The following is a 57,671-nucleotide window of genomic DNA, read 5'->3' as shown; positions in this document are numbered from 1 at the left end:
ATCGACAGCTGTACTGGCACGCCGCTGATGACAATATTCAACGACACGACAATACAGTTATTATCTGAATTAATCTGTTTATTTCCATAAAAAATGCTCAGATTTAAGAAAACATGGGATATAAAGATAAAAAAGCTGCCACAGGCAGCTTAAAAAATGTCATCGAAAAATAAAGTATTTTTATATTTATACTTTTTTATCTATACTGAGCTTAACCTGATCCCACCTTTTCCACTTTCATCGATAACAAACGACCGGGTTTCCGAAACCCCAACTCGACTTTTCTAATGTCGACATTGTCGTATAAAGTCAGTGGTTAATTTGCTTTATAGTATGTCTCCCACAAAAAAGCTTGCCACACTAGCAACCATCAAAATTAAAATGATCAATATTCGTCTTTATTGCTCATCATCCAATGCTCCTTTAAGCATAGAAAAAAACTCTCATTCTATGGGAGTTTTTGCTTATTTCTCGTTCCGCAAACATATATTTTTACCTAACAAATAAATACTGAAAAATCAAATACTGTTTTTTCTGCGGAATAGAAAAATGCAATCAATATTATAAAATCCAGTTGTTGTGAAGATCACAACTATTGAATACAAAATTAATATATGATAGCTTTATTTTTGAGATTTATAATCTGCAATAAAAAGGAATTTGAAATGAGTGGACAAGTTAATTATCTAGAAAAGGCTCCTAAGTTAGGTCAGGAATATTATTATTTATATGTTAGGGAAAGCCTCATTTATTCACTATTTAAATGGCAAGGTAAAGATTTTGAACAATCATGGCTTAAAAATCATAGACTTTATCCAACTAAAAAAGATGTTATAAAAGCTGCTGAATTTCTAAAGAACTATTTAATATCACATAAGGAACAGCTAAACTGTTTAACATCTGTACCTATTTATGGTACCAAGGTAAAGGTATGGTATGGTTTAGATATGGATGGTTTTAGTGACGACTACAAAGTTAAGTATTTTAATACTGAGTTTATAGTTATTAATCCTGAGAATGATCATCTACAGAAATTATTAAATCTATCTCTGCTTTATAGAACTTCTGATGATTTAGAAAAGGCAGCGAACTTAATAACCGAAGCTTTAGCTCTGGAAAAGAAAAGATCTAAATGCAAACTTTGAGCTAAAATATCCATTCATGTTCTCTTCTAAAAAGAGGATGTCTTTTTTTAAAAAAAGCACGTACTACCTTCAGCTGAAAAAATTCTACAGAAAATTAACCCATCAGTACTAGAAACAAATTAACAACTAATCAATCTAAGCACATTTAAACAAGTATGCTTGTGTGGATTACTAGACATAGCTAGCAACTAACTGGCTTTGCTTTCTAATAACTACTTCTCATTAGTACTAAGTTTTCTGGAAGAAGTTAGAACAGGAAGGGCATATCGACTCTGGGCAAAGGAGATGATTTAACTGTCTTGCCTGCCCATATGCTTGGCCAGTAACAACGTGTTACTCTACCGCGTGAAAAAGCGGCAATTTTGACCTCGTCCCCCTGATTACCACCCAGTACCATTAGATTGTCTTTTGCATCTTTCTCTACAACAAAAAAATCAACATGACCGCCATCCTGTCGTGTAAAAGTAACAATACATCCATATGCAGGCTTATCCAGCTTAGTCATTAATTGAGCATTATCCCACTCTCTGGTTCTAAACCAGCTTTTGGGCACATACCGCCCAGTTTAACTCAATCAGTGCCCAACAAATAAGCCACATCACAGCGTTATTTTTCACGCCACCATGCTTTGCGTGCCTTGTTGCAATAGCAATAGTATAACTTCATATAAAGATTATCAGGTTGTGTTTAACACCTTTAGTCCCATGAATACCGATATATTTACATGCATAACTAATTCATAGTATTTCAATCTCTCCTTAATTTTCTTAAACCCTTTTGCATAAAAATAGCTTATTTGTATAGATAATTTAAATTAATTGATGTATTATTAAATTTCTCTTTTAATTAATTTAACGCCCTCAAAGACTACTCCCGTCGTGAGGGTATTTTTTTGACATAAAAAAGCCGGCATATTGCTGACTTGAATCTATTACATAATCAAATCACTATTACCGCTTTTCAGAAATAAACAACCAACCGTAAAAGGGAAAAAATTTTGACCAACAAATGTTAATTCAACCTCACCAGTATTTTCATCATAAATAGGTATTGCTTTTGAATTCAGGGCTAATAACAGTTTTCTTAAACCAAGCTCATTTAATACATTTTCTTCAATAGCATTATTTTCCTCTACTTATTGAGTATTTGGTTAATTCTTTATTTTTTGCTATTTAAATCCTTTGATACCTCTGGATATTCAGTAAATAGCTGCGCATTGTACTTTTTGCGCTCCTCAGGATTTAACAGAGTGTCTTTACAAAGCTTAGATATTCTAAAGATACCAATTTAAGCTGTGTAACAGCCGCATTGCCTTTACCATCTTTGCCTCTGTTGCAGTTGGCGCAACCCCTAAAAGCTTATATAAATTCTTAAACCCCATTTGTTTAACCATTTGCTTTACATGCAGATCATAATTAAAAATTCTATAACTGTATTTATTGCTGTTTTTTTAATGTCTGCTGCTCTTTCAGTGTCTCCTGCTTTGTCTGTTAATAGAGATGCTGCACAGTGATATGGCCAGACAAATGCAGCATAAAGAATATCAGGCAAAAGTAATGCTACGCCGCCCTAAGAAGTCTTGCCAAAACAGAACAAAAAAAATGTCGATCAAATGTCCATAGTATTCTTGATATAATAAGTAAACCAAAAAGATGGATTCAAAGGATGAATGCAGAATGGTTGTAAATCACCAGAAGATCCAATCTAACAAATACCTTGTTGGTTTATTCCAAAATAATAGATGTAAAAATCAATTGGTATTTTTAAAGACCAATTTCTAACCAAGTAATAGCTGGCTTTATATACAAATAATATGGAAAATAATATGGAAAATAAATTTATTATTACTCATGATTGGTTAAGAGATAAAGGCGCCTATGATAATGATATAGAAGCTTTTGATAAGCATTTCCCCGATGGAGAGAATGCTATTAGAGTATTAAAAATGTGTACAGATTGGGGGCATACAACTTTAGGAATTTGGTTGATAGGTAAATTGCCTTTCTGTGAAACATCATTAGAGATTCAAAATACAAAAGATAACCTTTTTTACCCTGGTAATGTATATATTAAAAATGATGTTAATCTTGATAATAGAATAATTTTCATTAAAGGTGAACTTAAGATTGACGGGAAACTTATTATTAGCGGCAAGGGAAATATCTACGCAAAATGTGTATATGCCAATGAAATTTATATGAATGGTATATTAGATATTCGTGCTAATATGGTCAATGCTGAAAGAATTAATATTAGCGCCATGGCAGGCATAACAGCCGAATGTATCAATACTAATGAAATAAAGCTTAATAATTCTGCAAGGATTCGTTCTAATATCAAAGCTTTGAATCTCACCATAAGCGATAGTGCAATTATTAGTGGCGATATTAAGGCTGAAAGTATTAATCTTACAGGTGGTGAAATTTATGGGGATGTTGTGAGTGATAATTTAACCAATAATCGGGGTTGTATAACTGGAGATGTGAAAGCTAATGAAATTACAATTATTAATGGTGGAACAATATCAAGAAAAATTAACACTTTGCATTTTCCTTAGCAATATCTTTAAAAATCGTAATGAATATAAAAAGCCGGCCTTTAGCTGGTTTTTTATTGGAGAATTAATATGAGCGATATATTAGAAAGAATCGTGAGAAAGTGTCGTTTGGGGAAGGTATGGTTAGTAACAATAAATGATGATGTAACCAATTACGGAACAAGTAAAAGAAATGCAGAATAAACAAATTACAATTTATATTTTTTATTAGATAAAACAACACCATTAATTTGAATTAGTTATTTTATTCGTCTGATTAAAAATAATCTAAGAGTGAATTTAAAAACCAAGACTGCCAATAACCTTACTGTAGGCAGCCTTAGCTTTTTACTCAAATTTCTTAATTAGAATATTCTCATTATTTATAATTTCTCAAATAAACTATTTAAAACTCCTGAGCCTCTTCCCATGAATTAAACAATTTATCAGGATCAATCTGTAAAATATTAGTTAAAAGATTCCATAACTCTTCAGAGGTTAAACTGAAAGACTGACTTTCCTGTAAGTAATTACGTAGCTTAATTAATGATTTTCCATTAAAGTTTTTTTCTATTACTGAGATTAAAGCATCTTTATTTTTATCAAATGATAATTCAGCCATAGTCAAAAACTGATAACGAGCAAGACAAATAGCATCTTTACGCTTTCTCAATAATTTTTCACTTTTTGTCATGTATTTTTCTGGTTGAAGGTGTCTGGATATTTCTTCATCTGTCATTATCCTGAATGCCCCATTCGCCTCAGGCAATTGTTCGAACCATTTATTTGCTAATTCTTCTGAATCAAAGGCATACACCATTTTATCATTACTGTTTAAATAATATTTCATTTTACCCTCTTCTCAATTCTGCCCACACTCTGATTGGCAAATTACCATTAAGGTAATAACCATGTCCGGGGGGTACAATGCCAAATAATGGCTTACGTTGCGAATCTTCATTACTTGTATTTACTTCCCCCAGTAATACACCATTGACAATTAGTTCAGCTGATCTATTGTTTGTATGATAAAAACTGATGGCTACTGCAATTGGCGATGAACTCTGATTTGTATAAGTTGTAGAATATCCACGCGCCCCTGTAACATCCGACCAATTCTGATTAACACCCAGTGAATTAACCTGACGTGTTGAAATGACAGCGTTACCATCTCCATTAAACCAGCAACTACCTGAAACATCTCCATTTAAAATAATTTGACGCGAATTTTTTAAAACTGTAGCCGATGCTGCATTGCCACTTGTATTTTGATTTCCTGCTATGTTTACTCCCGGCAAATCTATATTATTAGAACCATCAAAGTTAATACCACCAATTTTAATTGCATTACGTAATCTGGATGCCGTATAAGCATTACCAGATGTATCTTGATTACCCGGGATATTAACACCAGGTAAATCAATATCTGTTTTCGCATTAAAAACTATACCACCAATTTTACGGGCAGCAATTTGTGCTGCATACAAGGCTGTTTGAGCAGTACCATTCTTATCCAGCTTAGCTTGATTTAATACTTTACCCTGTTTGGCAGACAATGCAGAACCTGCATCATCAGAATCCAATGTATCAATTATCTTGGTCACACCAGCTGTTTCTGCTGTCGCAGCAGCAGGAGCACTAGATGCAATTAACATTTTAATTGCCGTTATTACCTGATTATAGCTAGCTTTTTCCGGCTTTATCCCTGCCGCAGTTAAAATAGCAATTAATTCAGCCTGTACTTGATTGAGCCAACTTGCCGGTAAAATGGTACCTAATTCATTTATACCATTACCATCATGAAAAAGCCCGTCCTGTGTATCAATAGGGTACATTATTTATTTGTCCTTATATGTAAATTTTATATCGGTAAATGCAGGTTTCAGATCTTTTAAAACACTTTCAATAATGACATCACCGTATGCCGTTAATCTGTCTCCTGCTGTTGACATGCCGGCGCGAAACCGTGTTGCACGGCTGTCAGCATTTTTAACATTGACCCACCATACCCACATAATGTCTTCACGAGCCAGCCTGTCACCAGCACGATTAACTCCTGCACGGAATGGTTGAGGTTCAGTGATATTTATGTCATAACCAATTGAAGCAGCCATTTGTTTAAAATAAGGAATACTCAGACCACCGGTTTCATTAATTTTAGTTATGACAGCCAATATTCTCTGTTGTCCGTTTTTGCCTGAACTATCCAGATTCAGTAATTTTTCCCAACGTATAAGATAGTTTCCAGAAGTGCGCGGATCAATGACACCAAGTTTACGGCGTGCAGCATTTTGCACTTCATCCAGACAATTACCATCAATCGTAGCCGCATTTCTCACGGATGTTCCGGTACGATTGTAGGCTACTGGCGGAAACAATCCCAAAAGAGTATTTATGTAACTCATAGTAAGCTCACATCTACATTACCCAGCATAAACCACTCAACTTTCGTGTTTTTTTCGGCTACGAGATTAGTAGTAGGCTGAGTCATTTTCCGGTCAGTCACATTGGATACATCACTGATAACAGCTTCCAGCTGAGAAATGATGACACTATCACCAGGTTTCAATGCACTAAAATGTTCCTGCAAAGCCTGTCTGATAGCTGTAGTTGCAGTGTCAAGACTTATTCCGGATAAGCTTACCTTAACCTTAATATCCACTCGGGTTACGTCCGGCTTGATTACATAACTGTTTTTCGCGGTAACAGGTCGTACTGAATCAATATAATCCTGAACTTTGCTGACAATCTCATCACTAGGTACATTATTGCTACTGGTAATAACAATATCTACGGTACCCAACCCACGACGCAGAGGATATACATAAGCACTGGTTACTCCATCAACACTCAGAGCCCATGCACGATAATCATATTTATTTCCGCCAGCAGGAGGACGACGTAATAAATCCAGTAGCCGGTTTAATAATGAAGAGTCACTTTCAATGTCAGTGCCACCAATTGCCTGTATAAGATTAACATCTGTAGATATGCCTACCGGAGAAGCCATAAACTGTGCTGGTTTATTATACTGATTTGACTCAGAACCGGCCGAAACGGCTATTATTGATAAAACAGCAGTTCCATCTTCTCCAATTACTGCATCCTCCTGAACTGAATACAAATAATCACCACATTTAATTTGCAACTTTGCTTCTACAGAAGATCCTGGAATCCCATAAACTCTAGCTGTGCCGCTGGCAAAGGTAGCATTTTTTCGTCGTATGCCACGAAGATTACAATGTCTTTCCAGATAATCAGAATCTGCTGTATCTGGAAAAAACTGTTTTAATATCCAAGCCTGATGAGCATACTGTCCTGTTGCACAACTGGCTAAACTACTAGCACGTATATAATTATCACTATCTGAAGAAATATCAGCTTCCGGGTTTAAAGAAACCGTATCACGCAAAATAGCATTGCGTATTTCCTCGAATGTTGGAATATTATGCATATTCAAAATCCATTTATTTTTTAAATTACTCTAACCGGACATTCAACTACAAATTTTTCTCCGGTTAATTGAGTCACCTGTATATTTAAATTCAGCATGCCGTTATGTGCCTGCATAGTAGTTACAGAGATATCCACTGCCCGCCCGTCATCCAGAATCGGCTGTAAAGCCTGTTGTGCATACTGTTTGGCAAGCAAACTGACAGATTGCAAATCTTTTTCGCGCTCAAGTGTATACAATAAAGAACCTAATTTTTTATCAGCCCAGTAACTACCTAACGGAGTCATCAGACGCAGATAGACTGCATTTTGCAAATGATTTATAATTTTTCCGGAATAATCACCGGTTCTAGTATCTATTTCTCTATCCATAAACTACTCCTTTATAATATTTATAATTAATTCTGTAGTTTACTAAAATAGCTATTTCAAATAAATTAGAGATGCCTGCTCAAATATCAGACGGGTTTACCCACTCTGTACTCATGATCATGGCCAGAAAGACTTATACCTTTGGCCGTAACATCCCCAACAGTAGTATAGCTACCATTAGTTTGTACAATATTTCCTGAAAATGTTGCCCCTTGCCCTCCTTTAATATCCATTCCGCCATTTCCATTAATTTGACCGGCAGCAGTAATTTCTTCAGAGCAGTTAACGTTTTTTGCACTTATATTCACACCTGCCTGAGCATCAATATTAATTCCGGCTGCTGCCTCAATTTTGACTCCCGACGGAGCTTTAATATTCAGAATTTCACAATCAATTTCTATCAGCCTGCCATTTTTTAAAGTAATCGAAGCACCTGACTGGTTATAGACAGCTACTTCTCCGGCAGCCAGAGCTTTTATGCGATATGCACCATGTTCAGTTGCAATAATAATTCCATGACTAGTCTGACCACTTAAAGGAAGAACAATTGCTTCCGAGCCTACTGGCGGATTACTGGTAAAACCAAATTGCTGTAACTGTTCAACATCCTGTAATACCTCATCTGCGAGAGCTGCTACCTGAGCAGACTGTATTGCCTGGGCTGCATTTACCTTTGTCAGTTTGCCCCGAAAAGCCTGCCTGACTGAACTTGTGGTATTGTTAATTGTTGTTCTTGTTTTACTTACTAACTTCGCAACATAACTCATCTATTTCACCGATTAATTGAATTTTATTTTTAAATAAACAACTAATTATTTTCTTACCTATTTAATTTTCCGGTTAGTCACACCCTTACGCCTACCTTTACGTGAACGCGCCGCTGCAGATTTTTTCACATAGGCATCCGGAGTCCAGATACCATCTTCTTTTAATCTCAGCTCAGTCAGCGTGCCACCATTACGATTAAGAAAAAAACGCCGCCCCATCAGAAAAAAAATAGCATCAATCTGCTGATCTTCATCAATGACATGAACACGCTGTCCGGGCTGCCACAAAACACCATCCTGTGTTTTATGATCTGCCACAGTAATAGTTAAACTGAATCCTTCCAGCCGCCAGTCTGACAACATTTTCTTTGCCTGAACCTTCAATTGTTCCAGATTTTCTGCATCACCGATTACCACTGTTTTCGGTTTGTATAAAGTCATCGTTTCGTCTTTATAGACCCATTTCAAATCGTGCTTCGATGAATCTGCAAACCGCGTATGGCTCTGACCAAGAAAAGTAACTTCCGAATAACGATTTTCAGTATTGTATTCAATTTGGATACTTTGAATATTGCGTCTGTTATCATATTTACTGTGACATAATGTTGCTACTGGCGGACTGGAATAATCAGCACCGCCAATAACCAAAGTTCCATCAGGTTCCAGCCAGACATGTAATCCTGCCTTGTAAGCAATTTTACTGAGTGCCTGCCATGCAGTTTCTCCCGGTTCGATATCCACTTTATCAAGTACGGGATTTTTTTCTGCCTTTAATATAACTTTTTTAATTTGTTTCCATGGCTCAGCTATTTTTTGTGCTGCAGCTAAAACATTCATTCCTTTAACATTAATTTGTTTAACACTGCAGTCAACCAGCAAACCGGCAAGATCACGGCCATTAAAAGTAATACTATGATTGCTTTTATCAACCATTTCATTTTGATGACCAATAATTCCTGTCATAATTAACTGATTATTAATTAAAACTTCACACTGTAAAGAGCTATAATCAGCTAAAACACCCTGATCTTGTGAAACATTAGTTTCAAAACTAAAGGCATCAGCAGGAATCAGAAAATCACTATCAATATCATAACTGAGCCAGTCTTTATGTTCTTTTCCTCCAATACGTACTACTACTTCGTTACCATAAGGATAAGGAAAAATATTATTTTCATTTAACATAATAATTAATCCAATCACTACTTTGGATAAATGATGGATGGTACAAATGTGGATTGAGACGCATTAATTCATTTACTCGGTTAATATCTTTGTAAAGAAAATATGCCAGTTGATGAATTGTCCCATTCATATTCGCCTTTTTAGTACGCATTGGCGGTTTCTGATTAATAATAGCCAAGACATAATCATTAAATTGTGCAGCTATATCCGCCAGTATCTGATTTATTATGGTTGTCTGAGTATAAATAGCTGCCGCATTAGAACTTTTAATATTATCAGCATAATTATAAGTTTCTCGTAAATCATCTATCAACTTCTGAATTTGCTTACGAAGGCTGTTATTAATATAAAGCAACTCATTAGCTGTTACTACATCACTATTTATTTCTATTACACCAACCATATTCTGAATTAAATAACCGATACTTATTAACTTCACAATCTGTGCAACAGGTTGCATTTGTATATCTGCAATCTTTTGAACATGATTTGTCACTTCCTTTTCAGAATCTTGTATATTCTGATTATGCAAAATATTATCAGGCAATTGATTGAGAATGTTTACCCGATTATTGACAGAATCATAAACCTGTCTGGTATTTAAAGTACCAGTAGCATAACGAGTATCACTTTCAATCCCTTTTGCTACCATTCTGTCTAAGGACTGAACCAGTTTACTTACATCACGATTATAAGAAGCTGAAGAAAAATTTTTACCTGACAAATATTCAACAGGGTCTAAATCAAAAAAGCTACGAACACTACCAGCCACACCGCATAATGCGGCGAATACACCATTGATACCTCCCCATAAAGACGAGACTCCATCCCGGACACTTAAAATCGTATCGGAATAACCTAATAATTGTTGTGTATATTTGTCTAATGTATTCTGCAACTGTTCTAATTTGACTAACCATTGATTTTCAAATAAAAATATTGGTGAAGATTCTTTTGCCTCGTAAAATGTTATATCCAGTGCTACATAATTTACTGAATCTGCTTCAGTTCTAAACGACCAGCTTGCAGCAATCATGTTTTGTAACAAACCTAAAACAGGATGAACCAGAGTACCGGCACCTGGCTCTTCTAATACGGCCAGTAACTGTGATAATTGCGTATCAAAACCGCTGCCAAAATAAACAGCAGCAACCTGACATTGTCTTCCAAACGTACCCATATCTTCAATATCAGATCCATTTGCAAATGGGCGACCATGCCTTACCAGCGCTTTTTCATTTTTATCACTAATGGAAATGACATCAAAAGCAATATTTTTATAACTGGCTTTTTGCAGATTATTTTTCCACATTGTCATTATTGTGCACCTCCACGATTATACATTTGCAGCTGATTGCGTGAAACCGCATTACTTATTACTCTGCCATCAAGAGTTACTGTTAAATTATTCTGAATAATCTGCTGTTGACTCATCAGAATATTAGCTACTTTATCTAAACGAATACCAAGCTCCTGTACCAGCATTTGTACAGCATTCTGAAATTCCACATTTTGTTGCATAAGCGGTGGCTGTACTGCTCCCGGCTGTCCTTCCATTGGAGGCAATGTTGCCATATTCTGTCTGTACGCAAGCATCATTGATGCAGTTGGTGTCATATTGGCTGTAGATATTATCTGATCTTTTTGGCAGGCAAATATCGACTCTCTGTCACTCAATCCATTATTCAATCCATATGCATACTGATATGGTAAAGAAAAAGATCGCCTATCATTTAAGACATCATTAGAGTTATCCGACTCATTAGTTTTATTATTCTGAGTTACTGCATCGCCAACTTTGTCGCCCAGAAAACTACCACCAATACCTCCGATCAGACCACCCAGTATTCCACCAATAGCTGACCCCACACCAGGAAGAATAAGTGTTCCAATACCTGCACCTAACTGTGCACCAGCCCAGGCTCCGGCCAAACCACCAGCCGCATTGGTGGTATTTTTAATTTGTGCATTCTTTTTTTCTTCTTGAGTTAAACTATCATCGTTTTGAATGGCATAAATATTATAGGCATTCTCAGCTACAGCAAGCGCCCAGTTGGCTCTGCCAAGTACTCTAGTTGCTGTTTTAACTGGAATAGCTTTGCTTCGCAAACGAAGTTTACGTCTGCCCGGAGCAGTTTTTTTACCTTTATTTCGATTGGATTTTTTTCTCTCCCCGTCAAAATCATCCGGCAAATCAATATCTCCGCCACCTCTGCTGCCAGACAAAGAACCAAGGGCTGTCAATGCGGTAATAGCACTGCCGGCAGCAGCTGCTAAAGCGGTTATAGCCAGAGTAAGGTCTGGGAACTGAGCAGATAATTCGGTTAATTTAGTTTGAAAATTAACTAATGGTTCAACAGCATCACTTCTGCCTAATGTTGCCAAAGCTTTGTTTTTTTCCTGCTGACGTTCAGGATCTGCTGACAATACCGCTAAATGTTTTGCTGTCAGACCACCGGCATCATTTTGAAGTGCATTCATCTGTGGCAACATCAGATTATTATTCAGATTTGCATTAACCGCATCTCTTGCTTCAGAAGGAATGAACGGCAATAACTTATTCTGACGAGCCTCCATCTGTTGCTGTGCATATATATCGCCGGCATCCGCTTTTAGCTTTAAATTCTGATAATTTTTATCTTGAGCAAGGATATCACTACAAATTTTTATCAAGGACTGGGCATCATTTAAACCTTGGCTGTTACCTTGCTCTCTGATTTTGTTCCAATCAAGATATTTGCCCGGATTATTAGGATCTTTAACCTTACTCAGACTCTTAAGCAGATCCGGATTAGTCAGAACATCCAGAAAAGCCTTAACACTTTTACTGGCATCCTCATTCGATTCAGATTTTTTTGAACTGGCTTGCAGAGTTGAAATTAAATAATCAATTCCTCTGGCACCTGATATTCCTGCATTTTTTCCTGAAAATAATAAATCCGACAATTCTGCATTTAATTCGGCAATAGTAAATTTACCCTGACTGCCGGCAGCAATAATATGATCTGAGATAGTGCTATAATCTTTATTTTGCAATCCATAGTCGGCAAATGACTTATATAGCTTGGCCGTATTTTCATAATCATACTCCCCTGCATTGGTAGCTGATCCGACCATAGTACGGTGTGCATAAGGAATAGTTGCCTTAACCTGATCTAAAGACATATCCTGCTGCAGCATATTGATAATCAGATCAAGGGCAGCCTGTGATGTACCGCCATTCTGTGCAACAAGCCCCTGCACCATTGACTGAATTTCTTTTACACCCTGTGTCTTAATCCAGTCAGCTGATTTATTTTTATCCGTACCATATGCTTTTTCTGCCGCCTGAATTACGCTGGAACGTAATTTTTTTTCATCATCTATTGCTGGTTTAATAGCCGTATAGACAGACTTTCCACCTCGGATAATCTCACTTCCGACAGTTTTGGCAACGCCCAGTTTAGATGATTTTGTTTGTTGTGCTGCAATATTTTTTTGAATTTTAGAACTTTTTTCTAACTCTTTATTTAATTCGCGAATGCTATTGCGAGAAGCCTTAGTTGCATTCTGCATTTGCCTTTGTGCTGCATTAGCTGTAGCTGAGAAATCTTTATATGCTCTTTTAGTTTTACCAATTTCTTTTTGTATTTCCTGTTCGGAACGAACTTCCTTTCTTAATCGTATATCTGCGGCCCGCTGATATTCACGCTGAATTTGCTGAATAATTCTGATTTGTGATTTTCCAGCTTTTTCACCTTCTTGAATTGCAACTGCAGAAGTACGTTTTATTTGCTGCTCTAATTTTTTTACCTCCTCAGTCATTTTTATGATGGAGGTCTCCTGATTTGAAGACATGTCAATACTTTCGCTTAATTGTTGATTATATTTGTTCTGGATAATTTAAAAGACTTTCAAATGAACAAGCCAGAGCAAGACCATACAAAAAGCCCTGTCCGCAGACAGGGCTTTAAATCAATCAGACTGTTTAGCTACTAAATTATTTTTATCTGGTTGATATGGTTTTGGTTTTCTTTGCCGTAAGGAAATAATAACATTATCATCATCATTTTTTATGCCCATACTTTCCAAAACACTTTCAATCCAGACAGATACTTCAGCATGACACATCTTACTAACCATGTCTGGTGTAATCATCGATTTAGCCAGCAAAATACATGCCTGTCGATAATTTTTATGAGCTACTTCAAAGTTACGTTGCTGTTTGCTTGCTCTGATGCCGCTGGGTCTGACTGGCCAGCGGCAATCGATTTTGAACGTAAAGTTTCCATACTTGTTAAAATTGACTGATAATCTTCAGATGCAAGATTGTGTAACAAAAATTCAACGCTTAGATTTTCTGCAGTAATGCCAGAAACCTCTAACTGCTGAGCCCAGTAAGCCAGTGTAGTCAGAATTGCCTTTTTTGCATTAGAAGCATCCTTAATCAAACTGGTCTCCTCAATCACTTCTAATGCTTGAAGTTCATCAGCCAAAGTCAATGGTTTGACCGTATAATCAAAATACATCTGGCCATTGTATTCCAGACCATAAACCAGTTTTCCAGTCTCTTTTAACATTATTCTACCACTTTATCCAAAGCAAACATTTCAATATCACGCCGGGCTTCGTTTTCGACACTGTATTCTTCCGAGCATTTTGTGCTGGTACAACCAATGTAGCTAACACGGGCTTCATCTGCATTACGCGGATAAATAGTAATTTTTGCATTGGTAATATTATCCCAGTCAATTCCACTCTCATCCAATGGAATAGCTGCACTTACACTCATGGTGTATTCTGTTACACCATCTGCATAACCACGTACTTTACCTGATTTATTCATGGTTTTAACCACTTTACGACCGGTAGTCACTTCAGGTTTAAAACTTGTAATTTCTACTTCACGGCCATTTACTTCCATAATTACCGCACCGGCATATTTGGCACCAGTTTTATTTGCCATAATTTTTCCTTTATATAGACAAGGTGTTAACTTTTAAATTAACACCTTTTTTGGTTGATTTATAAATACAGATCCACTCGGGCTGCCAGTACATGCAGACCATTAACTACATCGGCAGGAATAACTGCATCCAGACGATTAGGATCATTCGGATTGCGCTGTACAATCAATTTATCTTTATTTTCCAGAACAGCTTCCAGAATTTCTGCATTTTCACACTGATTCAATACATCCAGAATTTCTGAACGTACCCTTAAGGGTGTTCTTTCCGAGAGTTTCTCACGCGGAAAACGCAAGGCAATACGCTGATTAACTGCATCGCGAACATAGTCAAGTGTGCGAATTGTAGTAATATCAAGTAAAGCCGGATCATCCGTACCTGTAGAATTTTTTACATAAGTGGATACAGCACGCATAATCTGTACACGGTTATTGACTATCTGCAGAGGAGTTAAACCGTTATATAAAGCACTGTTAAACTCAGCAAATAATGGCCAGTCAGCATCGGCGGTTACTCTCAGACCTTTTACTTCCAGGGTATTGAGCGGGCGTGCAGGATCAGTTTCACTGGCAATTACTGCTGCATAACCAGCTGCTATAATTGCATTACCTTCAATAGCATTTTTGTACCATGCAATTGTAATACGTCCGCTATTAATACTATTAGCAAAAGTAGTCCCTGTACTAAGCGTATCACGCCATCCCATAACCCCAATACAACCACGTTTTTCAATTGCATTAGAAACCAGATCAATATGATCAGACAATTTTTTAGCATTTGATTTATCTGTAAATGCATTACAAATAATCTGGTAATGTTTTCCTGCTACTTGCTCAAGCGCCTGGCTGATATCCGGATTTATCTGACCACCTTGAAAAGTATTTATATCGAGTAATACTTCACCTGTGCTGGCACTATCAGCATTAAACGAAGCTAATAAGGAAATATCATTACCAATCAAACCATGATTTCTTGATGTAAGTTTGATTATATTTCCATCCGTTTGCGCAACAGCAAGCGTATCCGCATTATTAATGATTCTAGCCATTTTTTCTGCAATAGATGTGGGTGTGTCACCACCATCTACTGCTAACTGGCAATCAATGCCACCAATACTTACAGTAAAAATTCCCGAATTTGTTGATGCATTCGAAATGGTAATTTTTACACTTGCTGTCGCTGCTATACTTTGTTCAGCATCATTAATACCAATAACAGTCAAATCCAGATATGGATTATTGGTAAATGCCTGTTTAACACAATGATGAGCCCAGGAACCCTCACCAAATAAAGTGGCTGCATCTACATCACTAAATAATTGTACCGGGGTTAATGGCGGCTGTTTACCTGTTAACAACATAGGTGCGATCAGTAGCATTTTTTGTGGATTAGCCGGTAGCCCTCTTACTGCAGTACGAGTATTAAATTCAATATACCGGCCTGGTACACGAATGTCGTTACGCACAGTATCAAACTGAATATTATCAATCATTCATTTACTCCTATTTCATTTTCTTTTAAGTTTTCCGTTACCATTATCAGGTCTCCATCATTTACCAATCGACGGTAATATAGACTTTCTGGTACTTCAACTGGTTGATTTGTAATGTAAGAATTAACACGATTTTCCTTAGGTACGCGTAAACCGTCTGCTGCTTTAACTTTCATCTGTTCTTTCATATAAGCTTGTTATGAATCAGCTTGGTATATTTTTATTTTTTATATTTAATATTAAAGAATTAAATTGTGATGGCGGTTCAGAAGTTTGCCCTTTGAAGAGACTGAATAAATAGTCAGGATTATTTTTATCAGTTGTGTATTCAGGATAGCCATCACTATCAATCCCATAAATATCACAGACAGCTTCAAATTCGATAGCAACAATATCCAGATTTTTAATTTTACTATCAAGAGGACTAATAAAAACCGGACGTATCGTTTTTGGCTGTAAACCCAAACTATTTAACTCTTCATTCAATCTTTGACCTGCTAAGAGGCGTAATACCGAATAAACCAAATCATTAATATCAACAGAGAGCTGGGATGTGGTATCTTTAACACGATTACATACACATACTATATAGAACCCGGCAATCAGTTCATAACGTTGCCGCCCTGAATCTTTTACTTTTACCAGTGCCTGATTGAAGGTTAATAAAATAGCAGGTGCTTTTTTTAATCCGACTATAGCCTCTTTATTATCTATCGGACCCGGATACGGACTAATTTCAAATACCATTGAACCTAGTCCCTGCTCCAGACGTTTAATGATTTTATTTTGAATTTTTTTTAGCACAACAAATTTATTTACTCCTTTCCTTACATACAATTTTTATTATGAAACTTTCTATCTAAAAGACTATTTATTTTTATTAATTTATACTCATAAATAATAAATTAAAATTGTTTAAATAATCTTTGATTCTTTAGAATTTAATTATTTTATTTATAAATATTAAATCAATTTATATAAAAAGAATTTATAGATCCGCATAACAGTAATATATTTTTATTAATAATTTAAATTTAAAATTTAATTAATTAAACATTATTTTTTAACTATTGATACAGGTATATTTTATATTAAATATTTTTAGCTTCTTCCCATATTTTAAATATGTCACCTGGTTTGATTTGCAAGATATCAATAAGAAAATTCCACCACAATTCGCTATCTAATCTAAATTGTGAAGTTTCACAAATATAATTACGTGTTTTAATCAATTCAATTTGAGATAAGGTAGCTCCTGCAATTTCAATTAATGATTCCTTATCTTTACCGAGACTAATTTCCAGTTGAGAAAGCATTTGTGTACGAGATAATGAACCGGCATTATTGCGCTTATCCTGTAAGCGTAACTGTTCAGCATCCGCTTTTTCTATCCAGTTATTTGTTTTATCAGACCATTGATGATACTTATCAGGGCAAGGTATTGTTGTTACAGTAGCTGGCAATACACCCAATTCATTGATTACCACCACCTCTCCAGTTTTTTTACTATAAACGGTTTCTCCGCGATGATCTTCAATATACTTCCATTTTTTACCCGTCCATTGAGCAACATATCCAGGTTTGAATTCCGGCTGTTCAGTCTGAATACACAATCGGGGAATCAAATAATGGCCATTATTTGCCAGAGGGTCTAAGTCTGCAATAGTCATCCCAACAAAGCAGTTACTCTCATCTAATTGGCAAACAGGAATCGTGATAGATATAATTGTATTCATTTTTAATCCTCAAATTTTAATGCAAGCCAATAAAGCAATGTTTCGTGGTCGTGTCATAGTAAAAAAACCATTCCAATATGTTTTCATTACATCACCATAGGGTGCTGTGTAAAATCCTTCTGGCCAATAATCAAAATTCCAATTATCACCATATTCCCGTACATCTCTACACATATTTGTAGGAGTAAAACTTTCTATTCCATAAGTATCATCATGACTAATAGGTGTACCTATTTGCCAGCTACCCAATATTCGCCCATTATCAATGGCACGACCATCATCCCAACCCCGTAGAAATTCACCCCGCAAATCTGGTAAATTAAATGTTGTTTTTTCATCTCCTGCACCAAACTTAGTACCAATTGCGGCAAACAAATTTGCATAGAGTGTACGAGATATTTCTGCACCATTAGCTTTTAACCAGCCAACAGGTGCAGTTTCCATGGCAAAAAACTGTATGGCTCCTGCTGGGGTAGCATTGATATCTGCACTACCATCAAATGACACACCATTTATTGTGCATATTGTTTGCAGTCTGGTAGCTGTAGCAGCATTTCCCGATGTATCCTGATTACCCTTGATATTGACACCCGGTAAATCTATATCTGTTTTGGCATTAAATATAACGCCACCAATTTTTCTGGCTGCTATCTGAGCTGCATACGAGGCAGTAGCCGCATTTCCGGAAGTATTCTGATTTCCGGGCTTATTTACTCCAGGTAAATCAATATCCGCTGAACCATCAAATGCGACCCCACCTACATTTCTGGCTTTGCTAAGTTTATCAGCTACCTGTGCTTTTTTAGCCAAATCTGCGCTGGCAGCGGTAGCTGATTTATCCAGTTTATTGTCTTTGAGCCATTTGGTTCGATTGGCTAACTGTCGTGTCGGTACATTATCGATACCATTTTCACCACCCAATACCGGATCGGATGTTTCCCATTGATAAATACCTTCTTCCCAGAACGAAGATTCTTTTAAATTTGCCATTAAGCAGTTCCTTTGTTAAATGAGCCATCCCGCTGTGCCTTTCCGTTATGCTGTAGTGGTACAGCAGTATAATCGAGACTGGAAAGCACACAGCGTGCCGGAGCAAAAGCAGCCAGAGTTTGACGTAATAAAGCTGCCTGTTGATTGGTAATTGGGTGATTCAGTAAAATACGGTAATGCGCCCAGTAACTATTATGTCCGTGTACATAGATACCATCGCGCTGAATATTACCGTTGTGCCTCTGGTGATTGAGCCCTTCAATAATCGTTATTTCACCAAAGCCAAGGCGGCGGACAATCTCCCGTAACGACCAGGGTGTTCCCTTGTTACGGTGAAGCTCGTATGCACCTTTAATCAATTGCCTTTTAGCCTGATCGCTTTCGGCCAGCCAGTATCCGTTTACTCCGAGAATACAATGGCTTTCAGCCAGAAGTTCAAGATGATCCGCCAATACCAGTTCTACTAGCCGGGGCATAAGCTGTGGGGTAGACACCATATCCAGACGTAATCCCAGAGCAGCCAGTGCCCGCATACGCTGATCACGCTCAATTACTGCAGCATAGGTCAGCTTAGCCATCCATTGCCTCCTCAGCTATGCTCAGGGTCAGATCAGTACAGTGTGCCCATGTATCAGCAGCAACCTTAGTCAGCACTAAATCCGGTGTGGCAACGTTATAAACACCATCAACTTTTAATAATGACTGTATAACTAACGGAACTACATCTACTCCGAGTCGTTGCTCCTGACTAATCTGATATTGCTGCCAAGCAGCTCGGGCTGCTGCAAGTACAGCTCGTGCGTCAGTACCTATATACAAAGTTAATATTGCATTTACCTGATAAGTAAACGTTTTTGGGGCCCGTACAATCACTTGATCACATAGTGGGCGTACCCGCTCATCAGACAAAGCTGTCTGAACCTGATTAACAAGTTCTGTTGAGGGCAAACCGGTTTTTGTAAGCAAATTAACTGCAACAACACCCCCCAAGGGTTTACCTTGTTTATCAGTATCATTGCTTACAAAAACATCAATGATGTCCTGACTAACTTGTCTGGCAAAATATTCATAGGCTCCTACAGGTCCTGCAACTGAAAACGATTCAGGAGCAAGCAGAATACGTACCCGATATGCATCATCGCTTTCAACATCTACTCCACCACTTGATGTCGTGACATTACTGACCTTAATTTCAGCAATATCGGTTAAATGATCAGCTAAAGTGTTTATCTGGCCTGGTGACCAGCCATTTCCTATGATTCCCGTTGCCTGACAGACAGCATTGAGCTCAATGCTGGGAGTGGTTGCAGTAAGCATACCTGCTGCTGTAGTAGTAAATATCAGCGAGTCCACTGTAACTCTGGTTTCTTTCGGGATCACAATCTGCTCTTTACCTTTTAGTATAGCCTGAAAGCGAAGTGTTGTTTGTGCCGGCTGAGCCTGTAATCGCGGAGTATTAACATCATCACCACATAAATCCAGCATCAGGCCGGTAGCAAAACGAACATGCTGCTGCCTGTAGGCTTCATTTATCTGTTGACGGGTTAATGCCTCACGATAGGCGTAAGTATTAATCAGTAAGCGTTCAATATGCGCCGGCTGTAGTGTTTTGCCCGTACGATTCTGATAATCATTTATGGTATCGGCCAGAATCGTTGCCAGATCGTCCTCAACTATTTTTACATCTGTTCGTGAAAGCTTAGTTAAATCTGTCATTTTTGTACCAACCCAATATTTGTTTGATAAATTTCACCGGCTACCTCTTCTGCGATTCGCCAATGAACAGTTATCGTCAGTTCAGGTGCGTGACCACTAAAAGAGACCTGCTCCACTACCACACGCTTTTCCCAGGTTTGAATAGCGAGAATCACTTCACGGGTTACACCCGGAATAAAGACATCTTCTGGTGTATCCAGATAGTCCATATGGTCTGAACCAAAAGTCGGCCGGGTTACATCTGTCCCTTTACGGGTTATTAAAATATTCAAAATACATTGATTAATATCATCAATACCGGTAACAATATCGCAGCCACTATCCAGTGGCGCTAGCTGCCAGTGGCGGGTACGCGGTGTTATGGTCATAGCGGTTTTCCAAAAATAAAAATCCCTGTCAGAATGAACAGGGATATAAAAAATAAGAATTAGCAGAGCGTTTCGCAGATTATCAGTTTGGTTTGCCCGTATTTCCACCTGAAGTCAGATCAGGATGAGTATGACTCTTAAGACTTTTACCATCGGCTAATACATCTCCGCCTTCAACTTTAATTGTGCCGGTTATTGAGGCTGCCGTACCACCACCGCCGGAACCGGCCATTCCGCCCTGATAGGTCAGTTGCCCCTGTACCAGTAAGCTGCCGGTAGCAGTAGTAGTAGGTGCATCAAGAGTAATATCACCTGCTTTAACCAGTACTTTATCTGCTTCTACAATTACTGCTCCGCCAGTCTGAACACATACTTCACCACTATTGCGATTATGGCTGATCACCGTACCATTACTGAATTTTTTCATCCAGACATTATTATTATTTACCGGTGTGCTATCAGCCTGATTGTATAAGGCTCCCAAAACCACACCATTTTCTCCCCGTGCATCCAGAATACAGGCGACTAGCTCCCCACTGTCAGGCAGTGAATAAAAACTGTTTCCGCCTGCAGCAGCAGTCAGCATTGGCAGCCAGTCAGTCTGAATATTTTCTAATGCCGGTAAACTGACTTTAAGCATATGCCGTCCGGCATCTATGGATTCAACAATACCAAACTGTAAAGTCGCACCGAATTCATACAGTTTCTGCATGTTTATCACCATCTGCGTTATCAGCAATATATTCAATCATATTTATTTCCAGAGACGTTACATAACCTGAACTGCGGCCCAAATTATGGCTTGCCTGCTTAATCTGGTAATTTCCCGACATTTTGCCATAACCGCTCAGACGAATAATCTGACCAGCTACCAGCTTGACATTACCAAAAAGACCCAGACTGCCGGTTACCTGACACTTGCGTGCATCGGCCAATGCAGCATCTGCACGTGCAGCTAATTGCTGCTGTGATTCCCCTTTATTAGCCACAATTTTCAGCTGGTCACCGCTTGCACCCTGTTTACTTTGCGGGCGTAACGGCTGTCCTTTACGCTTAACCGTACGTACTTGTTTAGCCTTAGGGTCGTAGCCTGAAGCAACCACTTCATTAGGAACGCCTTTGATCTGATCGCGAAAACTGGCTGACTCAATATCTTCTGGCAGCAACACCAGTACCGGTTCCTGTGCAGTTAATTCCGTATTGGCAATAAAAGCCAGAGTCTTATCAACAATTTTAAAAGTATAGCCAAACTGTTTTGCTAGTCGCGCCAGAAATTCAACATCACTTTCCTGATACTGTGTGATACGTTCAATTTCCAGCTTGGCAATCGGATTTTTAACCACCAGTTGTAATCGTGCGGCTACTGTCTGTACAATTTTTTCCAGAGTGGTTTTTTCATACGCCTTAGGCTGTAAAGTCCGGCTGGCCGAAGTAATTCCCGTAGAAAGCGCTTTCAGAGTAATCACATTTGGTTTAAATGCATAATCGATATCCGCAATCTCAAAATTACCAAGATTCACCAGACCGGTAAACTGATCACCTATTGAAAACGACAGCAAATCACCCTGCTCAGGATACCAGTTACGCAACCATCTGCCATCTGTATCTTCAAACGACACAGACAGCTCATCTGATTGCTCACCCAGATAATCCGTATAACTAATGCTGATAAGATAAGGCTTAATTGCTAATGTAATGTCTTTTTTTTCATATCCGATAATAAAATCCGGCATAGTAACCGGATGTGTTTTGCTTAAGCCGGATAATCCTTTTAGCATATTTAACGCATCCATGGTGGCATATCCTCCTGAGCAGCATGAGTATCAGACCGGATAACCGGAATCAGTACAGTCAGATTTGCCGTAAACTGTTCAGCCAGCGCTAAATGCGGGTTGGCCGCAATCAGCCTGTCAATCATCGTGGCATCACCATAGTATTTATGTGCAATCAAATCCCAGCGATCCCCTTCACTGGTCTGATATTGCAAGACTGAATCAACCATAATCAGACCTCATCTTTTCTTGCCGCCAGCCACGCCGTCAATGACTGGGTACCTGCAGTTGCATTACCAATACTGTCTTGTACCGTTGCTAACACTTGTTCACTGGTATTCAGCCAGTCGCCCCACTCTCCGCTATCGTAACCGGTTTGTATTAAATTAATACATGTTTGCAGCTGACAGGCTGCCTGACCTGTGTAAGACAGAAAATCTGCTGCTCCGGCCAGATTTCCGAACCATTCACCATTCTCAGGTAAAGTATTCAGTTTATCCAGAGTCTGACCACCTATAGACAATACATCTGCAATCAACCCCATCCAGCCCGCAGTATTATGCTGAACAGTACGCGCGCGCGTAATCAGGTTCTGAATATCAGTAATATTCTGTTCAACAGAATGATAAATACGCACACCAGTCTGAACCGCTGCGGAAACTTTATTAACCGCGCCTTTAACCGACTCCGGTAAAAGAGCAAGCAGCGGATTCTGTCCGGTCATGATTCCCGGTGTTGGTAACGGATTATTCGGATCACCAACAAATTCAAGCAATTCAACACTAATTTCGCGCGCCGCCGTACGCCCTTTAGCATCCTGGATTAAAGTTGTACTGCTTAATTGCTGTATCACAAACCAGCCCGCAAACCGCCCGGAACCGAACACCAGTGCCAGCGCCTGCTGCGCTTCTTTAGCACTAATCAGCGCATTATAGGCATTATCCGGATTAGCCAGTTTCCAATGCAGCAGCATACCAAAACGTATCGTAGTCAAATCATTACCGGTAGCCTGCAGCCGCGGTCGCCCGGCCAGTACATCATGTTTGGCAAAAACAGCACTGTGCGTTTCTTCATAACTGGTGAAACTATCCAGCAGTTCAAAGCGAATATCCCCTAGCATTGCATACATCAGTAACTCCTCAACTCTTTTGCCTGCATCATGCGCCGGTACATCTGTTCAAATTCACGCTGGCTCAGTGCAAGCGCCTGCTGAATGACTGAACGGTCAGCATTACCATTAACCTGAATTGTTGGATTAAAATTAATGGTTACAGCACTTGAATCATGTCCGGCCGGATAACGGTTCTGTGCAAACTCTGCTGCATTTAGCTGCATTTTTTCATTTAACTGTGCAGTCAGCTTTCCGGAACCGGCTTTAAATTTCTGCTGTAAACGCTCAGCTACCTGACCTATCGCCGAAACAGGTTTATCCGCCCCGAGATCAACTCCCAGATGCATTCCCTCCATTAGCGAGCTGCCGATACTTTTAAATACCCGGCTGGGGGAGTTAATACCCAATACTGATTTAGCCTTATTAATAATTTTACTGGCAAACTCACCTACAGCATTAACAGCTTTACTGATACCTTCAGTAAAGCTTCGGACCAGACTATCAATAATATTGCGCCCGAATTCACTGAATTTAGCAGGTAATTCTCTGAAAAAATTCATACCGGCTTCAAATTTGGTCTTAACCGTATCCCATAAACCAATAAAGAATTTCTTGATTGGCTGCCAATATTTATAAATCAATAAGGCGGCCATACCAATGGCCAGCGCAACCCAGCCTATCGGTGACATCAAGAAAGCCCGGCCTACTGCCATAATTCCCTGACGCAGCAAATTAAGTACAAACCTGCCTTTACCTAAAACACTAAACCCCTTCCCCAAATTCGAAAAAACCGAAAACAGAGGTTTCACCGCCTTAGAAATCAGACCAAAAGACTGCACAATTTTTTTGATGGGAGCCATTGCTGCACGACCAATTGCACCAAATGCTTTTTTCAATAAACCTAATGCAGCACGACCTTTACTAAAAACAGTAAACTTTTTTCCAATGCCGGACAGCTTACTGCCAAAAGACATCAGTTTCTGACGCAATGAACCTGCAGATTTTCCTACTGAGGAAATTGCAGTTCGAAGACGCTTAAATACAGAACCACTTTGCTTAAGCTCACGTGCCACCTGAAAACGGGCAAAAATAGTACGCAGAACAGCCAGCGGACCGGTAACCATAGTAATCGCATAACGAACAGTCAGTAATACCATCCGTAAGCCTGCCATTCCAATACCAAAAGCCATTACAGATTTAATCAGCGTTGGATGTTTCTGAATAAAAGGCAATACAGTATTAAGCAGCACATCTTTAGCCACCTGAGCGAAAGTATTAATCTCCGGTGCCAGAATAGCACCAAAAGCATTCCCGACTTCAGCAACCGAATCTTGCAGATTTTCCATACTGACAGCCAGCGTATTTGTCTGCAGTTCTGCTCGCTGATCAAGAGAAGGCTGCTGATTTATTTTAGTTTGCATGGCCTGATAACCGGTATGACCACCTTTAGCCGCGGCTGAAGCAACTTGTCCGCCCTTCCCGCCAAACACAGCATCCATCATATTCAGTGCAGCGCGTTCACCATACTTAGTTTTAACAGCTTTAAAATTCGTTTCCAGCTCACCAATAACCACACGCATGTCTTTAAGTGAACCGTCTTTATTAAATAAATCAAACTTTACACCGGATTTCTGCATCATCTGACGCATTTCCGCATTCATAGCTGACGTAGCCAGATGCATAGCTTTAGGTCCCTGCGCCAGCTTATTCAGAAATTCTTCCATCCCATCTGCGGCCACAGCTTTACTAATACCGCCTTGTATTGCCATACCTTCTAAAGCATATATTTTTTGCTGGTTCTGTAAACCGGTCAGATGAAGCCTTTGCAAAGGAGAGGCCATTGCACTTTGAAATTTTTCTATATCTTCCAAACTCATTCCGGTCGAATAAGCCATTTTCTGTACAGCGTCCAGACCGGCTGATAATTCAGTATCTTTCAGCTTATAAGTCTGCATCAGCCCTTTGGCAACAGAAATATCCTCAATTTTTTTACCGAATAATGCATTAAAACTGGCTATTGACTTCATACCTCCCTGCAGTAGCGAATCATCAGACATATTAGCCATCTTCATATTAGTGGCAAGACTGGTAAAATCATTTTTATTTCCCCGCTGCTCAAGGCTTAGCTGTGCTGTTCGGGCATTAATCTGATCAAATCCGCCTAATCTGCCATCATTTTGCATCATAGCCTGCTTCAGCCCGGTTTCAGATGTTTCGCGCTCCATATAAATTTTTACAGACTTTTCAGCTGGTTTCATCAAAGCTTGCAGCGTGCTCTTAGTTTTGCTTAATTCACTACCGATTTTAGTGCGCTGCTCCAGAACCTTATTTTGTCTTTCAATTGCCTGAGTTAATTTATCCTGAGCATTACCCGCTTTAGCCGTCGCTGCTGAAAAACTATCAATAGAGCGAATTTGTCCATGTAAACCTTGTAAAGCTTTTCCCATCTCCTCAACATGCCGGGTCGCTGTACTGATAGCAAAGCCAAAAGCCTTTACAGAACGGTGCACCTCACCAAAATCAGAAACGAATCCATTATCCATAACGGCACCAATATATTTTTCTCCAATTACCTAACTGTATTGGAATCTACTTATTTATATTATTTGTTGTTTCGATTACTGTGACTGTCAACTTATTATCACTTCATAACCACGCTTATAAGCTTACAACAAGTTAACAGCACAGTTACTTCAGACAGCAACCAGTTATAGTTTGCTGTATTTGGCTTTAATCTGCCGGTTAGCCTGTTGCTGCCATTGCAAAATTTCCTCCAGAGACATTTCATCAATATCTGCCGGAGAAAAACCAAACCACCACACTAAATCCGCAGCTGCCTGATAAAAACTATCCCAATCAGTGAGTACCCAGACAAAACTGACGCACCTGCGTGTAATCCTCCCATGACAACTCATCAAAATCTTCACTTTGCAGACCAGATGCCATAGCCAGACACTGAGCTTCCTGTAATACTGCATTATCAGGATACTGTTCTGCAGCACGTTTAAAATCTTTAACCCGTACCCGGCGCAATGTCAGCTCCGTTATCGCACCACTTGGTGTTTGCAGTGGTTCCGCCAGTTTAATTACTTTGCCTGTACCCAATTGTTCTTGCAGATTTTGCGCTTCAGTTTGTGCCATATTTATTCCTCGACTAATCAATAATTACTGAATCAATTCAGCATATAAAAATACTTCAACCATAAAAAAGCTCACTCCGGTAATCAGAGTGAGCATTCAAATACATCAATACAAATAAAAATTACATACCAATATTTGCACGCATCTGCGCCAGCATATCCACACCATTTACCCGGTACTGATTGGTAAATGCGTTGTAATACAACACTTCACGACCAGCTACTGTCTGATGAATTTCTGTAGCCTGAAAAGTGCTGGCGAATTCAGCTTTTTCTTTCGGTTTATAAGTTCCCAACGGATTTTTGCTGAAAGTTGCCATTACCGTCACAACCATCGGAACCTCAGCTGCAAGTCCGGAAGCATTAAATGCCTGCACATTAGCCCGAACCATTAGCTGACAAGCTTTGAAAGGGTTATATACTTTTGTAAACACATCCGGATAGAAGCTATTCCAGGTGATTTCCCCTTCCAGTGCCTCAATCCCGCTAGGCAGTTTTACTGAGCCCACTAGACCCAGACCTTTAGTTTCTGTCTGACCAACAGAAATATCCGGTAATTTAAACTGACTGGCACGGCCTAACTGACTATTACCATTAACATAAACATTGGCATTATAAATTGCATTAAATTCTGTCATAACTGTTTCCTAAGCGGCAGACTGGTTACTAATCAAATTAGCCAGATAAGTACGGGTCATCACACTGGTATTAGTGATACGTTCTGCAGGCAGTTTAGGCGTATAGTCATACTTAATTGGTACCTGCCCTTTACTGAAAGCATCAGCCAGATCATAGTCATAATCCAGGCTGACACTAAAACCAACAATACTCTTCAGCGTACCCAGATAAGTGCGCACCGTACCCAGAAGGCTGTCAATCAGCGCATCATCAATCGGCAAATCAATATACTGTAACTGAGCACGGCGAATTGATTCATTAATCAAATCACCAGTACGCTGTGCAGTTTCAAAGTTTTTAATATGTGTTACTGTCGGGAAACAGGCCAGACGGTTACCCCATAAGCGGAAACCAGTACCATAACTGTTAAATACCGTCGTAATACCCTTTTCATTCAGACGATTGGTTTCTGCCTGCGGATCATCAATACGTGCAGTCAGCGAAACCTCCATACCCGTTACACCGGACAGTTCACGATTGGAAATACTGAACCAATAACCCTGTTCAACATCAGTTCGCATCCGTAAACCCGCTGCATGAGTAGCCAGACTTTCCAGCTCACCACTGGTACCGGTAACATAGGGATAAAATAATTGCGCCCGATCCGAAGACGTCTGGAAATTAATATTACCGAGCGAACCGCGCCCCTGAACAGCCTGAGTAAGCGTTGTTCCTTTCGGCGCAGCAATATAGGCAATAGCTTCAAGCTTATCAGCCAGAGTAACCATAGCTGCCGCCACTGTCGCTTCCGCATCAAACTGAGGCACAATAATAATTTTTGCATCTGCTCCCAGCCGGGTAAAACCTTCCGTAAGCAGTTCCATCCCTTTGCGTTTACCGGTAGCTGCCTCGTAACCGCCGATAATATCCTTTGAAGTTACTTTACTTGGATCAAGATAAGTATAACTAATAGAGACATCTGAACGCATTTGAACAAAAGTCAGCTCACCTGTTTCATTATTCAAAGCATAGTCAGTACCCTCTGATAATGTCTGATTACCAGCCAGAACTGTATAACCTGCCTGTACAGCCGGATGTGCTGTTTTCGCAGTCAGCGTATCACCGTCAATAACCAGTAACTCAGAATCAACGACCGTTTTATGTTTATCTGGATCCAGCACATTCACCACATAGGCAACACCAGACTGATAACGAGTCCAGATATTGGCCGCATCAGGTAAAGTGAAACCTGCACCAGTCAGCAAACCGAACTGACTGAAATCTTTAACAGTCTGACATACAGTTAACTCATTAACCGGACCAGACATACCGGTACCGACAATTGCAGTAATTGCCCCGTCTACGGTATAGACAGGGCTGCTGCCACCATCAATACGAATTGTTTCAACACCATGCAAATAGGCTGCTGCCATGATGATTTTTACTCCTTCGAAATTACAGAATGTGAAATAGCTCTGGCCTTAATCTCACCACGAGTTGGTATAGACTTGACCAAATTTTGCTGATTAATCACCGGACGCTGCTCCACCTGAAGTGTCTCGGTGCGAGCGCGTAACTGGTATTGCCAGACTCCGTCGGCCTCACCTAGAAAGCGCTCACTCAACAATCGGATTTGCTGGCAATGTTCAGGCTGGAATCCCACTAATGCCAGACGTAAAGAATCGAGTAAATCCAGAACACCGTTTTCACCATCCATAGCACGTGCAAAAACAGTAAAACGCAATTGCAAATGCCTCTCCTGTACAATCAGATCCGTACTGCGCGGCTTTTTAAATTTACTGCGCTGATAACCGATTAAGACCGTACCCAGCGAATGAACAAACTGATAATTCTTTAAACTATTAGGCATCAGTTGTACTGAATATTTCGGCAATGCTTGCTGAAGATGTGTCTGCACATCATTTAAAACAGAACGGGTTAAATTCATCCAGTACTCTCCATACATTCCGGCAGGCACAAAAAAACCTCACAATCAAAATTGTGAGGGAAATAAATATTGCGACTAAACAGTTTACAGCTTAAACCTGCCAGCAAAAAATCAATAAAATATTTACAAAATCAAATTGTCATCTTTAACAAAGATGACATTCAGAATATGAATATACAAAAAAGTATAAACATTAAAATGACAAAAGCATTTTAAATAACAGCTATAAAAAAAGCTGCATTCGCAGCTTTTAATCATAATTTGGCGGAGAGGAAGGGATTCGAACCCTCGATACGCTATTCACGTATACACGCTTTCCAGGCGTGCGACTTCAACCACTCATCCACCTCTCCGTGAGAATGGAATTGCGCGCATTATAACGAGAGCGTATCTTTCTGGCAAGAACTTCGCAATCCAGCTACTATAAAATCAGTGATAACAATCCTGCTGCAATCAGAGGTCCGACCGGTACTCCGCGCAAAAAAGCCACACCAATAATGGTGCCAATCATTAAACCAGTGACAATGGTCGGATTAACCTGCATCAGATGAACACCGCGTCCGCCCAACCATGCCACCACTATACCTACCACTACTGCAGCCATGGTTTTCCAACTGGTTACCAGAGCTGCAATTTGTGCAGGCTGAACCTTACCAGTAATTAAAGGAGCCAGTACCCCTATCATAAGTAACATAATACCCAGTTGCACACCGTATTTTTCCAGTACAGGTGCATATTTAAGCAAAGGCGTTTGCTGCACCAGCAAAATAACCAGTGCAGAAATGGTTACAGAAGGGTTATGCCCGATAATACCCAAAGCCACAAACAATAATAGCAGCAAAGCATTTGCATTACTTGCCCAGAAAGACATATTCATCCCCTGATTTAAGATTATTGAAAATAAATACCCGTATCAATCCCATTGCAACAACATGAGTGACAGATATAAATGTACAAAACAATAAACCATAATCAAAGCCTGAGCAATTCATGCTTGTATATCAGAAATTTTTCCTACTTCATGAGGGTTTAAACGAGCCTCATCTTCCTGCCCCAATCCGACCAGACTGCGTAAACCTGTCATATAATCATTAACATCCAGCCCCTGACCATAACGTTGCGCCTGCCATAAAGTTTCAGCCAGAACTTCTATCATATCGTGTTCCGCTTTCACCCAGTCGCCTGCATATTGCTGACACAAACGCTGATGAATAGTAGCAATCCCGAAAGGCTGATCTATCGCTACCTGCTCCTGTACAGACAAATGTAAAGATAAATGCAGAAATGGATTAGTTTCACCTTCTTCAGGACGCCATACCCGGGTTAAATACTGCTCGATATTTTCCAGATAAGGTGCATATTCAGAGTGTGCAGCAATAATTCTTAACGCTTTTTGTTGCAGTGCATCCAGCAACTGCGGCTGCTGACGTTTACGCCATACATCCGCAAAAAAATGACGTACATCATTAGTATTGACATCATACATAACAGCACTCATTGCAGGCAAAATAATGCAAATTATAAAACAATGACCTTATTACTGATAATTTATTACTTCTATCGCAACCAGTTTCTTCTTAATAATCCTTATTTCTGTAACAGCTCATATTTTCAAAATGGATTAATAATCGGAAATCAATAACTATTCATTAAATTGTATATCAATCAAAATAAAGAAAAATTAGCTGATGTATACAGTAATTACTGCTAGCTTTACCGTAGCTGAAATAATAAACAAATCATAGATTTTTTATTTTCTTATAAGCCAGACTCATCCTATCAATTGGCATTATCAGATTGCCAGTACCGTAAATTCATAAAAAGCTGGCAAATAACTTACGATATGAGTTAACTGTTTGCACTAAATGTGCTATGGCATACATTTTACCTGTACTGGTGCCGTTGTTCTTTCACAGTAAGCTGCCCCCTTCGCATTAAGAACAATGTAATGAGGGATTTTCTCATACGCACAAACTACTGATGGATCCATTAATGTATCCAGAACCCATACTTCTTTGTTTTTTTTATACTCAGGTACTAATGATGCTTTCATACATACTGGACCATCATATACCATGACTTCAGTAAGTTTATGAATACCATGTCCGTCAGAAAATGTTGGTGGACAACTCACAATAGGAGTCTGAGCATAGCAATTAATTGATACTACGCCAAGTAACAGACTAATAAATAATGCCAATATTTCTTTACTATTTGATAACATATAAATTAATATCTTTCATTTTGAGTACAAACATTAATTTTTCAAACTCAAAATCGCACCACTTTCATAATCTACTATTTCATTATTCATAGAATCGATACTCCTTTTTGGTTTAAATAATCTGCCATGATTGGTTATATTCCAAATCAAAAAAGATGCAGCTAAGTTATTTCTATCCGGTAAACTAATCAGGATTATATTAAATGATTAAGGCATACATCTTGCCTGTAAAGGTTTATTGGTAACTTCGCAAAAGCTCGCGCCCTTTACATCAAAAACAATATAATGATTAGCTTTGGCGTATGTGCAGATTAAAAAAGGGTCATACTTCGTTCCAAACACTTTCCAATATTGTTTATCTTTTTTAAATTCTGGCTTTAGCTCAGCATTTAATTCAACTGGTCCATCGAATACCCTGGCATTCTTAAACCGGTAAACATTATGCCCGTCAGAAAATGTCGCCGGACAACTCACAACAGAAGTCTGGGCCAGACAATTAATTGATACAATATTAAAAAATAAAGCCAATAAATACTGAGGCAATTTTCGAATATTCAATAGTATAAAATTCATGCTAATCATAAGTAAATCTTTAAGACTTCTTTGATGATTTATAAAAATTATTTAGGCATACATTTTACTTCTACTACTGGTGCATTTGTTTTTTCACAATAAGCTGCTTCCTTCGCATTAATAACAACGTAATGACGGGTATTCTCATACGTACAAACTAATGAAGGTTCCCTTAATGTATCTAAATCCCATACTTCTTTATTTTTTTTATACTCAGATACTAATGATACATCCATACATACTGGACCATCATATGCATAAACATCATCAAGCTTATGAACACCATGCCCGTCAGAAAATGTTGACGGGCAACTCACAACAGGAGTCTGGGCTAGACAATAAATTGATACAATATTAAAAAATAAAGCCAAAAAATACTGAGGCAATTTTCGAGTATTCAATAGTATAAAATTCATGCTAATCATAAGTAAATCTTAAAGACTTCTTTGATGATTTATAAAAATTATCTAGGCATACATTTTACTTCTACTGGTGCATTTGTTTTTTCACAATAAGCTGCCCCCTTCGCATTAATAACAACGTAATGTTCAGTATTTTCATACGTACAAACTAACGAAGGATCCCTTAATGCATCTAAATCCCATACTTGTTTGTTTTTTTTATACTCAGGTACTAATGATACCTTCATACATACTGGACCATCATATGCATAAACATCATCAAGCTTATGAACACCATGTGCGTCAGAAAAAGATGACGGACAACTCACAACAGGAGTCTGGGCATAGCAATTAAACGAAATTAGACCAAGAAAATAGATTGAAAATAATATCGCATTTTTTTGTTTATTCAATAACATAAAATTGATCCCCGTCATTAGAAACATAGCCATGTCCCTTAAATTTGATCTGGCGAGTGTGTAAAGGTGTATCATTCCATTGATCGTAAACGGTAATAGCAATAGCTGTTTGACTAACGTAAATTGCAGCATAACCATAATATTTACCGTTACTATTAAATGTTGCTATAGCAGTACCAGATTTAATACTAATGTTTTCTTTAACTCTGGCGCCTTTTTTCCAGTTAGTAGTCTGCCCTGCTCTTGTAAAATATTTCACTACAGCAACACATTCACGTGATTCTCCAACCCAAATACCAAGCTTCTTAAGCTTAGGATTTTTTTAATTTATCATTTTCAAAACAATCTTCTCAACTTTTTTCAGATCCGCAACATAAAGCATATATAATCCTTTAATTATATTTTCTTAATTTTTATTAATTTACATAGTATTTCAACTATTTTATTAGAGACTTAATTTTATTGCAATAAATTGTTATCTTTATAATATTTAAATATTAAATCTTAAACTTATAAAAATAACACAGAATAAACGTTTCTTAGATTGTTGTTTTATTAAATAATAAAAATTATCAATATAATTTATCATTTTTTTTGGAAGTGAAGATTATTTTCCTGGGAAAAGAGCCGATAGTATAGATAACTATGCAAAATCACCAAAAAAAAGTATAATAACAAAACCATCTGGGGGCGACCTTGGTTTCGACGGGGGTTGCAAAGCAGATGCGTGCATACCGGGGTCTCAGATTCCCGTTAAACACTGAATTTATATAGTCGCAAACGACGAAACTTACGCTTTAGCCGCTTAAGGCTAAACGTTGCAGCGGTTCGCCAATGGGCCGTGTGAGGCAACTCACCGCAACGACATTCACATTGGCTGGTTTAATGTCGTGTTGCCTGACATTAAATAAGATTTATGGCAACTGGTTTACAAACAGCCTGTCTGTCGGCGGTTTGTGAATAAGATTCGAAGTTGGCAAGACTAAGTATGTAGATCGCTCTGTAGAGGACTTTCGGACGGGGGTTCGATTCCCCCCGCCTCCACCACCAATTAAATTCAATATTTCACTATATTTTTAATTTATAAAAGCATAATAATGCTGATTTAAACAGTTTTTTAAGTATTCTCTTTGCTGAAAACGCAAAAAGCTCCCAAGAGGGAACTTTTATTATCATCAGCTGTTTAAGGTGAAGCATACCTATCAATTACTTATTATTATAATCACCTTTTATACAATAATCAACAATTAAATTTTAACTATAAGATTTTATTTATAATTTAATTAATTGATATTTTAAACATCTATTAATAATAACTCATAAACAAATCATATTTATGTCTCTGAAAAAACAAAATTCTAATTTTAGGTAAGCTATGATAAATATCTATAAAATCAGTCTCCAAATAAGCTAACCATTACTAGGTTATTACACATTTATAATTTTATAAGAGACTACTATAATCAACATTTATAATTAGCTATTTATTAAGAAATTATAAATTATTCAGATAAATTGTAGCGATAAAAATGATATTTTTTATCTTTATATAGTAGTCTTTGATTATTAAATTTCAAAATGAGGGTAATCCTTACTGCTACTCCAGTCTCCGCCCCACTTAATTTTTACCCTCAGCTCAAAAGCAGCCTGCTTCATGGCAACCGCAATTGTGTGGAATTTTTTCAAATCATTCCAGTCAACCGGGTAAGGAACCAGATCAATTGCCTTTCCAGTACAATGTTTGCTTGCAAACGGATCATTCAGCCAAGTTACTTTACTCAAATTTGGCTGTGCGTATTTCGCCGGTACTCCTTTCTGACTGCACTGCTGAATTGTACGACCCTTACCGTAATTGATACAGCATTGTTCACGAGTTCTTCGACCTTCAGTTATCATAAAATCCTGACTGGTCAATTCAATCGCCCGTTTTACTACCCTGACTAAATCGGGATCTACTCCATACAAACGCTGTAATGATCGATTACTCAATTTATACATTTTATTATTCCAAAAAAAGCAGCCCAAAGGCTGCTTGTGATATTAAATTTATTTTTATTTTTTTGTTGATTCATCACTACCAACAAATTTTTCAGCTTTTTTGCTAACAATATCAATTATGCGCTGTGCCAGTTTTGGTGCTGCAGCTTTAAATGCATCAAGAAATGCTGTAGTAGACATACCTGCAAATACACCAACTCCGGCAAAAAGCCATGGATGTTTCTGCGGGAAAAAATAATCAGTTATTGCCGCAGCAAAGATCATTCCCAGCAAGACAAATAAAATTGTCATAAACCAGCCATAGCGTTTGTAATCGGTAACCAGTAAAGAACCAGCCAGCCCGCCTGTCAGCGCAAATAAAATACAGATCGAAAAAGCATCTTTCACTAAATCCATATTTTATTGTCCTTTATGTTTTGAATCTTCAATCCGTTTTGTATAGTTAATCAAATTACGACCTGCCAGTGCACATACCACTGCTAAAACCGGATAGGTGGTCATACCGGTCGTTAACGGCGGATAAGATGCTAAAAATGTAGCTGATATCACAGCCCAGATTAAAGCAGATATAATTAATAAATATCCAGATAAAACATGGCATCGATTAGATTTAAATATTGTTATAATTAGCTGAAGTAATGCCACACTAAGCAGCAATACTTCCAAAGTGAAAGGTTGTAGTAATAAAAAACCTTTATAAAGCTTCAGATTAAACACCTCACTCCCGCCTAAAATGAATATTCCGGCAAAACCTATCATAATCAGAGCACTGGTAACAGTAATTACACGCGTACCTGTATCAAATAACCATTTTTGTAATTTATCCGGTAAAAATCTTAAATCAAGCAGAGAATAAAGTAACTGAAGTATCAATTCAACATTTCTCATAAATCAACTATCATATCCTTTAAAAATGAAAGCTGGTTAAAACCAGTTTATTAATTATTTTATATTTCATAATATTTTCCAATTTATTGAGTCAATCTTTATTTCCCCTTTCTAAATATACATAAATTTAATTTTATATTATTCTGATTTATTTATTATTTTTTAAATTAAAAATAATTATTATTTTTCTTAATATTCATTTTTATTCAGATGTATCAGCCATATCCGGAATTTTTTTATAAATTAAATTTCAGGATATGGCTATAACTCAAAAAATATATACAGTCAGATTGTTACATTAATTTAGCTAAACAATCCCGGGCAAAATCTTTAGCTGCAGATTCAGGCATTTTTTCAAATAAAGGCAAAAAAGCTTTATGACATTTATTGAATACTTTGTCCATTTCATAAGCAAATTCATGAATATCACATTCATATTTACTGCCCATAATACGAAATACCGGAAACAAGTGCTCATACATCAGACGCATTTTTTGCGAACAAGCAAATGATTCATATAAACTAGCTAATATTGACGATGGAACAGTAATTTCATCGTTATTATTTTTAGCTAATTCGGTACTACTGATACTGGCTTTTTTTACGGCAACACGACTTAACAGACAAATAACATCTACAAACTTAGATGAAGGCACTTTTTCATAGCTAACTCCATACCGTGCTTTCACAGCCTGCCATAATGACATTGCCAGCTCAGCTTGTTTGTCTTTAGATACAGCCAGTACTAGTTGTTTATGTAAAGCCTTAATAATGCTAATCTGATTAGGTAATAGCCCGGTACAGCCATTTTCTTTCTTATCTACAACACTGCCGGATCTTTTTGCAGCCTGAGGTTTACGCCAGTGTTTCTGAATAGCTTCAGTACACTCACTTTGATAAGTAAGAACCAGTTCTCTGAGATTGCTTTTAACTTTTTTGGGATTAATACTTTGCAACCAGTTAGTCAATTTCTTTAATGGAATAACCAGAATTTTTTTGGTTCCGTTTTTTACAGGAATAGATAAAAAACCACAACCATATTTTTGATAACATCCTCTTAATTTACGATGTTGTGTAGACCAATCTAAACCAATTCCATTAACTACTGATTTCATGCATACATAAATTGTATTCTTAACTTTAATGGTAGCCAGACTACTCCCATAAAAAGCAACAAATGTGATACTATTATTCACTTCAAAACTCCTTAATTTACCTTGGGGATTTTTGTTCACTTAATACCTCAAAGGCTGCCACCTTTGAGGTATTTTCTTTTCAGATACTAATATTTAAATATATTTAAAAATTTTAACCTTTACGTTATATAAATTATTTGATAATTAAAAAATATTTGTTTTCATATACTTTAAATTTAAAATCTAGTAATAGTGCCGTTTCTATATAATTTAAGGTAATATACCCCTTTAAATGATTATTAAATATAACCACTTATGGCTATATTAAAATCTCTGAAAGATAATTACAAGCACTTTATGACCTTTAATGACTATTTTTTATCATCTATAAATTAATTTTTATCTATTAATATATTATGTTCCTATTATGAAATTTGCAAAACAACTTAAAAATGCCAGACTTGCAGCAGGGCTTTCTCAAAAAGAATTAGCTCAGAAAACCAGTATCACACCATCACTGATATCCAGATATGAATTGGGCAAAATCGTACCAAGATTAGACACAGTTAATAAAATTATGAACATATTAAATTTTCAGCATACTGAAAATTTACCCCGAAATCATTACAATAATGGAGTCTTTTTGAGTATCCCTCCATTACCTAATCAGCATACAAATATTGAAACGACCCACATATCCATACTAAAAGAAGATTTAAATAACCATAATTTTCAGATAGAAAATTTATTTTATGCAACAATGAGCGGAAGCTCTATGCAAAATCTGCTCAATGACGGTGATAAATTCATTATTGATATTTCTCAGAAACAACCAGTAGATGGCAAAATTTATGCCTTTAATCAAGGTAACTTATTCAGAATTAAGATACTGCAAAACTTGCCAAATCAACAAATACGTCTGAAAAGCTATAATAATTACGAATATCCTGAAGAAATTGTCGCATTAAGTGAAATAGAACTAATCGGTCAAATCATTTATAGAGCAGGTTATATAACATTGTAATCAAAACATTCAGTAATAATTTTATTCAATTTATGAAATATCAGCCGAGTATCTGAATATAGTCTCCGGCTCATTATAATATAATTAACATTTATAAACAAAATATTAATGTAAATAATATTACTATTTTTTCATTTATTGAGAGAATATATTTCAATACAAAATTCTTATGTATTATTATTTAAGTTTTCTGATACAGAAAATCATAAAACCAGATATATTTGAACAAGTATACTTACAATTTTATTTCAATATTCACATATAAAATTTCTAAAATTAACATTTTAATCTTAAATCTGTATTTGGCAAGGTAAATCTAGTTTGAATAACAATTAATTTAAAGTATTGGTAGCACTAACAATTTATACAATGATATAAACTATATAGGATGAAAGAGATGTTCCGTGCCATTCAATATTTTTTCATAATACTTTAATGAAAACTTCCATAATTAAGATATGAACTCTCCTCAAAATTAATTAAATAAATAAAATTTATTTTTAAAATGAGTCTATTCAACCTGTAATCACTTTCTCAAAACGCAAAAAAGCTCCCTTTCGGGAACTTTATTTATCAGCTGTTCAAGGTTAAGCATACCTATAACTAATTTTTAGGTTATTATAAAATATTGTATCGGATATGTCAAGAATTATAACGAAAATATTTTTCGAAATTGTTTTGAATCTTCATTTCCTGCCAGAAAAGCCACAAACTTTGTTCAATTGATTTATTCCAGTCTTTACTTGAGTAACGTCTCCGCTGATTCCGTTTAACTGTATTTTGATTCTGGCGCTTATATAAAGGACTTAGTTTGCAGTATTTGCTTGATAATAGAGCAAAGGCTTCACGATTCTTATAAAACAGATTTCCCATAGAAGTCTTCACCATATCATAAACTTCTGGTTGATAGGTAGGATAAAAAGTTTGCTGAACCCCTTTTGAAGCTGCCGGTGCCTGGTATTTCCATTCAATACTTCTGCAATGCCCTTTTTTAATAGTATCTTTCATACAATATTCATAAGCCCGTAAAACACTTTCAGCCAGGTCAACTTCAATTTTATAGTTTGTCATAGATATACCTTATATAAGTAAAGTACTGAAATCATTTTAAATAAATGTAAAATATAACAAGTTATTTCACTGATTCAATTTATTATTCAATTTATATTTATCATTTTTAAACATATAATCTGATTAAGTGTTAGTTTGAAATTTAGAGTAAAATCATACAGTTCCCTTTTCATATTGTAGGCACTCTCATAAAATTAAAATTGGTTATAGATAATATTTTACAATTTAATAAATATATTTGTTTATACCTAATATAAAATCTATAATTTAGAAAAATCTCTATTAATTCTTCGATAAAATTAAGTCAATAGCTAATAAATTGCAAATCATTGCCTAACTATACACCTACTAAATAAGATTAGGCAAAAAATAAGGATGATTATGTATACGGGTAAACAATTAGGTGAAGCAATCAAATCTGCAATCGAACTTAAAGGTGTACGCAAAGCTGATGTAGCTCGAGCTTTCGGGATAAAACCACCATCTGTAACCAGTTGGATTCAGACTGGTCGTATTGATAAGACACATATCGATAAGTTGGTTTCTTATTTTGCCGATGTAGTGAGACCAGAACATTTTGGTATTGGATCATTCGAAACAAATGAAGTTTTGTTTAATAGTTACAAAGTCCCTTTACTATCATGGATAGACGCCACTAAACAATTAGATAAAAATACATTGGTAGAGACTAATCACACATGGGTACCAACATTACGTAAACACAGTAATCAGGCATTTGCGCTTGAAATTAAAGGCGACAGCATGGAACCTGAATTCACAGCAGGTGATAAAATCATTGTAGATCCAGAAAGACCGATAAAAGACGGCTGCTTCGTTGTTGTATGCGAAAATAACAATAAGGCTATGTTTAAGCAGTATATCAGTGAGGGTAGCTATCATTATCTCAAACCTCTCAATAACCGTTATCCGATTATTGAGATGTCTGACCACATTACTATATGCGGTGTAGTGGTCGAAAAATTTAAAATATATATTTAAAATATATATTTAAAGAACATCGTCAGATTTTAAAAAATTCGAAGCTAAATATAGAGAATAATAGTGTAAATTTTTAGTACAAATTGTTTAGTTAGCATTTGGTGTAACTGTAATTTGTAAATATGGATGTATTATCTCCTATTATTTTGATAAAATCAAGACCTTCAGAAATGATTTTTATTAATGTATTTTTTTGTTTTAAAAAATTGAGTACTATGAAAACTGACTTATAATTTGCTGTTGTTTTCTATTTGTAAAATAGTTATTTTTTTACCTATTATAAAATTTATAAAATTGAATCCCTTGAAATCAGAATATTAATACAAAAAGATTAGTTTTAAATTTAATATTGTAAAATAAACTGATTAATAGTACTCATAAAACATGATTTTTTTCATTTTATTTATAAAGCTATTACTGAGATTTCGGGAACATATTTTTTATTGGTATCTCGGCAAAATTCTGAAACTATAAAGATTCAGATATTAAGCCATTGCACATTACAAAGGCGGAATATTAAATTTTTATTATTTTGAATTTGACTTAAGTTACTGCCATGTATGCTTGCTGTACTTTTAGTTCCATCATGTTAGCAATAGTCACAAACGAAATATAGTGATTCAAATTATTTATTTGCCTAAAAATTTCATTAAAATCCCATTATTTGTCTTTAAAAAGCTGAGATATCCATCTCATCTTTTTAGATTTTCAGTAAATACTATTAAGCAGCAGCCAGATTAAACAACAATGTATAGAAAATTAACATTTATTCATGTAATATAACCTTTGTTGTTAAATCCCCTTTAACATCCTTCAGCCCTCAAAGAATTGTCTCTTATGAGGGCTTTTTTTACTAAAAGAAAAAAGACATAGCGCATTACCCTGCAGAAAATCTGAAGAGAGAAAATCTCGCATTTCAAGAGTTTTTTTCCTCTTTAGTATTCAAGTACACTCATTTATTGTTTTTTTTATTGTGTTTTTCATTGCATCAAATTTTGTTTTGTTTATCTATTTTTCGACAGAACAATTAATTAGATTAATTCAATTCTATTTAGTTTAATTTATAATAACTAAGGCAGTACTGAATACCAGTACTGCCTTTTGTTTTTTAGAAACTATTTAATAACGTCTGCTTCTGACCAGCTGTGCTTTACGCTTCAGATAGACTAAAGTACCAAATCCGCTCCAGATATGCACCAAACGGGTAAATGGAAAGATTACAAATACACTCATACCCATAAAGAGGTGTAATTTAAAAATCGGGCTGACATGCGCAATAATATCCGCTGCACCGCCTCTGAATGTCACAATATGCTGAGCCCACTGCATCAGGCTAATCATTTCTGCTCCGTCCAGATGATGAGCAGAAACATGGATAGTACCCAGCCCCAGACAAAGCGTAATCAGCAACCAGATTAATACCAGTTTGTCGCGCCAGCTACTGTTGGCCAGCAAACGTGCACAGCTGAAACGCCGGTAAATAAGCATCAGTAATCCGATTAAAGCAAGGGTACCCATTATTCCGCCAGCAATCATCGCTGTCAGTTGCTTGGCTTCATGAGTAACACCAAGTGTATCCCAAACTACTACAGGCGTAAGCAAACCGACCAGATGTCCGAAAAACAGTCCGAGAACACCAATATGAAACAGAATATTGCCAACTCGCAGCAGACGCGGATAAAGCAGCTGGCTTGATTCAGATTTCCATGAATACTGATTAGTATCAAAACGAATCAAACTGCCCAGAAAAAAAATACTGGCGGCAATATAAGGAAAAATGCCGAAAATAAATTGATTAAGGTAATACATGCTGTCTCCCGGCTAATTGAATTTTTTATTGCGGAAAAATTGCACTTCCTGCACAGACGGCTGATTTAATAACGGTTCTAGTCCTTCTGCTGTTGGTCCGAATTTTTCCAGAGCTTCGTCCATATTGCGTACTGGTGCAGCCTGCAATGGCTGCGGTTTAACTGGAGATAAAGCGACAACTGCATCCATAACCGGTGCATACACTGATTTACTCTGATGCAGGTTGTCAGCTATATAGCCAATCACATGTACTGCATCAGCAAGTAAATTTTTGGCTTTATCTTCGGCAACATGAGACAAAAATTCTAAAAATAAAGGCAGATAATCCGGCAATTCATTATCAGCCGGTTCAAAGCCGTGTTTCTGATACTCTGCCAGTAAGTCAACCATCGCCTGACCACGGATGCGATCTTCTCCATGCAGATGTTCAAACATGTGTAAAGCATGTTTGCGACTGCGATCAAAAGTAGCTACATATACTTCTTGAAGATCGATTTCATCATGCGTGCGTAAATGTTCAAAAAATGGCTGTAATACCGAAATCTGATTAGCAGATAACTGATCGGCCAGAATTGAATGCAATTCATCCGTATGGTCTAACCATTCCTGCCTTGGATAGCTTAGTAAAATGGATAAAATTTTATACATTTGTCTGTCCTATGAGGCCGACTGACGATTATTTTTCTTACGCAGTCCATGAAAAATAATCGGTGAAGCTTTACGTGTACCAAACAGACTTTCTTTGCTGTGGCCGTTATGGCAGCCATCACCAAAAGAAAATCCGCAACTGGCTTTTTCCTCAAAAGTATTGCTGACCAGTTCTTTATGTGCACTTGGAATGACAAATCTGTCTTCATAATTGGCAATTGCCATTACTTGATACATTTCTTCAATTTGCGCAGCACTCAAACGATGACCGGACAATTCCTGTAATGCCTGCTCTTCAGAATAAATATTTTTGCTGCGCATGTATTTACGCATATCAATCATGGTTTGCAGCGCATTAATAATTGGTTCGGTTTTACCGGCAGTCAGCAGATTGGCCAGATACTCAATCGGAATTCGCATATCTTTTATTTCCGGAATCAGGCCATTCTGACCAATAACACCGGATTCAACCGCAGACTGAATTGGTGATAACGGCGGAATATACCAAACCATCGGTAAAGTACGATATTCAGGATGCAACGGAAATGCCACTTTCCATTCAACCGCCATTTTATAAACCGGTGAATTCTGAGCAGCCTGTATCCAGTCTGCCGGAATTCCCTGAGCCAGTGCTTCTTTGGCAATTTCAGGATCATTCGGGTCAAGAAAAATATCCAGTTGCTGTTCGTATAAATCCTGAGGATTTTCTATCGCAGCACTCTCACTGATCCGGTCTGCATCATAGAGAAGCACACCGAGATAGCGTATTCTGCCAACACAGGTTTCTGAACAAATTGTCGGTTGACCGCCTTCAATGCGCGGATAACAGAAAATACATTTTTCCGCTTTGCCTGCTACCCAATTGTAGTAAATCTTTTTATAAGGGCAGCCAGAGACACACATACGCCAGCCACGGCATTTATCTTGATCAATCAGGACAATCCCATCTTCTTCACGCTTGTATATAGAACCAGACGGACAACTGGCCACACAGGCTGGATTCAGACAATGCTCACACAGACGCGGCAAATACATCATAAATGTATTTTCAAAAGCAGCGTAGATATCTTTTTGAATGCCATCAAAAAGTTTATCTTTAGAACGCTTGGCAAATTCACCGCCTAAATCATCTTCCCAGTTCGGTCCCCAATGAATTTTATCCATTTTCTGCCCGGTTAATACCGAAACAGGCCGTGCTGTAGGCGGTGTTTGCATCAGCGGGGCATTTTGCAGATGCTCATAATCATAGGTAAACGGTTCATAATACTGGTCAATCGCCGGCATATTAGGGTTGGCAAAGATATTGGCCAGTACTTTGAGACGATTACCCTGCTTTAGTTTCAGCTTGCCTGAATTTTCACGTACCCATCCACCTTTATACTGTTCCTGATCCTCCCAGTTTTTCGGATAACCGATACCGGGTTTCGTTTCTACATTATTAAACCAGGCATATTCAACCCCGTCACGACTTGTCCATACATTTTTACAGGTAACAGAACAGGTATGACAGCCAATACACTTGTCCAGATTTAACACCATTCCGATTTGTGCACGAATTTTCATGATTGTGTCCTTTTTATTCTGTCACCGGTGTTTTGGCCGGTTGATCCAGCCATTCCACTCTGTTCATTTTGCGTACTACGACAAGCTCATCACGGTTGGTACCTACCGTACCGTAATAATTAAAGCCCCATGATAATTGAGCATAACCACCAATCATATGTGTTGGCTTCATAACCACTTTAGTGACTGAGTTATGAATACCTCCGCGTTTGCCGGACAGCTCTGAACCGGGCACATTGACAATTTTTTCCTGTGCGTGATACATCAGAATCATGGTTTCTGGTACTCGCTGACTAACCACTACACGTGCGGTCAGCGTACCATTCACATTGAATACTTCTACCCAGTCGTTATCTTCGAGACCGGCACGCTTAGCATCAATTTCAGAAACCCACACATGCGGACCACCGCGTGATAAGGTCAGCATTCGTAAATTATCTGAATAAGTACTGTGAATACCCCATTTTTGATGTGGTGTGATGAAATTCAGTACGATTTCAGGGTTGCCATTGCTTTGATGGCCTTTTACATTCAGCGTGGTTTTCAGGTCTACAGCCGGACGATAGGAAACCAGTCCCTCACCAAACAGCCGCATCCATTGATGATCCTGATAAAACTGCTGCCGGCCGGTTAAGGTGCGCCATGGAATCAGTTCGTGCACATTGGTATAACCAGCGTTATAGCTGACTTTTTCACTTTCCAGACCAGACCAAGTGGGTGATGAAATAATCTTACGCGGTTGTGCCTGCACATCGCGGAAACGAATAGCATCATCTTCACGGGCAATGGCCAGATGAGTATGGTCGATACCTGTATTTTTTGATAAAGCTTCCCATGCCTTAACTGCCACATGGCCATTGGTCTCCGGAGCCAGTGTTAGAATCATTTCCGCAGCATCAATAGCTGTGTGCAGTTTCGGCTGACCTGTGGCCACACCTTCGGATTGGGTGTTATTAAGTTTGCGCAGTAAATCTACTTCTGCACCAGTCTGCCAGCTAATACCTTTACCACCATTACCGATTTTTTCCAGCAACGGTCCTACAGAAGTGAATTTGTCATAAATAGCACCATAATCACGTTCAACCACGGTCATTTTCGGCATGGTTTTGCCCGGTACCGGTTCACATTCACCCAGTTTCCAGTCTTTCGGGTCAAACGGCTGAGCCAGCTCTTCTGGACTGTCGTGCATCAATGGTGTTAATACCAGATCCTTACGTACACCCAGATAATCTTTGGCAGTTTCGGAAAATGCTTTCGCCAGACCGCGATAAATATCCCAGTCAGTTTTACTTTCCCAAAGTGGTTTTACTGCCTCACTAAGCGGATGGATAAACGGATGCATATCCGAAGTGTTCAGATCATCTTTTTCATACCAGGTGGCTGTAGGCAGCACAATATCTGCATACAGACAGGTAGTGGACATACGAAAATCCAGTACGGTAAGTAAATCGAGCTTACCCTCTGCTGCCGGACGCACTTGTACATCAATCGGCTTAATAGCATCAGTTTCATCACTCATCAGTGCATTTTGTGTGCCAAGCAGATACTTGAGAAAATACTCATGCCCCTTACCGGATGAACCAAGAATATTGGAACGCCAGACAAACAGATTACGCGGGAAATTCTGCGGATTATCCGGATCAGTACAAGCCATATCCAGTGCACCTGATTTCATCTGCTCAACAGCAAATGCAATCGGATCTTTACCTTGTGCTTCTGCATCACGGGTCACATCAAGCGGATTACGTCCTAGCTGCGGAGCAGAAGGTAGCCAGCCCATTCGTTCAGCTTTAACGTTGAAATCCAGCTGACTCATATTAGCCATCTGACCGGCATGAGTAGGCGCAATGACTTCCGACATCTTGAGTTTTTCATGCCGCCACTGGCTGGTGTGTGCATAGAAGAAAGAAGTACCATTCATCTGGCGTGAAGGCCGGTTCCAGTCAGCAGCAAAAGCCAGAGGTGCCCAGCCGGTTTGCGGGCGTAATTTTTCCTGACCGACATAATGACACCAGCCGCCGCCACTCTGACCAATACAGCCACACATCATCAGCATATTGATAATGCCACGATACGCCATGTCCATGTGATACCAGTGATTCAGACCGGCACCCACAATTACCATACTGCGACCATGTGTTTCATGTGCGTTTTGGGCAAATTCGCGTGCCACCTGAATCACCAGCTCTGGCTTCACGCCGGTATGTTTCTGCTGCCACAATGGTGTATAAGGCACATCAGCCATATAATCATCGGTAACGCCATCACCACCAAAACCACGGTCAATACCATAATTAGCACACATCAAATCAAATACTGTTGTTACCAGTATTTTTTCGCCATCTGCATTAATTATCTGCTTAACCGGAATATTTTTAACAATTACTTCTGCTGCATCATCCCCGCCGAAGTAATCAAAAGACACACCCATGATGGCATCATGATTATCTTTAAGTGATATCAGCGCTTTGATTTCTGTACTGTCAGATTTTTGTGCCAGCAGATTCCATTTACCCTGCTCACCCCAGCGGAAGCCTATCGATCCTTTCGGTGCAACAATATCACCGGTATTTTCGTCGATAACCAGTGTTTTCCATTCAGGATGATTGCTTTCATCCAGCCCGCCTGCTATCTGGCTTGCACGCAGGAAGTAGCCCGGCAGCAGTTTACCGTTTTCCTGATTAATCACCACCAGATTAGGCATATCTGTCAGACGACGACAATAATCGATAAAATATTCTGATGGATTCTGCAGATGAAATTCTTTCAGAATCACATGTCCCATTGCCATTGCCAGTGCAGCATCTGTCCCCTGTTTTGGTGCCATCCAGATATCACTGAATTTCACCATTTCACCATAATCAGATGAAACTGCTACTGTTTTTGTACCTTTATAACGCACTTCAGTATAGAAATGCGCATCCGGAGTACGTGTCATGGGTACATTAGAGCCCCATACCATCAGATAGTTGGCGTTATACCAGTCGGCAGATTCTGCAACATCGGTTTGTTCACCCCATGTTTGCGGGCTGGAAGGTGGTAAATCGCAATACCAGTCGTAAAATGACAGCGGTACACCGCCAATCAGACTCAGATAACGCGAACCGGCAGCATAGCTCACCATCGACATTGCCGGAATCGGAGAAAAGCCAATTACACGATCCGGGCCAAATTCTTTAATTGTGAATGCATTGGCAGCAGCAATAATTTCATAAGCTTCTTTCCAGTCCAGACGGACAAAACCACCCTGACCACGCTCAGATTTATATTTTTTCGCCAATTCCGGATTCTGAGTAATACTCTGCCACGCCTCAATTGCATTCAGAGTCTGGCGTTTTTCACGCCACATACGCAGTAGAGAAGAGCGAATCATTGGGTATTTCACCCGCTGAGCAGAGTAAACATACCAGCTATATGATGCACCACGCGGACAACCCCGCGGTTCATGATTGGGTAAATCGGCACGAGTACGCGGGTAATCTGTCTGTTGCATTTCCCATGTAATCAAACCGTTTTTAACAAAAACGCGCCAACTACAAGAACCGGTACAATTTACCCCGTGAGTTGAACGTACAATTTTGTCATGCTGCCAGCGCTGGCGGTAAGCATCTTCCCATTCTCTGCTCTCAGCCACCACTGCCCCATGTCCGGCAGAAAATGTTTCTTTGGTTTTACGTAAAAAATTCAGTCTGTCTAAAAAATGGCTCATGAATTTGTGCTCCATAGAGGCAAAAGCCTCAAACAGTTTCTTATTGATTTATATTTTTTCTGCACCATTATCTATGACAATGGTGCGATCACTTCAAATTAACAACTCGTAACTGATTGTTTACGAACATAAAACCAGTAATTAACTATCAGACAGCTTACATAGAAAACAATAAAGCCCCATAAAGCCACTGATGCGCTGCCTGTCGCCTCAATCGAAGAACCAAAACTTTTCGGAATCAGAAAACCACCATAAGCACCGATTGCGCCCATAAAGCCTAATACCGTAGCTGATTCCTTAGTGGCATGAGCTTCTGAAGTCTTAACATCGCCCTGATGCAGATGACGATGAAACTGAGAGAAAATCCGCGGCACCTGCGCATAAGTTGAACCGTTACCAATACCGCTAAAGGCAAACAGCAACATAAAACTACAGAAAAAACCAACAAAACTGCCTTCATTGCCGCCTATAGGCTGAAATACCAGAACGCCAATAACCCCGACAATCATCATGGCATAACTAATTTCAGTAAGTTTTGCCGCAGACATCTTGTCAGACAGCCAGCCACCCACCACACGCAGTACTGCACCAACAAACGGACCTAAAAAGGCAAATTTAACTGCATCAAGATGCGGGAAAGAATGGCTGATTAATAACGGGAAAGCAGCCGAAAAACCGATGAACGAACCAAACGTGCCCACATAAAGCCAGCATAAAATCCAGTTGTGCAACCGCTTGAAAATGACAAACTGTTCCTTTAGTGAGGAATGCATGCTGCCAATATCGTTCATCCCAAACCATGCAGCCAGCGTACTGAGCACAATAAACGGTACCCAGATAAAACCCGCATTCTGCAACCAAACCTGTGCAGATCCCTGAGGCGTAGAAATTGTCTGAGACTCACCACCCATTGCACCAAACAGACAGCTGGTAATCGCCAGTGGCACAGCAATCTGTACTGCGGATACGCCCAGATTGCCCAAACCGGCATTAATCCCCATCGCCTGACCTTTTTCTGATTTCGGGAAAAACAGACTGATATTGGACATAGATGAACTGAAATTTGCTCCGCCAAAACCACATAAAAGTGCCAGAATGAACATCGTTGTATAAGAAGTATTCGGATTCTGTACAGCAAAGCCCAAACCCAGCGCAGGAATCAGCAAACTAGCTGTAGAAATTGTCGTCCATTTGCGGCCACCGAAAATCGGAATCACAAATGAATAGAAAATTCGTAAAGTTGCACCTGATAATGCCGGCAAGGCCGCCAGCCAGAACAGTTCATTGCTGCTGAACTTAAATCCAACCAGTGGGAGCTTTACTACCGTCACACTCCATACCTGCCAGATGGCAAACGCCAGTAACAATGCAGGAACGGAAATCCATAAATTTCTGCGTGCTATTGCACGACCACCAGACTGCCAGAATTGTTGATCTTCCGGCCGCCAATCTTTTAAAACTTTACCCATATCAAACTCACTTTATTGGTGCTTAGGGTTTTTCAGAGAAAAATGCATCCAGATTAAACTGATACATACCGTGCCAAACATCAGCATGAAGGAGGTAGAACGTACACCTGTCCAGTCTACTAACCAACCAAACATAATCGGCAACAGAAAACCGCCCAGCCCCCCGGCCAGACCCACTACACCAGACACAGTACCCATGTCATCCGGGAACTCATCAGAAATAAACTTGAATACCGAAGCTTTACCGATTGCCATTGCCACACCGACCACAAACAGCAGCACAGTAAATATCGTTGCATTTAAACCAATATGCATATCCAGATGACCACTTACTGTACGAATAGACATTTGTGTTTGCGGATAAGACAACAGAAAGAATGCTAATGCGCAAATCCACATTACAGCCCAGGTAACTTTATAAGCACCGTATTTATCAGACAGCCAGCCACCAAACGCACGCAGTACCCCCCCGGGCAGAGAGAAGCATGCAGCCAGCAACCCGGCCTGTTCTAAGCCGAAGTTATATTCCTTAACATAGTAATTCACCATCCACAGCGAAATGCCCACATAGCCGCCAAACACTACTGAATACAGCTGACTGTATTTCAGCACTTGCGGATTTTTCATTAATAACAACTGAGCTTTCAGACTTGGCTGTTTAGCAGAAGCTGCTTTAGGCTCCGGATAACTGAAAAACCAGAACAATACTGTAATAACCAGCAAAATTACGGTATATAAGCGGGGTACAGACTGCCAGCCATATGCTACAACCAATGCAGGAGCCAAAAACTTATTTACGGCAGAACCAGCATTACCGGCTCCAAAAATACCCATTGCCAAACCCTGACGTTCCTTGCGAAACCATTTGGCCACATAAGGAGTACCAACAGAAAATGAGCCGCCTACTAATCCCAGCCACAGCGCAATCCAGAGAAACTGACTATATGTGTGTGCATATTGAAGCAGCCAGACTGCCGGAACGCATGACAGCATCAGCAGAAAAAATACAATACGGCCGCCAAAACGGTCAGTCCAGATACCTAAAGGCACCCGGATAAGTGATCCGGACAGTACAGGCATCGCTGCCAGCAAACCAAATTCAGCTTCACTAAGTTGTAATTGTTCTTTGATTGGTATTCCCAAAACAGCAAATATCATCCAGATCATAAAACAGACAATAAATGCAATCGTGCTGGAAGTAAGCACTGTTACCGATTTTCTAACACCAGAATCCATTCTGTACCCCCATTAATAATTCTCTTTAGTGTACGTAATCACCTTTTCATATCCAATTAGTCATCCGAAGCAAAATCATTAACCAGAAAGCACAACGCCAAATAAGCAAAAAGACCTATTGACAAACTCAATAGGTCTTTATCAAATTCTGATATTCAGTAGTTATTACCCGATACTCAACTCACTTGTTTATTTATCCAGACCATGCTCAATGGCATAGACAGCAGCCTGCACCCTGCTGGCTACATTTAATTTGCGTAAAATATTCTGAACATGCACTTTTATAGTGCTTTCAGTTACATCCAGATTACGCGCAATCACCTTATTACTATTCCCACCTGCTAGCCAGCGCAAAATTTCCCGTTCGCGCGGTGTCAGTGATTCAGTAATTTTCTCGTCAGCCTGCTCCTGCCTGCGCAACCTTGTTACCAGCTTACTTGTCATTTCAGGCGATAACACACTATCACCGCTAATCGCTTTTTCAATACTATCCAGCAAAAATTCTGTATCAATATTTTTTAACAGATATCCGCGGGCGCCCAGCCGCATACATTCGAGTAAATCACTACCGTCTTCAGATACTGTCAGCATCAGCACCACCTGCTGCGGATTATGATTTATCATCTGCGGTAGTGCTTCAAGTCCTCTCATTACCGGCATATCCAGATCCAGAAGTACAGCATCCGGCTGGAGCTGTTGCTGCATTTTTACCCCTTCAAGCCCGTCTATGGCCTCACCCACCACCTCAAAACGCTCACAACTATCAATCAGTGCACGCAAACCACGCCTAAACAAAGTGTGATCATCAACAATCAGAATCCGGTACTTGTTTTCATTAAGCATTATTAAATTCCCAAAAATTATTCCTGCGCATGAATATACTGACGCGGCACCATCAACTCTACACATACCCCGTTATTTTCACGTGCAAATATTTTTAATTCTCCATTAATCTTGCCGGCTCGTTCTTTCATGATATGCACACCCACATGCCCGTGCAGCCCCTTCTGAATCAGCGTATCCTCGGCAAAACCTATTCCGTTATCTTCAATACTGAGGTTCAGGCGATCAGCCAGATATACCAGCCTCACCCGCACAGCATCGGCATGCGCATGTTTACGTACATTTGATAATGCTTCCTGCACAATGAACACTACCTGCAATTGTACATCCGACTCTACCTCATACACATCGCCTTCTACCGACCAGTCCGCAACAATATCAGTTTGTTGTTCAAATCTTTTCATCACCTCCTGCAACGAACTGATTAACCCTTCTGAAACCAGACGTACCCGGAAATTTGACAATAATTCGCGTACATCATCATAGCATTGCTGAATACCCTCATGAATAAAATCCAGAGTCTGTTTAGCCTGCTCTTGTTTATGCTCTGCAAGAGATTTTTCCAGTACCTGTATCTGCATATTCATAAATGAAAGCGACTGCGCGATACTATCATGCAATCCTTGCGCCATTAGGTTACGCTCTTCCAGTATCGCCATCTGCTTATCCAGTTCATTCAGGCGCATACTTTCAATCGCTATCCCGAACTGACTGCAAACAGTTGAAATCAGACGTTGATTTTCTTCACTCAGCGCAAATGGCTTCAGTGCAAACAAGTGCAGCATACCAATTTCATCATCTACTGATTTCACTGCAAATGTCAGACAAAACGGCAGAACCTGCTGCATCTGACAGCAGTGATTATTTTCCTCATGAATAACCAGCGATTGATTATTATAATTAACCACAGACTGATGCAACCGCACACAGCGCCCGCCATCACAGCGATAATCACGGAACATATCTACCTGCTCTTCTGTCAGCCCGTCCGAACCGGCAACTTCAAGCATCTGTGAATGGCGGTTTTTTAACTGCACCACACATGCATCCGCACCACTGAATGCCTTCATTTTATGCATAAATATTTGTACCAGCACCGTCAGATCATGCTGTTCCTGAAACAATGAGGTCATTGCATATAATACCGCCAGCTCACGATTACGCTTAACCACTGCCTGCGTCTGTTCAGCTACCCGATTTTCCAGCGTGTCATATACTTCATACAACTTGGCGGCCATCAGATTAAAACCCTGTGCTACCTGCCCGAACTCATTGGCCGTACCCACTTTCAGGCGTGTATCAAAATAACCCTTACCAATCTGACTGATCCCCTGATTCAGACGTAACAGCGGCGAAATAACCAGATGATGCAGTAACAGCAATGATACAATCGCAGATAGAACAGCCATCATTAATACTAGCACCTGCAACCAGCGCAACAGTTTGATATTGTGCGTATTATCTTGCTCAATAAGCAAAACCAGCCGGTCAATTACCGCAGTGAATTCTCTGGCCTGAGCAAGGAAAGCTTCTCCGCTTAGTCTGCCCTGTAAATAAGCTTCACGGTCAGCAAGAAAATCCTGCAACTGCTCCTCAATTTCCTGAACCTGAGTTAATAACTGTTTATGGCGCTGGCCGTTCATAACTCCGGTATCATGCAATTCGTATAAATGACCAAGTATTTCCTTAAATTGACGCTTTTCATCCGCAAACTGCTGCTCTGCACCCGGTGTTTTCGTGACCAGTACCATATAAAACACCCGCTTGCGCAGACTACCGGCTTCATTGATTGCCATTCCCAGCTCTTCCAGCCGCCATGAGGTATTCAACGACAACCCTACCAGACTGGTAGCCAGAAACAGCCACACAGCAATCAGCACAACCAGAACTTTTGATAACTTCTGTCCGCGTAAAAACGACCGATCAAACTTTTGCCACAGATTTTTCATAACACCCCAATCAGAAAACTGGCAGCACTATAACGCAAAAGTCGAAATACAGATTTGATATTCATTTAAAAATTGATATCTTTGCCAATAAAATATATAATATATTTACTATTTTTTAATATATTTAATAATTTAAATAATAAAATAACTTATTTTAATCTATTTTAGATTTTTGTTAACTATAAAAAGGTGTGAATTGCTATAACTTGGACTTATTAACAAAGTACTGGTGACTTGACACATAATGGTAAGTTTATTAAAACTGGGTATGCAGGTTTTGGTGAAGGGAAAAACAAATCTTCAATGCAATGTGTGCGCAATGTTGGTCCTCTGCCCAGAGGTAAATATATTATGAAAGAGCTTATCTTGAAACATTCAACCTGTGGTGCATATGTAATCAGATTAGAACCTGATCCAAGTAATAATATGTGTGGTAGATCCGGTTTTTTAATTCATGGTGATAGTAAAACGCATCCCGGTTCTGCTTCTCATGGTTGTATAATTCTAAATACAAAGTATCGAAAAGATATGTGGAACAGCGGTGATAAAATTCTAGAAGTAATAGCATAATAGATAAAATTTAAGGATGAAGAAAAGTGAGAAAACTTTTACTAGTACCACTATTAGCAGTCTTACCTATATTAAGCTTTGCTAAAGGGCCTGATTGTGATTCCTGGCCAATGAATATAAGTGAGGGCTGGTTAAAAAATGCTGGTATAGTTGATATCATAAATTTAGATGAATCTAAAACTAAGTCAACATTATTGGCATCTGAGAAAAAAGCAAAAGGCTTATATACCCAGATTTATCACTTTATTTTTTATGATACAACAGGGAATACTTATGAAATCATTACTAATAGTGATGCTTCTTATGAAGAATGTTCAATGAGTGGTGTTGATATCTATTTAATATCAAAAAGTCATATAAACAAGTAAATAAATGAGATGTTATCATTAGCTACATATCTTTTAAGGAAAATCATATATTTAAAAATAGATATATGATTTTCTTCATAAATTTTTAAATAAATTAGATATTTTTAAACTAAAACTTAAATGAAATATATCAGTAAGATGTAATGTATAATTCTAGATAAAAAGTATCGAAAAGATATGTGGAACAGCGGTGATAAAATTCTAGAAGTAATAGCATTATAGATAAAATCTAAGGATGAAGAAAAGTGAAAAAATTTTTACTAGTAACACTATTCGCAGTCTTGCCTATATTAAGCTTTGCTAAAGGGCCTGATTGCCATTCCTGGCCAATGAGTATGAGTGAAGTCTGGTTACAAAATGCTGGTATAGTGGCTATCGAAAATATAAATGAACCTAAAACTAAGATAACATTATTAGCATCGGAGAAAAAAGCAAAAGGCTTATATACCCAGATTTATCACTTTATTTTTTATGATGCAATTGGAAATAGTTATGAAATCATTACTAATAATGATGTTTCTTATGGAGAATGTTCAGAGACTGGTGTTGATGTCTATTTAATATCAAGAAGTGTTTCAAACAAGTAAATAAATGAAATATTATCATTAGTTACATATCTTTTAAGGAAAATCATCTATTTAAAAATAGATGATTTTCTTCATATATTTTTAAAATAAATTAGATATTTTTAAAATAAAACTTAAATCATATCATTTATTCAGCTCTGGAATAGTGAAATTTTGATTACAGTAATTTATATAGTCTTAGTTAGTATCAAATAAATATATAAATAAGATGTAATATTTATTACATTCTGCCATCTTAAAGATTATCTTGAAACATCTACATTGTGTTACATTTGTAATCAGGTTAGAACCTAATTCTGGTAATAATATGTGTAGTAGATCCGGTTTTTACATCCATGGTGATAGTAAAGCGCATCCCGGTTCTGCTTCTCAAGGTTGTATAGTTCTACCTATAAAGTATCGAAAAGATATGTGAAACAGCGGTGATAAAATTCTAGAAGTAATAGCATAATAGATAAAATCTAAGGATAAAGAAAAGTGAAAAAACTTTTACTAGTAATACTATTAGCAGTCTTGCCTATATTAAGCTTTGCTAAAGGGCCTGATTGCCATTCCTGGCCAATGAATATGAGTGAAGTCTGGTTACAAAATGCTGGTATAGTTGCTATCGAAAAAATAAATGAACCCAAAACTAAGATAACATTATTAGCATCTGAGAAAAAAGCAAAAGGTTTATATACCCAGATTTATCACTTTATTTTTTATGATGCAATTGGAAATAGTTATGAAATCATTACTAATAATGATGCTTCTTATGGAGAATGTTCAGAGACTGGTGTTGATGTCTATTTAATATCAAGAAGTGTTTCAAATAAATAAATGAAATATTATCATTAGTTACATATCTTTTAAGGAAAATCATATATTTAAAATAGATATATGATTTTCATCATAAATTTTTAAAATAAATTAGATGTTTTTAAAATAAAACTTAAATCATATCATTTATTCAGCTCTGGAATAGTGAAATTTGATTACATCAATTTATATAGTCTTAGTATCAAATAAATATATAAGTAAGATGTAATATTTATTACATTCTGCCATCTTAAAGATTATCTTGAAACATCCACATTGTGGTACATATGTAATCAGGTTAGAACCTGATCCAGGTAATAATATGTGTAGTAGATCCGGTTTTTACATCCATGGTAATAGTACAATGCATCCCGGTATAGCTTCTAATGTTTGTATAATTCTAGATAAAAAGAGTCGAAAAGATATGTGGAACAGCGGTGATAAAATTCTAGAAGTAATAGCATTATAGATAAAATCTAAGGATAAAAAAGTGAAAAAATTTTTACTAATAACACTATTAGCAGTCTTACCTATATTAAGCTTTGCTAAAGGACCTGATTGCTATTCCTGGCCAATGAATATAAGTGAAGGCTGGTTAAAAAAAGTTGGTATAGTTGATAACATAAATTTAGATGAATCTAAAACTAAGATAACATTATTGGCATCTGAGAAAAAAGCAAAAGGCTTATATACCCAGATTTATCACTTTATTTTTTATGATACAACAGGAAATACTTATGAAACCATTACTAAAAATGATGCTTCTTATGAAGAATGTTCAGAGACTGCTGCTGATGTCTATCTAATATCAAAAAGTCATATAAACAAGTAAATAAATGAGATGTTTTTAAAATAAAACTTAAATCATATCATTTATTCAGCTCTGGAATAATGAAATTTTGATTACAGTAATTTATATAGTCTTTGTATCAAATAAATATATAAGTAAGATGTAATATTTATTACATTTTGCAATCTTAGAGATTATCTTGAAACATCTACATTGTGGTACATATGTAATCAGGTTAGAACCTGATCCAGGTAATAAAATGATATAATAATAATTATAACAGTGTAAGTATAAAATATGATCAAGATTAAACGGCTTTGTATTTTTTTTGTAGTAACTTTATTAGTTTTTCAAGTTAAAGCTCAAGATAAATTGAGTAATAAAATTCTTTATGAATTTCAAGAATATTCGTCAAAGGTCTCATCCTCTGAATATACGTTAAAAAATTTTTTCAATGATAATCATGTTGTTTACGATGAAAATAATTCATTAAATTCACTTTTCCAACCAAATACTCCATTGAATAGTATGGTTAATCATAGAAAGCCTTATACAGGTGAAGCTAAATTTTTTAAAGAAATACATCTGGATAAAAATTTAAAAATTTTGCTCTTTGCATATTTAGATTCAAATGAACAAGATTCATATTTAAATTTATTTACAATCGAAATGCAGATTTTTGATAGAAATTATAATTTTATAGACAAAATAATTGTTGTCGATGGGGCTTTAGCAGAATGTTCATTTAAAAAAAGGATTCGTTTATATATAAATAGAAATTTTGAAATTATAGAAAAAGAAAAATGTTTAGATATAGAAGAAAATGATAGATTATTATCGGAACAAACTAAAGTAACTTATTATTACATTGATAAAAATGGGAAAATACATAATAGATAAAATCTAAGGATGAAAAAAAGTGAAAAAATTTTTAATAGTAACACTATTCGCAGTCTTGCCTATATTAAGCTTTGCTAAAGCACCTTATTGCGTTTCCTGGCCAATGAATATGAGTGAAGTCTGGTTAAAAAATGCTGGTATAGTTGATATTAAAAATTTAGATGAATCTAAAACTAAGATAACATTATTGGCATCTGAGAAAAAAGCAAAAGGCTTATATACCCAGATTTATCACTTTATTTTTTATGATGAAAAAGGAAATAGTTATGAAATCATCACTAATAGTGATGCTTCTTATGAAGAATGTTCAATGAGTGATGTTGATGTATATTTAATATCAAAATTAATATCAGATATTTATAAACAAGAAAAGAAATGAGATATTATCATTAGTAACATTATCT

General features: G+C 37.8%; 63 protein-coding genes, 1 tRNA gene and 1 other RNA gene (1 of these 65 running past the window's edge). 13 read left to right on the top strand and 52 right to left on the bottom strand.

Annotated elements, in window-relative coordinates; all coding sequences use genetic code 11:
- Positions 1 to 28: the 3' portion of an N-acetylmuramoyl-L-alanine amidase gene (locus GY065_RS04635; protein ID WP_194241830.1), read on the top strand. It extends 1,265 nt beyond the left edge of the window; 28 of the gene's 1,293 nt are visible here — the last part of the coding sequence; its start codon lies off the left edge, out of view; its stop codon occupies positions 26 to 28.
- A gap of 637 nt (positions 29 to 665) precedes the next feature.
- Entirely contained in the window at positions 666 to 1,145 is a 480-nt protein-coding gene (locus tag GY065_RS04630) for a hypothetical protein (RefSeq protein ID WP_174833247.1), read from the top strand.
- A 247-nt stretch (positions 1,146 to 1,392) separates the two neighbouring features.
- Here the strand turns inward: GY065_RS04630 and GY065_RS04625 are convergent, their stop codons facing one another.
- Positions 1,393 to 1,698, bottom strand: coding sequence for a hypothetical protein (locus GY065_RS04625; protein WP_174833246.1), 306 nt, complete (start codon positions 1,696 to 1,698; stop codon positions 1,393 to 1,395).
- 1,272 nt (positions 1,699 to 2,970) lie between these two features.
- On the opposite strand from GY065_RS04625, the gene GY065_RS04620 reads away from it, so the two are divergent.
- Positions 2,971 to 3,702, top strand: coding sequence for a polymer-forming cytoskeletal protein (locus tag GY065_RS04620; protein WP_174833245.1), 732 nt, complete (start codon positions 2,971 to 2,973; stop codon positions 3,700 to 3,702).
- Positions 3,703 to 4,087: 385 nt separating this feature from the next.
- On the opposite strand, the gene GY065_RS04615 is transcribed toward GY065_RS04620, so the two are convergent.
- The 38 genes from GY065_RS04615 to GY065_RS04430 all read right to left on the bottom strand — a co-directional run bounded on the left by GY065_RS04615 (position 4,088) and on the right by GY065_RS04430 (position 33,171).
- Positions 4,088 to 4,531, bottom strand: a complete 444-nt coding sequence (locus tag GY065_RS04615; protein WP_174833244.1) for a hypothetical protein — start codon at positions 4,529 to 4,531, stop codon at positions 4,088 to 4,090.
- A 1-nt stretch (position 4,532) separates the two neighbouring features.
- Positions 4,533 to 5,336: a hypothetical protein gene (locus GY065_RS04610; RefSeq protein ID WP_371731934.1), complete on the bottom strand. Its 804-nt coding sequence runs from the start codon at positions 5,334 to 5,336 to the stop codon at positions 4,533 to 4,535.
- 183 nt (positions 5,337 to 5,519) lie between these two features.
- Positions 5,520 to 6,086 (bottom strand): YmfQ family protein, encoded by a 567-nt coding sequence (locus tag GY065_RS04605; protein WP_037475395.1) that lies wholly within the window; start codon positions 6,084 to 6,086, stop codon positions 5,520 to 5,522.
- Positions 6,083 to 7,135 (bottom strand): baseplate J/gp47 family protein, encoded by a 1,053-nt coding sequence (locus GY065_RS04600; protein ID WP_174833242.1) that lies wholly within the window; start codon positions 7,133 to 7,135, stop codon positions 6,083 to 6,085. The genes GY065_RS04605 and GY065_RS04600 overlap by 4 nt, the downstream gene beginning before the upstream one ends.
- A gap of 20 nt (positions 7,136 to 7,155) precedes the next feature.
- Entirely contained in the window at positions 7,156 to 7,506 is a 351-nt protein-coding gene (locus tag GY065_RS04595; RefSeq protein WP_037475397.1) for a phage GP46 family protein, read from the bottom strand.
- An 86-nt stretch (positions 7,507 to 7,592) separates the two neighbouring features.
- Complete coding sequence (locus GY065_RS04590; protein ID WP_037475399.1) at positions 7,593 to 8,273, bottom strand: phage baseplate assembly protein V; 681 nt, start codon at positions 8,271 to 8,273, stop codon at positions 7,593 to 7,595.
- Positions 8,274 to 8,330: 57 nt separating this feature from the next.
- Positions 8,331 to 9,458 (bottom strand): phage baseplate assembly protein, encoded by a 1,128-nt coding sequence (locus GY065_RS04585; RefSeq protein WP_174833241.1) that lies wholly within the window; start codon positions 9,456 to 9,458, stop codon positions 8,331 to 8,333.
- Entirely contained in the window at positions 9,448 to 10,770 is a 1,323-nt protein-coding gene (locus GY065_RS04580) for a DNA circularization protein (RefSeq protein WP_174833240.1), read from the bottom strand. Before GY065_RS04580 ends, GY065_RS04585 begins: the two co-directional genes overlap by 11 nt.
- A gap of 5 nt (positions 10,771 to 10,775) precedes the next feature.
- The gene (locus tag GY065_RS04575) at positions 10,776 to 13,295 is read right to left on the bottom strand and encodes a hypothetical protein (protein ID WP_174833239.1); all 2,520 of its coding nucleotides are present in this window, start codon (positions 13,293 to 13,295) and stop codon (positions 10,776 to 10,778) included.
- Between the two features lie 117 nt (positions 13,296 to 13,412).
- Positions 13,413 to 13,595, bottom strand: a complete 183-nt coding sequence (locus tag GY065_RS04570; protein WP_232346098.1) for a hypothetical protein — start codon at positions 13,593 to 13,595, stop codon at positions 13,413 to 13,415.
- Positions 13,596 to 13,639: 44 nt separating this feature from the next.
- Positions 13,640 to 14,017 carry a hypothetical protein gene (locus tag GY065_RS04565; RefSeq protein WP_037475408.1) on the bottom strand — a complete coding sequence of 126 codons (378 nt, stop codon included), beginning with the start codon at positions 14,015 to 14,017 and terminating at the stop codon, positions 13,640 to 13,642.
- On the bottom strand, positions 14,017 to 14,403 hold the full coding sequence (locus GY065_RS04560; protein WP_037475410.1) for a hypothetical protein: 387 nt from the start codon (positions 14,401 to 14,403) through the stop codon (positions 14,017 to 14,019). Before GY065_RS04560 ends, GY065_RS04565 begins: the two co-directional genes overlap by 1 nt.
- A gap of 59 nt (positions 14,404 to 14,462) precedes the next feature.
- Positions 14,463 to 15,893, bottom strand: coding sequence for a phage tail sheath subtilisin-like domain-containing protein (locus GY065_RS04555; RefSeq protein WP_174833284.1), 1,431 nt, complete (start codon positions 15,891 to 15,893; stop codon positions 14,463 to 14,465).
- Positions 15,893 to 16,072 carry a DUF2635 domain-containing protein gene (locus GY065_RS04550; RefSeq protein ID WP_037475417.1) on the bottom strand — a complete coding sequence of 60 codons (180 nt, stop codon included), beginning with the start codon at positions 16,070 to 16,072 and terminating at the stop codon, positions 15,893 to 15,895. The genes GY065_RS04555 and GY065_RS04550 overlap by 1 nt, the downstream gene beginning before the upstream one ends.
- Before the next feature lie 28 nt (positions 16,073 to 16,100).
- Positions 16,101 to 16,700 carry a phage protein Gp37 gene (locus tag GY065_RS04545; RefSeq protein WP_174833238.1) on the bottom strand — a complete coding sequence of 200 codons (600 nt, stop codon included), beginning with the start codon at positions 16,698 to 16,700 and terminating at the stop codon, positions 16,101 to 16,103.
- 287 nt (positions 16,701 to 16,987) lie between these two features.
- Positions 16,988 to 17,632 carry a hypothetical protein gene (locus GY065_RS04540; RefSeq protein WP_174833237.1) on the bottom strand — a complete coding sequence of 215 codons (645 nt, stop codon included), beginning with the start codon at positions 17,630 to 17,632 and terminating at the stop codon, positions 16,988 to 16,990.
- A gap of 9 nt (positions 17,633 to 17,641) precedes the next feature.
- Positions 17,642 to 18,622 (bottom strand): phage tail protein, encoded by a 981-nt coding sequence (locus GY065_RS13220; protein ID WP_180214766.1) that lies wholly within the window; start codon positions 18,620 to 18,622, stop codon positions 17,642 to 17,644.
- Positions 18,622 to 19,200, bottom strand: a complete 579-nt coding sequence (locus GY065_RS04530) for a phage tail protein (RefSeq protein ID WP_174833236.1) — start codon at positions 19,198 to 19,200, stop codon at positions 18,622 to 18,624. Before GY065_RS04530 ends, GY065_RS13220 begins: the two co-directional genes overlap by 1 nt.
- Positions 19,193 to 20,338, bottom strand: coding sequence for a baseplate J/gp47 family protein (locus GY065_RS04525; protein ID WP_174833235.1), 1,146 nt, complete (start codon positions 20,336 to 20,338; stop codon positions 19,193 to 19,195). The genes GY065_RS04530 and GY065_RS04525 overlap by 8 nt, the downstream gene beginning before the upstream one ends.
- Positions 20,335 to 20,706 (bottom strand): GPW/gp25 family protein, encoded by a 372-nt coding sequence (locus GY065_RS04520; protein ID WP_174833234.1) that lies wholly within the window; start codon positions 20,704 to 20,706, stop codon positions 20,335 to 20,337. The genes GY065_RS04525 and GY065_RS04520 overlap by 4 nt, the downstream gene beginning before the upstream one ends.
- Positions 20,707 to 20,788: 82 nt before the next feature.
- A complete protein-coding gene (locus GY065_RS04515) occupies positions 20,789 to 21,418 on the bottom strand; it encodes a phage baseplate assembly protein V (RefSeq protein ID WP_174833233.1) in 630 nt (209 codons plus the stop codon).
- Positions 21,402 to 22,499 (bottom strand): phage late control D family protein, encoded by a 1,098-nt coding sequence (locus GY065_RS04510; RefSeq protein WP_174833232.1) that lies wholly within the window; start codon positions 22,497 to 22,499, stop codon positions 21,402 to 21,404. The genes GY065_RS04515 and GY065_RS04510 overlap by 17 nt, the downstream gene beginning before the upstream one ends.
- A complete protein-coding gene (locus GY065_RS04505; RefSeq protein ID WP_025330549.1) occupies positions 22,487 to 22,708 on the bottom strand; it encodes a tail protein X in 222 nt (73 codons plus the stop codon). The genes GY065_RS04510 and GY065_RS04505 overlap by 13 nt, the downstream gene beginning before the upstream one ends.
- Before the next feature lie 2 nt (positions 22,709 to 22,710).
- Positions 22,711 to 23,607 (bottom strand): phage tail protein, encoded by an 897-nt coding sequence (locus tag GY065_RS04500; RefSeq protein ID WP_174833231.1) that lies wholly within the window; start codon positions 23,605 to 23,607, stop codon positions 22,711 to 22,713.
- Positions 23,607 to 26,132, bottom strand: a complete 2,526-nt coding sequence (locus tag GY065_RS04495) for a phage tail tape measure protein (RefSeq protein WP_174833230.1) — start codon at positions 26,130 to 26,132, stop codon at positions 23,607 to 23,609. Before GY065_RS04495 ends, GY065_RS04500 begins: the two co-directional genes overlap by 1 nt.
- A 165-nt stretch (positions 26,133 to 26,297) precedes the next feature.
- Positions 26,298 to 26,411 (bottom strand): GpE family phage tail protein, encoded by a 114-nt coding sequence (locus tag GY065_RS13550; RefSeq protein ID WP_371731932.1) that lies wholly within the window; start codon positions 26,409 to 26,411, stop codon positions 26,298 to 26,300.
- Between the two features lie 34 nt (positions 26,412 to 26,445).
- Entirely contained in the window at positions 26,446 to 26,730 is a 285-nt protein-coding gene (locus GY065_RS04485) for a phage tail assembly protein (protein WP_025330546.1), read from the bottom strand.
- A gap of 121 nt (positions 26,731 to 26,851) precedes the next feature.
- Positions 26,852 to 27,367 (bottom strand): phage major tail tube protein, encoded by a 516-nt coding sequence (locus GY065_RS04480; protein WP_025330545.1) that lies wholly within the window; start codon positions 27,365 to 27,367, stop codon positions 26,852 to 26,854.
- A 9-nt stretch (positions 27,368 to 27,376) separates the two neighbouring features.
- The gene (locus tag GY065_RS04475) at positions 27,377 to 28,780 is read right to left on the bottom strand and encodes a phage tail sheath subtilisin-like domain-containing protein (protein WP_025330544.1); all 1,404 of its coding nucleotides are present in this window, start codon (positions 28,778 to 28,780) and stop codon (positions 27,377 to 27,379) included.
- An 8-nt stretch (positions 28,781 to 28,788) separates the two neighbouring features.
- Positions 28,789 to 29,295: a Gp37 family protein gene (locus GY065_RS04470; RefSeq protein WP_174833228.1), complete on the bottom strand. Its 507-nt coding sequence runs from the start codon at positions 29,293 to 29,295 to the stop codon at positions 28,789 to 28,791.
- A 262-nt stretch (positions 29,296 to 29,557) separates the two neighbouring features.
- Positions 29,558 to 29,648: transfer RNA gene (locus GY065_RS04465), tRNA-Ser, on the bottom strand.
- 68 nt (positions 29,649 to 29,716) lie between these two features.
- Entirely contained in the window at positions 29,717 to 30,172 is a 456-nt protein-coding gene (locus GY065_RS04460; RefSeq protein ID WP_174833227.1) for a DUF441 domain-containing protein, read from the bottom strand.
- A gap of 111 nt (positions 30,173 to 30,283) precedes the next feature.
- Positions 30,284 to 30,781 carry a DUF1841 family protein gene (locus GY065_RS04455; RefSeq protein WP_174833226.1) on the bottom strand — a complete coding sequence of 166 codons (498 nt, stop codon included), beginning with the start codon at positions 30,779 to 30,781 and terminating at the stop codon, positions 30,284 to 30,286.
- 384 nt (positions 30,782 to 31,165) lie between these two features.
- The gene (locus tag GY065_RS04450) at positions 31,166 to 31,519 is read right to left on the bottom strand and encodes an STY0301 family protein (RefSeq protein WP_174833225.1); all 354 of its coding nucleotides are present in this window, start codon (positions 31,517 to 31,519) and stop codon (positions 31,166 to 31,168) included.
- 207 nt (positions 31,520 to 31,726) lie between these two features.
- Positions 31,727 to 32,101, bottom strand: a complete 375-nt coding sequence (locus tag GY065_RS04445; RefSeq protein WP_174833224.1) for an STY0301 family protein — start codon at positions 32,099 to 32,101, stop codon at positions 31,727 to 31,729.
- A 38-nt stretch (positions 32,102 to 32,139) separates the two neighbouring features.
- Positions 32,140 to 32,517, bottom strand: a complete 378-nt coding sequence (locus GY065_RS04440) for an STY0301 family protein (protein WP_174833223.1) — start codon at positions 32,515 to 32,517, stop codon at positions 32,140 to 32,142.
- A 38-nt stretch (positions 32,518 to 32,555) separates the two neighbouring features.
- Positions 32,556 to 32,912 carry an STY0301 family protein gene (locus GY065_RS04435; protein WP_174833222.1) on the bottom strand — a complete coding sequence of 119 codons (357 nt, stop codon included), beginning with the start codon at positions 32,910 to 32,912 and terminating at the stop codon, positions 32,556 to 32,558.
- Positions 32,899 to 33,171, bottom strand: a complete 273-nt coding sequence (locus GY065_RS04430) for a BPSL0067 family protein (protein ID WP_174833221.1) — start codon at positions 33,169 to 33,171, stop codon at positions 32,899 to 32,901. Before GY065_RS04430 ends, GY065_RS04435 begins: the two co-directional genes overlap by 14 nt.
- 427 nt (positions 33,172 to 33,598) lie before the next feature.
- On the opposite strand from GY065_RS04430, the gene ssrA reads away from it, so the two are divergent.
- Positions 33,599 to 33,959: a transfer-messenger RNA gene (gene ssrA / locus GY065_RS04425) on the top strand.
- Between the two features lie 519 nt (positions 33,960 to 34,478).
- Here ssrA and GY065_RS04420 read toward each other — a convergent pair.
- The 4 genes from GY065_RS04420 to GY065_RS04405 form a co-directional block, all read right to left on the bottom strand.
- Complete coding sequence (locus tag GY065_RS04420; RefSeq protein WP_100116492.1) at positions 34,479 to 34,910, bottom strand: M15 family metallopeptidase; 432 nt, start codon at positions 34,908 to 34,910, stop codon at positions 34,479 to 34,481.
- Between the two features lie 54 nt (positions 34,911 to 34,964).
- Positions 34,965 to 35,306 carry a hypothetical protein gene (locus tag GY065_RS04415; protein ID WP_100116491.1) on the bottom strand — a complete coding sequence of 114 codons (342 nt, stop codon included), beginning with the start codon at positions 35,304 to 35,306 and terminating at the stop codon, positions 34,965 to 34,967.
- 3 nt (positions 35,307 to 35,309) lie between these two features.
- Positions 35,310 to 35,798, bottom strand: coding sequence for a hypothetical protein (locus GY065_RS04410; RefSeq protein WP_174833220.1), 489 nt, complete (start codon positions 35,796 to 35,798; stop codon positions 35,310 to 35,312).
- A 293-nt stretch (positions 35,799 to 36,091) separates the two neighbouring features.
- Positions 36,092 to 36,994 (bottom strand): phage antirepressor N-terminal domain-containing protein, encoded by a 903-nt coding sequence (locus tag GY065_RS04405; RefSeq protein WP_174833219.1) that lies wholly within the window; start codon positions 36,992 to 36,994, stop codon positions 36,092 to 36,094.
- Between the two features lie 367 nt (positions 36,995 to 37,361).
- Here GY065_RS04405 and GY065_RS04400 point away from each other — a divergent pair, with 367 nt between their 5' ends.
- Positions 37,362 to 37,958 (top strand): LexA family transcriptional regulator, encoded by a 597-nt coding sequence (locus GY065_RS04400; RefSeq protein ID WP_174833218.1) that lies wholly within the window; start codon positions 37,362 to 37,364, stop codon positions 37,956 to 37,958.
- A 642-nt stretch (positions 37,959 to 38,600) separates the two neighbouring features.
- Here the strand turns inward: GY065_RS04400 and GY065_RS04395 are convergent.
- Entirely contained in the window at positions 38,601 to 39,029 is a 429-nt protein-coding gene (locus GY065_RS04395) for a hypothetical protein (RefSeq protein WP_174833217.1), read from the bottom strand.
- A 375-nt stretch (positions 39,030 to 39,404) separates the two neighbouring features.
- Between GY065_RS04395 and GY065_RS04390 the strand changes: the two genes are divergently transcribed.
- Positions 39,405 to 40,028, top strand: coding sequence for a LexA family transcriptional regulator (locus tag GY065_RS04390; RefSeq protein WP_174833216.1), 624 nt, complete (start codon positions 39,405 to 39,407; stop codon positions 40,026 to 40,028).
- A 1,119-nt stretch (positions 40,029 to 41,147) separates the two neighbouring features.
- On the opposite strand, the gene narI is transcribed toward GY065_RS04390, so the two are convergent.
- From narI to GY065_RS04350, 8 genes are all read right to left on the bottom strand, one after another.
- Positions 41,148 to 41,837: a respiratory nitrate reductase subunit gamma gene (narI, locus tag GY065_RS04385; RefSeq protein WP_037391857.1), complete on the bottom strand. Its 690-nt coding sequence runs from the start codon at positions 41,835 to 41,837 to the stop codon at positions 41,148 to 41,150.
- 12 nt (positions 41,838 to 41,849) lie between these two features.
- Entirely contained in the window at positions 41,850 to 42,485 is a 636-nt protein-coding gene (gene narJ, locus GY065_RS04380; protein ID WP_174833215.1) for a nitrate reductase molybdenum cofactor assembly chaperone, read from the bottom strand.
- A 9-nt stretch (positions 42,486 to 42,494) separates the two neighbouring features.
- Positions 42,495 to 44,048, bottom strand: coding sequence for a nitrate reductase subunit beta (gene narH, locus GY065_RS04375; protein ID WP_037488730.1), 1,554 nt, complete (start codon positions 44,046 to 44,048; stop codon positions 42,495 to 42,497).
- Between the two features lie 13 nt (positions 44,049 to 44,061).
- Positions 44,062 to 47,757 (bottom strand): nitrate reductase subunit alpha, encoded by a 3,696-nt coding sequence (locus tag GY065_RS04370; RefSeq protein ID WP_174833214.1) that lies wholly within the window; start codon positions 47,755 to 47,757, stop codon positions 44,062 to 44,064.
- Between the two features lie 98 nt (positions 47,758 to 47,855).
- Complete coding sequence (locus GY065_RS04365) at positions 47,856 to 49,226, bottom strand: NarK family nitrate/nitrite MFS transporter (protein ID WP_078474597.1); 1,371 nt, start codon at positions 49,224 to 49,226, stop codon at positions 47,856 to 47,858.
- A 12-nt stretch (positions 49,227 to 49,238) separates the two neighbouring features.
- The gene (locus GY065_RS04360) at positions 49,239 to 50,462 is read right to left on the bottom strand and encodes a nitrate/nitrite transporter (RefSeq protein ID WP_025330495.1); all 1,224 of its coding nucleotides are present in this window, start codon (positions 50,460 to 50,462) and stop codon (positions 49,239 to 49,241) included.
- A 189-nt stretch (positions 50,463 to 50,651) separates the two neighbouring features.
- Positions 50,652 to 51,305 carry a response regulator gene (locus GY065_RS04355; RefSeq protein ID WP_174833213.1) on the bottom strand — a complete coding sequence of 218 codons (654 nt, stop codon included), beginning with the start codon at positions 51,303 to 51,305 and terminating at the stop codon, positions 50,652 to 50,654.
- 17 nt (positions 51,306 to 51,322) lie between these two features.
- Complete coding sequence (locus GY065_RS04350; protein ID WP_174833212.1) at positions 51,323 to 53,254, bottom strand: histidine kinase; 1,932 nt, start codon at positions 53,252 to 53,254, stop codon at positions 51,323 to 51,325.
- A gap of 234 nt (positions 53,255 to 53,488) precedes the next feature.
- Here GY065_RS04350 and GY065_RS04345 point away from each other — a divergent pair, with 234 nt between their 5' ends.
- The 7 genes from GY065_RS04345 to GY065_RS04315 all read left to right on the top strand — a co-directional run bounded on the left by GY065_RS04345 (position 53,489) and on the right by GY065_RS04315 (position 57,646).
- Positions 53,489 to 53,824: a tlde1 domain-containing protein gene (locus GY065_RS04345; protein WP_194241828.1), complete on the top strand. Its 336-nt coding sequence runs from the start codon at positions 53,489 to 53,491 to the stop codon at positions 53,822 to 53,824.
- Between the two features lie 26 nt (positions 53,825 to 53,850).
- Positions 53,851 to 54,192, top strand: a complete 342-nt coding sequence (locus GY065_RS04340; protein WP_025330491.1) for a hypothetical protein — start codon at positions 53,851 to 53,853, stop codon at positions 54,190 to 54,192.
- Between the two features lie 245 nt (positions 54,193 to 54,437).
- Positions 54,438 to 54,779 carry a hypothetical protein gene (locus GY065_RS04335; RefSeq protein WP_202984034.1) on the top strand — a complete coding sequence of 114 codons (342 nt, stop codon included), beginning with the start codon at positions 54,438 to 54,440 and terminating at the stop codon, positions 54,777 to 54,779.
- 477 nt (positions 54,780 to 55,256) lie between these two features.
- Positions 55,257 to 55,598 (top strand): hypothetical protein, encoded by a 342-nt coding sequence (locus GY065_RS04330; protein ID WP_174833211.1) that lies wholly within the window; start codon positions 55,257 to 55,259, stop codon positions 55,596 to 55,598.
- Between the two features lie 469 nt (positions 55,599 to 56,067).
- Positions 56,068 to 56,409, top strand: a complete 342-nt coding sequence (locus tag GY065_RS04325; protein WP_174833210.1) for a hypothetical protein — start codon at positions 56,068 to 56,070, stop codon at positions 56,407 to 56,409.
- 255 nt (positions 56,410 to 56,664) lie between these two features.
- Entirely contained in the window at positions 56,665 to 57,267 is a 603-nt protein-coding gene (locus GY065_RS04320) for a hypothetical protein (protein ID WP_174833209.1), read from the top strand.
- A 19-nt stretch (positions 57,268 to 57,286) separates the two neighbouring features.
- Entirely contained in the window at positions 57,287 to 57,646 is a 360-nt protein-coding gene (locus tag GY065_RS04315) for a hypothetical protein (protein ID WP_174833208.1), read from the top strand.
- The last annotated feature ends 25 nt before the right edge of the window (positions 57,647 to 57,671 follow it).

This window comes from Snodgrassella sp. ESL0323 (genome assembly GCF_013346865.1).
GTDB classification, from domain to species: Bacteria; Pseudomonadota; Gammaproteobacteria; order Burkholderiales; family Neisseriaceae; genus Snodgrassella; species Snodgrassella alvi.
This window is presented reverse-complemented; position numbering and strand designations above follow the sequence as displayed.

Coding starts and splice junctions, on each gene's coding strand:
- GY065_RS04390 (WP_174833216.1), top strand. CDS start 39,405: ATGATTATGTATACGGGTAAACAATTAGGTGAAGCAATCAAATCTGCA.
- GY065_RS04600 (WP_174833242.1), bottom strand. CDS start 7,135: ATGCATAATATTCCAACATTCGAGGAAATACGCAATGCTATTTTGCGT.
- GY065_RS04400 (WP_174833218.1), top strand. CDS start 37,362: ATGAAATTTGCAAAACAACTTAAAAATGCCAGACTTGCAGCAGGGCTT.
- GY065_RS04440 (WP_174833223.1), bottom strand. CDS start 32,517: ATGATTAGCATGAATTTTATACTATTGAATACTCGAAAATTGCCTCAG.
- GY065_RS04615 (WP_174833244.1), bottom strand. CDS start 4,531: ATGAAATATTATTTAAACAGTAATGATAAAATGGTGTATGCCTTTGAT.
- narJ (WP_174833215.1), bottom strand. CDS start 42,485: ATGTATAAAATTTTATCCATTTTACTAAGCTATCCAAGGCAGGAATGG.
- GY065_RS04565 (WP_037475408.1), bottom strand. CDS start 14,017: ATGTTAAAAGAGACTGGAAAACTGGTTTATGGTCTGGAATACAATGGC.
- GY065_RS04620 (WP_174833245.1), top strand. CDS start 2,971: ATGGAAAATAAATTTATTATTACTCATGATTGGTTAAGAGATAAAGGC.
- GY065_RS04420 (WP_100116492.1), bottom strand. CDS start 34,910: ATGTATAAATTGAGTAATCGATCATTACAGCGTTTGTATGGAGTAGAT.
- GY065_RS04350 (WP_174833212.1), bottom strand. CDS start 53,254: ATGAAAAATCTGTGGCAAAAGTTTGATCGGTCGTTTTTACGCGGACAG.
- GY065_RS04505 (WP_025330549.1), bottom strand. CDS start 22,708: ATGGTTGATTCAGTCTTGCAATATCAGACCAGTGAAGGGGATCGCTGG.
- GY065_RS04500 (WP_174833231.1), bottom strand. CDS start 23,607: ATGTATGCAATGCTAGGGGATATTCGCTTTGAACTGCTGGATAGTTTC.
- GY065_RS04630 (WP_174833247.1), top strand. CDS start 666: ATGAGTGGACAAGTTAATTATCTAGAAAAGGCTCCTAAGTTAGGTCAG.
- narI (WP_037391857.1), bottom strand. CDS start 41,837: ATGTATTACCTTAATCAATTTATTTTCGGCATTTTTCCTTATATTGCC.
- GY065_RS04525 (WP_174833235.1), bottom strand. CDS start 20,338: ATGACAGATTTAACTAAGCTTTCACGAACAGATGTAAAAATAGTTGAG.
- GY065_RS04320 (WP_174833209.1), top strand. CDS start 56,665: ATGATCAAGATTAAACGGCTTTGTATTTTTTTTGTAGTAACTTTATTA.
- GY065_RS04415 (WP_100116491.1), bottom strand. CDS start 35,306: ATGGATTTAGTGAAAGATGCTTTTTCGATCTGTATTTTATTTGCGCTG.
- narH (WP_037488730.1), bottom strand. CDS start 44,048: ATGAAAATTCGTGCACAAATCGGAATGGTGTTAAATCTGGACAAGTGT.
- GY065_RS04355 (WP_174833213.1), bottom strand. CDS start 51,305: ATGCTTAATGAAAACAAGTACCGGATTCTGATTGTTGATGATCACACT.
- GY065_RS04450 (WP_174833225.1), bottom strand. CDS start 31,519: ATGTTATCAAATAGTAAAGAAATATTGGCATTATTTATTAGTCTGTTA.
- GY065_RS04515 (WP_174833233.1), bottom strand. CDS start 21,418: ATGCAGAAACTGTATGAATTCGGTGCGACTTTACAGTTTGGTATTGTT.
- GY065_RS04395 (WP_174833217.1), bottom strand. CDS start 39,029: ATGACAAACTATAAAATTGAAGTTGACCTGGCTGAAAGTGTTTTACGG.
- GY065_RS04590 (WP_037475399.1), bottom strand. CDS start 8,273: ATGAGTTATGTTGCGAAGTTAGTAAGTAAAACAAGAACAACAATTAAC.
- GY065_RS04560 (WP_037475410.1), bottom strand. CDS start 14,403: ATGGCAAATAAAACTGGTGCCAAATATGCCGGTGCGGTAATTATGGAA.
- GY065_RS04570 (WP_232346098.1), bottom strand. CDS start 13,595: ATGATTACACCAGACATGGTTAGTAAGATGTGTCATGCTGAAGTATCT.
- GY065_RS04605 (WP_037475395.1), bottom strand. CDS start 6,086: ATGAGTTACATAAATACTCTTTTGGGATTGTTTCCGCCAGTAGCCTAC.
- GY065_RS04495 (WP_174833230.1), bottom strand. CDS start 26,132: ATGGATAATGGATTCGTTTCTGATTTTGGTGAGGTGCACCGTTCTGTA.
- GY065_RS04435 (WP_174833222.1), bottom strand. CDS start 32,912: ATGTTATTGAATAAACAAAAAAATGCGATATTATTTTCAATCTATTTT.
- GY065_RS04540 (WP_174833237.1), bottom strand. CDS start 17,632: ATGAATACAATTATATCTATCACGATTCCTGTTTGCCAATTAGATGAG.
- GY065_RS04475 (WP_025330544.1), bottom strand. CDS start 28,780: ATGGCAGCAGCCTATTTGCATGGTGTTGAAACAATTCGTATTGATGGT.
- GY065_RS04370 (WP_174833214.1), bottom strand. CDS start 47,757: ATGAGCCATTTTTTAGACAGACTGAATTTTTTACGTAAAACCAAAGAA.
- GY065_RS04360 (WP_025330495.1), bottom strand. CDS start 50,462: ATGGATTCTGGTGTTAGAAAATCGGTAACAGTGCTTACTTCCAGCACG.
- GY065_RS13220 (WP_180214766.1), bottom strand. CDS start 18,622: ATGGCAAATTTAAAAGAATCTTCGTTCTGGGAAGAAGGTATTTATCAA.
- GY065_RS04460 (WP_174833227.1), bottom strand. CDS start 30,172: ATGAATATGTCTTTCTGGGCAAGTAATGCAAATGCTTTGCTGCTATTA.
- GY065_RS04610 (WP_371731934.1), bottom strand. CDS start 5,336: ATGTTAATTGCATCTAGTGCTCCTGCTGCTGCGACAGCAGAAACAGCT.
- GY065_RS04480 (WP_025330545.1), bottom strand. CDS start 27,367: ATGACAGAATTTAATGCAATTTATAATGCCAATGTTTATGTTAATGGT.
- GY065_RS04595 (WP_037475397.1), bottom strand. CDS start 7,506: ATGGATAGAGAAATAGATACTAGAACCGGTGATTATTCCGGAAAAATT.
- GY065_RS04470 (WP_174833228.1), bottom strand. CDS start 29,295: ATGAATTTAACCCGTTCTGTTTTAAATGATGTGCAGACACATCTTCAG.
- GY065_RS04410 (WP_174833220.1), bottom strand. CDS start 35,798: ATGAGAAATGTTGAATTGATACTTCAGTTACTTTATTCTCTGCTTGAT.
- GY065_RS04445 (WP_174833224.1), bottom strand. CDS start 32,101: ATGATTAGCATGAATTTTATACTATTGAATATTCGAAAATTGCCTCAG.
- GY065_RS04520 (WP_174833234.1), bottom strand. CDS start 20,706: ATGACCATAACACCGCGTACCCGCCACTGGCAGCTAGCGCCACTGGAT.
- GY065_RS04550 (WP_037475417.1), bottom strand. CDS start 16,072: ATGAAAGTTAAAGCAGCAGACGGTTTACGCGTACCTAAGGAAAATCGT.
- GY065_RS04530 (WP_174833236.1), bottom strand. CDS start 19,200: ATGGCTAAGCTGACCTATGCTGCAGTAATTGAGCGTGATCAGCGTATG.
- GY065_RS04365 (WP_078474597.1), bottom strand. CDS start 49,226: ATGGGTAAAGTTTTAAAAGATTGGCGGCCGGAAGATCAACAATTCTGG.
- GY065_RS04455 (WP_174833226.1), bottom strand. CDS start 30,781: ATGTATGATGTCAATACTAATGATGTACGTCATTTTTTTGCGGATGTA.
- GY065_RS04585 (WP_174833241.1), bottom strand. CDS start 9,458: ATGTTAAATGAAAATAATATTTTTCCTTATCCTTATGGTAACGAAGTA.
- GY065_RS04575 (WP_174833239.1), bottom strand. CDS start 13,295: ATGTCTTCAAATCAGGAGACCTCCATCATAAAAATGACTGAGGAGGTA.
- GY065_RS04485 (WP_025330546.1), bottom strand. CDS start 26,730: ATGGCACAAACTGAAGCGCAAAATCTGCAAGAACAATTGGGTACAGGC.
- GY065_RS04510 (WP_174833232.1), bottom strand. CDS start 22,499: ATGGATGCGTTAAATATGCTAAAAGGATTATCCGGCTTAAGCAAAACA.
- GY065_RS04580 (WP_174833240.1), bottom strand. CDS start 10,770: ATGTGGAAAAATAATCTGCAAAAAGCCAGTTATAAAAATATTGCTTTT.